Annotated in this window: 58 protein-coding genes and 1 pseudogene (1 of these 59 running past the window's edge); 45 read left to right on the forward strand and 14 right to left on the reverse strand. The window is 42.3% G+C overall.

All coding sequences use genetic code 11. The features are described 5' to 3' along the window. Positions 1-514: pseudogene (locus CLHUN_RS01410) on the reverse strand (hypothetical protein); the annotation flags it as partial. A gap of 118 nt (positions 515-632) precedes the next feature. After that, on the reverse strand, positions 633-812 hold the full coding sequence (locus CLHUN_RS01415; protein ID WP_080062789.1) for a hypothetical protein: 180 nt from the start codon (positions 810-812) through the stop codon (positions 633-635). A 348-nt stretch (positions 813-1,160) separates the two neighbouring features. On the opposite strand from CLHUN_RS01415, the gene CLHUN_RS01420 reads away from it, so the two are divergent. The 10 genes from CLHUN_RS01420 to rsmI all read left to right on the forward strand — a co-directional run bounded on the left by CLHUN_RS01420 (position 1,161) and on the right by rsmI (position 11,448). Then, the gene (locus CLHUN_RS01420; protein WP_080062790.1) at positions 1,161-4,226 is read left to right on the forward strand and encodes a glycoside hydrolase family 2 TIM barrel-domain containing protein; all 3,066 of its coding nucleotides are present in this window, start codon (positions 1,161-1,163) and stop codon (positions 4,224-4,226) included. A 75-nt stretch (positions 4,227-4,301) separates the two neighbouring features. Next, a complete protein-coding gene (locus tag CLHUN_RS01425) occupies positions 4,302-5,753 on the forward strand; it encodes an aminotransferase class I/II-fold pyridoxal phosphate-dependent enzyme (protein ID WP_080062791.1) in 1,452 nt (483 codons plus the stop codon). A gap of 136 nt (positions 5,754-5,889) precedes the next feature. Continuing rightward, on the forward strand, positions 5,890-6,510 hold the full coding sequence (gene tmk / locus CLHUN_RS01430) for a dTMP kinase (RefSeq protein ID WP_080062792.1): 621 nt from the start codon (positions 5,890-5,892) through the stop codon (positions 6,508-6,510). Between the two features lie 22 nt (positions 6,511-6,532). Next, positions 6,533-6,871, forward strand: coding sequence for a cyclic-di-AMP receptor (locus tag CLHUN_RS01435; RefSeq protein ID WP_080062793.1), 339 nt, complete (start codon positions 6,533-6,535; stop codon positions 6,869-6,871). A 53-nt stretch (positions 6,872-6,924) separates the two neighbouring features. Then, entirely contained in the window at positions 6,925-7,386 is a 462-nt protein-coding gene (locus CLHUN_RS01440; RefSeq protein WP_080062794.1) for a YaaR family protein, read from the forward strand. Between the two features lie 99 nt (positions 7,387-7,485). After that, entirely contained in the window at positions 7,486-8,472 is a 987-nt protein-coding gene (gene holB / locus CLHUN_RS01445) for a DNA polymerase III subunit delta' (protein WP_080062795.1), read from the forward strand. A gap of 17 nt (positions 8,473-8,489) precedes the next feature. Beyond that, a complete protein-coding gene (locus CLHUN_RS01450) occupies positions 8,490-9,365 on the forward strand; it encodes a PSP1 domain-containing protein (protein ID WP_080062796.1) in 876 nt (291 codons plus the stop codon). Between the two features lie 137 nt (positions 9,366-9,502). After that, positions 9,503-9,673 carry an indolepyruvate ferredoxin oxidoreductase subunit alpha gene (locus CLHUN_RS01455; protein ID WP_080062797.1) on the forward strand — a complete coding sequence of 57 codons (171 nt, stop codon included), beginning with the start codon at positions 9,503-9,505 and terminating at the stop codon, positions 9,671-9,673. Positions 9,674-9,835: 162 nt separating this feature from the next. Beyond that, a complete protein-coding gene (locus CLHUN_RS01460; protein WP_080062994.1) occupies positions 9,836-10,570 on the forward strand; it encodes a tRNA1(Val) (adenine(37)-N6)-methyltransferase in 735 nt (244 codons plus the stop codon). A 44-nt stretch (positions 10,571-10,614) separates the two neighbouring features. Then, complete coding sequence (gene rsmI, locus CLHUN_RS01465; protein WP_080062995.1) at positions 10,615-11,448, forward strand: 16S rRNA (cytidine(1402)-2'-O)-methyltransferase; 834 nt, start codon at positions 10,615-10,617, stop codon at positions 11,446-11,448. Positions 11,449-11,544: 96 nt separating this feature from the next. Here the strand turns inward: rsmI and CLHUN_RS01470 are convergent, their stop codons facing one another. The 5 genes from CLHUN_RS01470 to CLHUN_RS01490 form a co-directional block, all read right to left on the reverse strand. After that, on the reverse strand, positions 11,545-11,784 hold the full coding sequence (locus CLHUN_RS01470) for an AbrB/MazE/SpoVT family DNA-binding domain-containing protein (RefSeq protein ID WP_004623737.1): 240 nt from the start codon (positions 11,782-11,784) through the stop codon (positions 11,545-11,547). A 360-nt stretch (positions 11,785-12,144) separates the two neighbouring features. Next, positions 12,145-14,496, reverse strand: a complete 2,352-nt coding sequence (locus CLHUN_RS01475; RefSeq protein ID WP_080062798.1) for a helix-turn-helix domain-containing protein — start codon at positions 14,494-14,496, stop codon at positions 12,145-12,147. 377 nt (positions 14,497-14,873) lie between these two features. Then, entirely contained in the window at positions 14,874-16,424 is a 1,551-nt protein-coding gene (locus CLHUN_RS01480) for an ABC transporter substrate-binding protein (protein WP_080062799.1), read from the reverse strand. Between the two features lie 65 nt (positions 16,425-16,489). Then, entirely contained in the window at positions 16,490-17,371 is an 882-nt protein-coding gene (locus CLHUN_RS01485) for a carbohydrate ABC transporter permease (RefSeq protein ID WP_080062800.1), read from the reverse strand. Positions 17,372-17,437: 66 nt separating this feature from the next. Beyond that, positions 17,438-18,406, reverse strand: coding sequence for an ABC transporter permease (locus tag CLHUN_RS01490; RefSeq protein ID WP_422785035.1), 969 nt, complete (start codon positions 18,404-18,406; stop codon positions 17,438-17,440). Positions 18,407-18,783: 377 nt separating this feature from the next. Here CLHUN_RS01490 and CLHUN_RS01495 point away from each other — a divergent pair, with 377 nt between their 5' ends. Then, positions 18,784-19,383 carry a nucleoside recognition domain-containing protein gene (locus CLHUN_RS01495; protein WP_080062802.1) on the forward strand — a complete coding sequence of 200 codons (600 nt, stop codon included), beginning with the start codon at positions 18,784-18,786 and terminating at the stop codon, positions 19,381-19,383. A gap of 9 nt (positions 19,384-19,392) precedes the next feature. Beyond that, positions 19,393-19,923: a spore maturation protein gene (locus CLHUN_RS01500; protein ID WP_080062803.1), complete on the forward strand. Its 531-nt coding sequence runs from the start codon at positions 19,393-19,395 to the stop codon at positions 19,921-19,923. Between the two features lie 26 nt (positions 19,924-19,949). Here the strand turns inward: CLHUN_RS01500 and CLHUN_RS01505 are convergent, their stop codons facing one another. Further along, entirely contained in the window at positions 19,950-21,008 is a 1,059-nt protein-coding gene (locus CLHUN_RS01505) for a DUF2600 family protein (RefSeq protein ID WP_080062804.1), read from the reverse strand. A gap of 217 nt (positions 21,009-21,225) precedes the next feature. Here CLHUN_RS01505 and metG point away from each other — a divergent pair, with 217 nt between their 5' ends. From metG to rsmA, 8 genes are all read left to right on the forward strand, one after another. Further along, positions 21,226-23,229 carry a methionine--tRNA ligase gene (gene metG, locus CLHUN_RS01510; RefSeq protein ID WP_080062805.1) on the forward strand — a complete coding sequence of 668 codons (2,004 nt, stop codon included), beginning with the start codon at positions 21,226-21,228 and terminating at the stop codon, positions 23,227-23,229. Positions 23,230-23,290: 61 nt separating this feature from the next. Next, on the forward strand, positions 23,291-24,058 hold the full coding sequence (locus CLHUN_RS01515) for a TatD family hydrolase (RefSeq protein WP_080062996.1): 768 nt from the start codon (positions 23,291-23,293) through the stop codon (positions 24,056-24,058). Positions 24,059-24,094: 36 nt separating this feature from the next. Next, positions 24,095-24,808: a hypothetical protein gene (locus tag CLHUN_RS01520; RefSeq protein ID WP_080062806.1), complete on the forward strand. Its 714-nt coding sequence runs from the start codon at positions 24,095-24,097 to the stop codon at positions 24,806-24,808. 194 nt (positions 24,809-25,002) lie between these two features. Then, positions 25,003-26,115 carry a 3D domain-containing protein gene (locus tag CLHUN_RS01525; RefSeq protein ID WP_080062807.1) on the forward strand — a complete coding sequence of 371 codons (1,113 nt, stop codon included), beginning with the start codon at positions 25,003-25,005 and terminating at the stop codon, positions 26,113-26,115. Between the two features lie 540 nt (positions 26,116-26,655). Then, complete coding sequence (locus tag CLHUN_RS01530; RefSeq protein WP_165755620.1) at positions 26,656-27,150, forward strand: cation:proton antiporter regulatory subunit; 495 nt, start codon at positions 26,656-26,658, stop codon at positions 27,148-27,150. Between the two features lie 25 nt (positions 27,151-27,175). Then, positions 27,176-28,390 (forward strand): cation:proton antiporter, encoded by a 1,215-nt coding sequence (locus CLHUN_RS01535; protein WP_080062808.1) that lies wholly within the window; start codon positions 27,176-27,178, stop codon positions 28,388-28,390. A 36-nt stretch (positions 28,391-28,426) separates the two neighbouring features. Continuing rightward, a complete protein-coding gene (locus CLHUN_RS01540) occupies positions 28,427-29,050 on the forward strand; it encodes a YitT family protein (RefSeq protein WP_080062809.1) in 624 nt (207 codons plus the stop codon). Between the two features lie 68 nt (positions 29,051-29,118). Further along, positions 29,119-29,976: a 16S rRNA (adenine(1518)-N(6)/adenine(1519)-N(6))-dimethyltransferase RsmA gene (gene rsmA / locus CLHUN_RS01545; RefSeq protein ID WP_080062810.1), complete on the forward strand. Its 858-nt coding sequence runs from the start codon at positions 29,119-29,121 to the stop codon at positions 29,974-29,976. A 177-nt stretch (positions 29,977-30,153) separates the two neighbouring features. On the opposite strand, the gene CLHUN_RS01550 is transcribed toward rsmA, so the two are convergent. Further along, positions 30,154-30,714: a tyrosine-type recombinase/integrase gene (locus tag CLHUN_RS01550; protein WP_080062811.1), complete on the reverse strand. Its 561-nt coding sequence runs from the start codon at positions 30,712-30,714 to the stop codon at positions 30,154-30,156. A 287-nt stretch (positions 30,715-31,001) separates the two neighbouring features. Here CLHUN_RS01550 and CLHUN_RS01555 point away from each other — a divergent pair, with 287 nt between their 5' ends. From CLHUN_RS01555 to CLHUN_RS01630, 16 genes are all read left to right on the forward strand, one after another. Beyond that, positions 31,002-31,370: a response regulator gene (locus CLHUN_RS01555; RefSeq protein WP_080062812.1), complete on the forward strand. Its 369-nt coding sequence runs from the start codon at positions 31,002-31,004 to the stop codon at positions 31,368-31,370. A gap of 86 nt (positions 31,371-31,456) precedes the next feature. Further along, the gene (locus tag CLHUN_RS01560) at positions 31,457-33,487 is read left to right on the forward strand and encodes a chemotaxis protein CheA (RefSeq protein WP_080062998.1); all 2,031 of its coding nucleotides are present in this window, start codon (positions 31,457-31,459) and stop codon (positions 33,485-33,487) included. Between the two features lie 12 nt (positions 33,488-33,499). Continuing rightward, a complete protein-coding gene (locus tag CLHUN_RS01565) occupies positions 33,500-34,003 on the forward strand; it encodes a chemotaxis protein CheW (RefSeq protein ID WP_080062813.1) in 504 nt (167 codons plus the stop codon). Positions 34,004-34,081: 78 nt separating this feature from the next. After that, complete coding sequence (locus CLHUN_RS01570) at positions 34,082-35,920, forward strand: methyl-accepting chemotaxis protein (RefSeq protein WP_080062814.1); 1,839 nt, start codon at positions 34,082-34,084, stop codon at positions 35,918-35,920. Positions 35,921-35,998: 78 nt separating this feature from the next. Next, positions 35,999-36,811 carry a CheR family methyltransferase gene (locus CLHUN_RS01575; protein ID WP_080062815.1) on the forward strand — a complete coding sequence of 271 codons (813 nt, stop codon included), beginning with the start codon at positions 35,999-36,001 and terminating at the stop codon, positions 36,809-36,811. Between the two features lie 94 nt (positions 36,812-36,905). Next, positions 36,906-37,946 carry an HD-GYP domain-containing protein gene (locus tag CLHUN_RS01580; RefSeq protein ID WP_080062816.1) on the forward strand — a complete coding sequence of 347 codons (1,041 nt, stop codon included), beginning with the start codon at positions 36,906-36,908 and terminating at the stop codon, positions 37,944-37,946. Between the two features lie 97 nt (positions 37,947-38,043). Next, positions 38,044-39,402, forward strand: a complete 1,359-nt coding sequence (locus CLHUN_RS01585; protein WP_080062817.1) for a hypothetical protein — start codon at positions 38,044-38,046, stop codon at positions 39,400-39,402. An 82-nt stretch (positions 39,403-39,484) separates the two neighbouring features. Further along, the gene (locus CLHUN_RS01590; protein WP_080062818.1) at positions 39,485-39,895 is read left to right on the forward strand and encodes a bacteriohemerythrin; all 411 of its coding nucleotides are present in this window, start codon (positions 39,485-39,487) and stop codon (positions 39,893-39,895) included. 98 nt (positions 39,896-39,993) lie between these two features. Continuing rightward, entirely contained in the window at positions 39,994-40,431 is a 438-nt protein-coding gene (locus tag CLHUN_RS01595; RefSeq protein ID WP_080062819.1) for a cell division protein ZapA, read from the forward strand. Positions 40,432-40,587: 156 nt separating this feature from the next. Continuing rightward, on the forward strand, positions 40,588-41,484 hold the full coding sequence (locus tag CLHUN_RS01600; protein WP_080062820.1) for an alkaline phosphatase family protein: 897 nt from the start codon (positions 40,588-40,590) through the stop codon (positions 41,482-41,484). Beyond that, complete coding sequence (locus CLHUN_RS01605) at positions 41,468-44,083, forward strand: U32 family peptidase (protein ID WP_080062821.1); 2,616 nt, start codon at positions 41,468-41,470, stop codon at positions 44,081-44,083. Before CLHUN_RS01600 ends, CLHUN_RS01605 begins: the two co-directional genes overlap by 17 nt. A gap of 99 nt (positions 44,084-44,182) precedes the next feature. Next, on the forward strand, positions 44,183-44,698 hold the full coding sequence (gene dut / locus CLHUN_RS01610) for a dUTP diphosphatase (protein WP_242656405.1): 516 nt from the start codon (positions 44,183-44,185) through the stop codon (positions 44,696-44,698). After that, the gene (gene hflX, locus CLHUN_RS01615) at positions 44,695-46,503 is read left to right on the forward strand and encodes a GTPase HflX (RefSeq protein WP_479692013.1); all 1,809 of its coding nucleotides are present in this window, start codon (positions 44,695-44,697) and stop codon (positions 46,501-46,503) included. Before dut ends, hflX begins: the two co-directional genes overlap by 4 nt. A gap of 160 nt (positions 46,504-46,663) precedes the next feature. Further along, on the forward strand, positions 46,664-47,098 hold the full coding sequence (locus tag CLHUN_RS01620; protein ID WP_080062822.1) for an NUDIX hydrolase: 435 nt from the start codon (positions 46,664-46,666) through the stop codon (positions 47,096-47,098). A gap of 232 nt (positions 47,099-47,330) precedes the next feature. Beyond that, positions 47,331-47,981, forward strand: a complete 651-nt coding sequence (locus CLHUN_RS01625) for a YigZ family protein (RefSeq protein WP_080062823.1) — start codon at positions 47,331-47,333, stop codon at positions 47,979-47,981. A gap of 139 nt (positions 47,982-48,120) precedes the next feature. Further along, entirely contained in the window at positions 48,121-48,858 is a 738-nt protein-coding gene (locus CLHUN_RS01630) for a YebC/PmpR family DNA-binding transcriptional regulator (protein WP_080062824.1), read from the forward strand. Positions 48,859-48,930: 72 nt separating this feature from the next. On the opposite strand, the gene CLHUN_RS01635 is transcribed toward CLHUN_RS01630, so the two are convergent. The 5 genes from CLHUN_RS01635 to CLHUN_RS01655 all read right to left on the reverse strand — a co-directional run bounded on the left by CLHUN_RS01635 (position 48,931) and on the right by CLHUN_RS01655 (position 51,385). Then, the gene (locus CLHUN_RS01635) at positions 48,931-49,164 is read right to left on the reverse strand and encodes a MerR family transcriptional regulator (RefSeq protein ID WP_080062825.1); all 234 of its coding nucleotides are present in this window, start codon (positions 49,162-49,164) and stop codon (positions 48,931-48,933) included. A 35-nt stretch (positions 49,165-49,199) separates the two neighbouring features. Next, positions 49,200-49,460, reverse strand: coding sequence for a CPF_0552 family protein (locus CLHUN_RS01640; protein ID WP_080062826.1), 261 nt, complete (start codon positions 49,458-49,460; stop codon positions 49,200-49,202). Positions 49,461-49,527: 67 nt separating this feature from the next. Next, entirely contained in the window at positions 49,528-50,583 is a 1,056-nt protein-coding gene (locus CLHUN_RS01645; RefSeq protein WP_080062827.1) for an AI-2E family transporter, read from the reverse strand. A 212-nt stretch (positions 50,584-50,795) separates the two neighbouring features. Continuing rightward, positions 50,796-50,981 (reverse strand): alpha/beta-type small acid-soluble spore protein, encoded by a 186-nt coding sequence (locus CLHUN_RS01650; RefSeq protein WP_080062828.1) that lies wholly within the window; start codon positions 50,979-50,981, stop codon positions 50,796-50,798. A gap of 191 nt (positions 50,982-51,172) precedes the next feature. Beyond that, positions 51,173-51,385, reverse strand: a complete 213-nt coding sequence (locus tag CLHUN_RS01655) for a DUF378 domain-containing protein (RefSeq protein WP_080062829.1) — start codon at positions 51,383-51,385, stop codon at positions 51,173-51,175. Positions 51,386-51,597: 212 nt separating this feature from the next. Here CLHUN_RS01655 and CLHUN_RS22650 point away from each other — a divergent pair, with 212 nt between their 5' ends. The 9 genes from CLHUN_RS22650 to CLHUN_RS01690 form a co-directional block, all read left to right on the forward strand. Next, on the forward strand, positions 51,598-51,726 hold the full coding sequence (locus tag CLHUN_RS22650) for a hypothetical protein (protein ID WP_278247509.1): 129 nt from the start codon (positions 51,598-51,600) through the stop codon (positions 51,724-51,726). An 81-nt stretch (positions 51,727-51,807) separates the two neighbouring features. Then, on the forward strand, positions 51,808-52,578 hold the full coding sequence (locus CLHUN_RS01660) for a DUF6873 family GME fold protein (protein ID WP_080062830.1): 771 nt from the start codon (positions 51,808-51,810) through the stop codon (positions 52,576-52,578). Positions 52,579-52,807: 229 nt separating this feature from the next. Beyond that, positions 52,808-53,725 carry a putative sporulation protein YtxC gene (ytxC, locus tag CLHUN_RS01665; protein WP_080062831.1) on the forward strand — a complete coding sequence of 306 codons (918 nt, stop codon included), beginning with the start codon at positions 52,808-52,810 and terminating at the stop codon, positions 53,723-53,725. Between the two features lie 472 nt (positions 53,726-54,197). Then, positions 54,198-55,031 (forward strand): Asp23/Gls24 family envelope stress response protein, encoded by an 834-nt coding sequence (locus CLHUN_RS01670; protein WP_080062832.1) that lies wholly within the window; start codon positions 54,198-54,200, stop codon positions 55,029-55,031. Between the two features lie 214 nt (positions 55,032-55,245). Then, the gene (locus CLHUN_RS22830; protein ID WP_165755621.1) at positions 55,246-55,359 is read left to right on the forward strand and encodes a zinc ribbon domain-containing protein; all 114 of its coding nucleotides are present in this window, start codon (positions 55,246-55,248) and stop codon (positions 55,357-55,359) included. 415 nt (positions 55,360-55,774) lie between these two features. After that, positions 55,775-55,897: a DUF4314 domain-containing protein gene (locus tag CLHUN_RS22455; RefSeq protein WP_242656406.1), complete on the forward strand. Its 123-nt coding sequence runs from the start codon at positions 55,775-55,777 to the stop codon at positions 55,895-55,897. Between the two features lie 506 nt (positions 55,898-56,403). Further along, on the forward strand, positions 56,404-56,556 hold the full coding sequence (locus CLHUN_RS21985; protein ID WP_165755622.1) for a hypothetical protein: 153 nt from the start codon (positions 56,404-56,406) through the stop codon (positions 56,554-56,556). Further along, on the forward strand, positions 56,543-57,220 hold the full coding sequence (locus CLHUN_RS01685; RefSeq protein WP_165755623.1) for a helix-turn-helix domain-containing protein: 678 nt from the start codon (positions 56,543-56,545) through the stop codon (positions 57,218-57,220). The genes CLHUN_RS21985 and CLHUN_RS01685 overlap by 14 nt, the downstream gene beginning before the upstream one ends. Before the next feature lie 410 nt (positions 57,221-57,630). Next, a protein-coding gene (locus tag CLHUN_RS01690; protein ID WP_080062835.1) for an ABC transporter ATP-binding protein crosses the window boundary here: on the forward strand, positions 57,631-57,671 show its 5' end (the start). Its footprint extends 1,009 nt past the window's final position; 41 of the gene's 1,050 nt are visible here — the first part of the coding sequence; its start codon is at positions 57,631-57,633; its stop codon lies beyond the right edge, outside the window.

Genomic DNA, 57,671 nt, shown 5'->3' on the forward strand with positions numbered 1-57,671 from the left:
AGAATGCACCAGCCAGTATAACCCCTAAAATGCCGCCTGTCAACACTGTCGCAATTCCCAACGCTGCGATAATGACAACAGCAATAAGAATTTTACCGATTGCTTTCCAATTATCCTTACACCACTCGCCAACTGATTTGCAAGCACCGCAAAACTTCTCCCAGCCGCTTTTTTCACATTCCGGCTTTAAATAATTGTATTTGTTGTAAAAATCAGCTTTACGCTTTTTTATTATATCAGCTGCCTCGCCGTCAATGCAAACAGCATCCGATATGAACTCTTCGCTGCTATTGTTAAAGGTGTCAAGGGAAATGATTTTCTGTTCCTGAGTTTGCGAAGACGTTTGTATGGAACTGATGATATCCTCCAAATTACATACGCTTTTATTGATTGTTAAGGATTTTGTCTTAAGCGCGGCTAATTCGGATTTATAATCGGTTACAGATTTTTTAACGTCTTTGATTAACCCGGGCATCTGGTTGATTTTATTGGCATATAACGCTATGGTCGCCACAATCTCACCTCCTGCTTATATCTGGTCGGGTTTATCTCTTGTCATTTTCCATTTTTTCGGCACCGGAATTTTTATTTATCAACCTGCAATCCAGTTTATCTTTAAAGCTATTATATTGCTAATCAATCCACTTTTTTGTCGGAATTTCTGGTCTTTCCAGATTACTTAATAATTTAGCAGAAGTCTTACATTCTCCTGGTTCAATTTCTCTTAATGTTGATAATAGTTCCCAGTTATCCTCATTATATAATTCCTGTCCCAATTCCTCAACTAAAAATGCAAGTAACTTCCAGTGCATTAAATGTCTGTTTCTTAAATCAGTTTTTTACAAATCTTTTTGAAATGGAATATGGAATTTAATGCCCCGTTGCCTTTCGTTAAGCGGCCAATGTCAATACTTTAAGATAATCAATTGGTTTGAAATTTTTAGAATTTACCAGAAAAAAGAGTAGGTCACATATTTCTATATGATCTACTCTTAGTAAAAATTTCTTCTAATTCTTAACTTATTGACATTGCTATTGCGACAGCCCCTTGTATGATTCCTGTATATTTTGATTTTTATTATGTTTATTTACGTTATTGGCAAATACTAATATATAATTATAATAACCTCTTTAAATTCATAGGAAAGTGGTGGATAAAAATGCTTGTAGAAAAATATTATGAAAATCCCCGGATACTGCATCTTGGAACAATGAAGGACAGAGCCTACTACATCCCGTATTCCAGCCAGGCTGAGGCGGCGTCACAGGAGAGGGACCTCTCCTCCAGATTTCAACTGCTGAACGGGCAATGGAGTTTTAAGTATTTCAACAGCATCTATGATGTGACGGAGGAGTTCTATTTGCCAGGCTGTGACCTGTCCGGCTTCGACAGTATACCTGTGCCTTCCGTCTGGCAGAACCACGGCTATGACAGGCACCAGTACACCAATATAAAATATCCTTTTCCGTACGACCCTCCCTATGTTCCGGCAGACAATCCCTGCGGGGCGTATATGAGACAGTTTGAAGTACTTGCTGGCTGTGAGGGCATGCGGAAGTATATAAATTTTGAAGGCATCGACTCCTGTTACTACCTGTGGATTAACGGAGTTTTTGCAGGCTACAGCCAGGTGTCCCATGCCACGGGAGAATTTGATATTACTCACCTGGTTAAAACCGGTATGAATACTGTAGCCCTGCTTGTTCTGAAATGGTGTGACGGAAGCTATTTTGAAGATCAGGATAAATTCAGGACGTCGGGAATCTTTCGTGATGTTTATATTTTATACCGGCCTGAAAAGCATATACGTGATTTTTTTGTAAAAACCGCATTGTCTGATAACTATAAAAGGGGAGATATATCTGTAGAAATAGAATATTTAAAAGAAGAGCCCATAAGAGTCGACTATGTCCTGCTTGATGCAGAGGCCTCCCGCCAGGTGGGCAGGGGAACCCTGCAAGGTGCGGAACTCCATATTTCACTGGACTCACCTGTTTTATGGAATGCCGAGCAGCCCAATCTTTACACACTGTTTCTGAGCACGGATTATGAGACTATAGCTGTAAAAGTGGGGCTCAGAGAAATAAAAGCAGTTGACGGGGTGGTTTATCTCAACGGTGAGAAAATCAAATTCAAGGGTGTGAACAGGCATGACAGCAATCCCGTGACAGGCCCTGCCGTCACCGTGGAGGATATGCTTCAGGATCTTTCACTTATGAAGCAGCACAATATAAATGCCATTCGAACAAGCCACTACCCAAATTCTCCGGTATTCACGGAGCTTTGCGACAAATACGGGTTTTATGTTGTTTCGGAGGCGGATATAGAGACTCATGGCACAACTGCCATTTTCGGAGGAGCCCAGAACGGAAAGACCTTCCCGCTGCTGGCACATGATCCCGATTATGAGGAGACCATTGTTGACCGTGTCAGGAAAAATGTAGTAAGGGATAAAAACCATCCCTGCGTGGTGGTTTGGTCTCTGGGAAATGAGTCCGGCTTCGGAAGGAATTTTGAAAGTGCCCTGAGGTGGGTTAAAAGCTATGACACCAGCAGACTGACCCATTATGAGAGTGCCCGCTATACACCTGACGGCTACAAATGTGATTTCAGCCTGCTGGATATATATAGCTGCATGTATGCCTCAACCGGCTATATAAAAAAATACTTCGAAGAAGAGCACCGGGACAAGCCGTTTATGCAATGCGAATATGTCCATGCTATGGGCAACGGTCCTGGAGACCTGGAAGACTACCAGGGACTCATACAAAAATATGATGGCTTCTGTGGAGGCTTCGTATGGGAATGGTGCGACCACGCAGTATATATGGGGAAAACCCAAGAGGGGAAAGCCAAATATTACTATGGAGGAGATTTTGGAGAATTCCCCCATGACGGCAATTTTTGCATGGATGGACTTGTCTATCCCGACAGAAGGGCTCATACGGGTCTGTTGGAATATAAAAATGTTATAAGGCCTCTCAGGCTTATAGATGAAAACTCCAGGGACGGAAAGTTTACATTCAGAAACATGCTGGACTTTATAAATATCAGGGACTGCCTATACATCCAATATACAATAACCAGAAACGGCGAGGAGATAGCCCGCGGGGTTGTTGAGGATGAAAATATCCTGGATATCAAACCCCATCAGGAGAAAGTCATCGGAATAGACTTAAACGAAGCAGAGGGCGACTGCTATATAAAGTTTGATTATATCCAGAAAAACAGTATGGCTTTTTCGGCAAAAGGGCATTTGCTGGGTTTTGACCAGGTAAAGCTGGCGATTGACTCTACGGGACTGAAAGAAGACCGGATTACAGGCATATTGGGAAAAAGCAACGCAGCCTCCGGAGAAATATCCCTGAAAGAGTCGGACAGGCATGTGGTAATCAGAGGGGATAAATTTGAATACTGCTACAGCAAAATATCCGGTGCTTTTGACAGTATGAGCTACGACAATCGCGTACTGCTTGAAAAGCCCATGGCTTATAACATATGGAGAGCTCCCACTGACAACGACAGAAATATTCGTGACAAATGGGAGAAATGCGGCTACGGCAGAACTCTGTCCAGGGCGTATACCACCAGGGTTTTCAAGGAAGAGGAAAATGTAAGGCTGATAACGGAATTATCCATTGCAGCCATTCATATTCAAAGGATACTTTATATAAGTTCCGAATGGAATATAGCAAATGACGGTACTATTTCAGTGAATATGCAGGTTGAGAAAAATATGGAGACACCCTTTCTGCCAAGATTCGGACTCAGGCTGTTCCTGCCCGAAGAAATCAACAAGGTTGAATACTTTGGTTTTGGTCCTCATGAAAGCTATGCGGATAAGAGGAGAGCATCATATATGGGCAGGTTTAAGGCAGGGCTTGAGGATCTGCATGAAGATTATATACGTCCTCAGGAAAACGGAAGCCATTTCGGCTGCCACTATGTAAGGCTGGATTCGGACAGGGGCTTGGGACTTCTGGTGGTGAGCGATGAACAGTTCTGCTTCAATGCATCCTGTTATACCCAGGAGGAACTGACATTGAAAATGCACAATTTTGAGCTTGAAAAAAGCGGGAATACCGTATTATGCGTGGATTATGCACAAAGCGGCATAGGGTCCAACAGTTGCGGACCTGAGCTGATTGAGAAATACAGGTTTAATGCTCAGAGATTCCATACGGTCCTGGTGTTCAAGCCGTTTGTGCAGTTGCGGAATTGTTGACACAGATATGCATATGGTTAATAATGAAAAGTAGCTTGATATATAATTTTTAATAAAGCAGGAGCCGGTGACCCAATGTATAACACACCCATATATGACTATCTGCGCAGGTATGCAGAGGAGGAATTGAATATTTTCCACATGCCCGGACACAAGCTGGGAAGGGGAGTACCCTATGAATTGGCACAAAATCTGCTGCAGCTTGATGTAACAGAGGTTGAAGGAACCGATAACTTGCACCGTCCGCAGGGGATTATAAAGGACGCTCAGGGGAAAGCTGCAAAAGCCTTTGGCGCGGATAGGACCTTTTTCCTTGTAAACGGGTCGACCTGCGGTGTGCAGGCGGCGATTATGAGTGTGTGCGCCAGGGGACAGAAACTCATTGCAGGCAGGGATTCCCACAGGTCAGTGGCCTCAGGTCTGATTCTGTCCGGCGCAGAGCCGGTATATGTATATCCGGAGTTTAATGAGGAATTTTCCATACATGTAGAAATAACGCCTGAGAGTATAGAGAATGCCCTCCGGGCAAATCCTGACGCGGCTGCGGTGCTTATAACCCGTCCGAATTATTACGGTATATGCTGTAACATTGAGGAAATAAGCAGGCTTGTACATTCCCGGGGAAAAATATTGATAGTGGATGAGGCCCACGGCGCGCATCTGGCCTTCAGTGACAGGCTGCCGCCGTCTGCATTGAGCTGCGGTGCGGATATATGTATTCAAAGCGCACATAAAACCCTGCCGGCAGTTACACAGGGAGCATATTTGCATGTAAAGGGAAACAGGCCGGATATGGAAAAGCTGTCGTTTAATCTGGCAATGCTTCAATCCTCCAGTCCTTCGTATATAATCATGTCATATCTTGATATTGCCAGAGAAATAATGGAACGGGAAGGCCGGAAAAGGCTTGAAGAAATTATTGACATCAACGCCCGGTTTGTTGAGGAATTGGAGGAGGACGGAGCATATAAGGTTTTGCAGTCCGGGAATATGGGTATAAATTCTGTACAGGACCCCACCAGACTGGTGATAAATGTAAATGGACTGGGTATCAGCGGATATTCTGCAGAAAAGGTGCTGAGGGAGCGCCTGGCTACACAGGTTGAAATGGCTGACTTTGAGAACATTGTATTAATAACCACTGTGGCAGACACCCGGGAGAGCATGAAAAGGCTGCTGGATGCTCTGGAGACCATGAAAGGCTTTGAATTCCATGAAAAGCGGCAAAATGCATCTGCCGAGATGAGGTCTATGGTAAGGCAGTATAATAACAGGCTCCGGGGCAGTTCCCAGGAACTGCCGCCATGGAAGGCATACGCCTCGGAAAAGCTGGAAATCCCGCTTGAGTCTGCCGTGGGTCGTATATGTGCAGATATAATCACACCATACCCTCCTGGAATACCGGTGCTATACCCTGGGGAGATTATCTGCAGTCTGACAGTGGATTATATCAGTGACATTATTTCGGCAGGGGGAAATGTAAACGGAATGGGAGCTGACGGCAGGATCAGAGTTTTAAAAGAGTGACGGGCAATAAGATGCGGCATTCAAAATAATCCGAATTTATAAAGCGATTAAAGGATGTTATGTTATAATAAGATATACAAACATATGAGTATATTATTAATGATTTTATTTCAAACGGTTTGAGAGGATGCGGCAAATGAAGAAAGGCTTATTTATTACTTTTGAAGGCACTGACGGCTCAGGCAAAACAACGCAGATCAAATTACTTGAAGAATATATGTCAACTAAAGGCCGGGAGGTGGTTTTATCCCGTGAACCCGGTGGAACCAGAGTCAGTGAAATAATACGGGACATTATACTGGAACCGGAAAACAAGGAGATTGTACCCCTTACGGAAATGATACTGTATGCTGCGTCCAGAGCGCAGCATGTGGCAGAAGTGATAGAACCGGCTGTTAACAACGGCAAGATAGTCATTTGTGACAGGTATGTGGATTCCAGCTATGCGTATCAGGGCGGAGGAAGAGGCGTGGATTTAAAAATTATTGCTGATGTAAACCGCATTGCAATAAACGGAACAGTACCGGATATAACCTTTTTTCTTGATATAGACCCTGAAATTTCAATAAGAAGGCGGATAAATTCAACCGGCGCCGACCGTATAGAGCAGGAAAAACTGGATTTTCACAGGCGGGTATATGATGGATATAAAAAGCTGTCAATACTTTACCCGGACAGAATAAAGACCATTGATGCCACAAAGTCCGTTGAAGAGATTTCATCTCAGATAAATGAGTATATTGATGAATTGTTTTAATTATTAAAAAGGAGGTTTTACTATGAAACTGGTATTTGCGATTGTCCATGATGAGGATGGCAGCAAGGTTATGGAGGAACTCAATAAAAACGGTTTCGGAGTCACAAAAATGTGTTCTTCGGGAGGTTTTCTCAAAGCAGGAAATACAACGCTTTTAGTGGGTGTGGATGAAGAAAAGCTGGATGAGGTTATCGCCATAATCGAAAAGAAGTCAAAGAGCAGAAAACAGGTAATTAATACTCCTGCAACACCCGGAGGCATGAACGGCATGAATGGTATGTACATGCCATACCCTGTTGAAGTTACGGTAGGAGGAGCAACAATATTTGTGGTGGATGTGGAGAAGTTCCACAAGGTGTAACCGGAGGCACAGCAATTTAAAATAAAACAATTTATTGTTATGACAGTAAGGATGTGTTTGCCATTAAGATACAGGATGCATCGAAGAATCCCTCAGGTATCAATGCGATACCCGGAAGGGATGAAAGGGCTATAAGAAACGAAAGAGACGTGGCTTTTTCTGCTACCCTTAAAAAGATGGAATTCCAAAATTACGAGGAACGCATAAGGGTATTGGCCGACAAGATACAGACTCAGGGGAAGAAGCTGGAGAAGAAGGCTGACATAAGGGATTTGAAGGTTTACAAGCAGCTAATTTCAGAATTTCTGGACGAGGCTGTTTCACATTCCCACAGCTTTACAAAGAAAAGCTTTCTGGACAGGCGGGGCAGACACAGGGTATATGCCATAATCAAGAAGATTAATGACGAGCTTATCGAGCTTACAAATGAAGTCATCAAGTCGGAGCAGGATAATCTCAGCATACTGAAGAAACTGGATGATATAAGGGGCTTGATTCTGGATCTGCTGCTGTAGAAGTATTATGGCAATCCGCCTGTGCCGGTAGCTTTAACAGTTGGAAAGAAGCTTTGGAGCATAGGGGCGGAACTTGGTGTCAGCAGGATGGAGAGTAATATGTTAGGGCATAAAAAAATACTGGCCGGCTTGCACAAAACTATGGAAAATAATAATGTGAGCCATGCCTATATATTTGAAGGGCCTGATGGCATAGGCAAGAGGGAAACGGCTTTGTCGTTTGCCGCAATGCTCTTGTGTGAAAGAGGCACGGAGCGTTGCGGAGAATGTCAATCCTGCCGGTTGTTTGCAGAGGGTTCGAATCCTGATTTTCAGGAAATTTATTCAAAGGACAAGAGTATAGCTGTTGACGAAATCAGAAATATTTTAAAGGGGTTGGTAATAAGGCCTCTTTATTCAAGTTATAAAATTATAATTATTAATGATGCGGACAGTATGACAGTACAAGCTCAGAATGCACTGCTCAAGTCTCTGGAGGAACCCCCTCCGTACGTGGTGTTCATACTGACGGTGCAGTCTTCCGCTGCGGTTACGCAAACAGTAAGGTCAAGATGCCGGAGGATTTTATTTGACAAGCTGTCGGAAGAAGAAATACTGGAAATTCTCCGGGAAAGATATGGAGCAAGACAGCCGGAGTGGGATTTTATGATATCTTATGCCGACGGCGTTGTAGGCACGGCGCTTGAACTGGCTGAATCGCCGGATTACCTTGACGCCAGAAATGAAATAATGCAATCTGTAAACGAGCTGCTTGTACCAGGGAAAGGTGATGTTTTTAAAGCATATGAATTATTTGAAAAGAATTCTGACAAGATAGAATTTATATTAAAAATAATGCTTTTGTTTTTCAGGGATATAATAATATATAGTCAGACCTTGAATTATAACATATTGATTAATTCCGATAAAAAAGATATGATAGTTGAGAACGCCAATTTGAAACTTTCTTGTCTGTTGAAGTGCATTGATGCAGTTTGGAGTGCCAAGAGGGGGCTGGAGTACAATGCAAACTTTCAATTGGCGATAGAGGTAATGCTGATGAAAATCAAAGACTCTTATGTTTATAAAGATTCTCAGGTTTATTGATAGAAAGGAATTTATTAATGGTAAAAGTTGTTGGAGTCAGGTTTAAAACAGCCGGGAAGATTTATTATTTCGATCCCGGAGAGCTGGTTATAGATTTGAACAAAAATGTAATAGTTGAGACTGCAAGAGGAATAGAATTCGGACTTGTGGTAGTGCCCAACAGGGAGGTAGACGAGTCTGAGATAGTGGCTCCTCTTAAAAAGGTCATACGCCTTGCAACTGATGAGGACATTGCTCACGCTGCCGAGAACGACAGGAAGGAAAAGGAGGCGTATGGAATATGCCTCCAGAAGATAAACGATCATAAGCTGGACATGAAGCTTATTGATGTGGAATATACCTTTGACAATAACAAGGTTCTTTTCTACTTTACCGCTGACGGCAGAGTGGATTTCAGAGAGCTTGTGAAGGATCTGGCCGCAGTATTTAAGACAAGAATAGAGCTGAGACAGATTGGTGTCCGGGATGAATCCAAAATGATGGGCGGCATTGGAATATGCGGAAGAGTTCTCTGCTGCAACTCCTTCCTGGGTGAATTCCAGCCTGTTTCAATAAAAATGGCAAAGGAGCAGTCTCTCTCCCTGAATCCCACCAAGATATCCGGAACCTGCGGACGGCTTATGTGCTGTCTGAAATATGAGCAGGAGGCGTATGAGGATTTGCTGGACAGAGTTCCCAAAACAGGCGCTATTGTTGAGACACCTGAAGGCCAGGGAACTGTGGTGGAAGTAAATCTCCTGAAGGAAATTCTCAAGATAAAGCTGGATATCGGTAAGGAGACCGAGCTGAGGATATACAATTTTAAAGAAGGCGAAGTCAAGCTCATAAGGAACGCTGCTGCAAATGACGACATGGATATTGACCTGGAAGCATTAAAGCAGTTGGAGGATTGATTGTTTAAGGACAGACCTTGACATATGCAAAAAAATATGGAATTTAGTTTGTCATTTGCAATAAATGGTGGTAAAATAAGAGCGAAAAACATGTTTTAAAGGATTGTTTTTCCTTAAATACTAGGAGGTGTTTTTAAATGGCATATTTTATTAATGAATCATGCATCAGTTGTGGGGCATGTGAATCAGAATGCCCAGTATCCTGTATAGCTGCTGGTGATAGCGTATATGTAATAGACGCTGATGCTTGCATTGAATGCGGCGCTTGTGCTAACGTATGTCCTGTTGATGCTCCTCAACAGCAATAGTTTTAGTGTAATGAAGGTCAGATAAAGGCCATAGTGCCTTTATCTGACCTTTTTTCAGCGCATAGGATATACATTTTATTGAAAGTATAAGAACTGTCAATCCTGAGTTTGGGGCCTCCCTGGCGAACAAGGAAATAACTTCTTATGAGGAAACAGTATTACATGGTTGAGTTAAGAAACAATGAAAGAATAGATGATTTGCAACTGAATGGACTAAAGCTGATACAAGACCCTGAGGCCTTTTGTTTTGGAGTTGATGCAGTTTTATTATCAGATTTTGCAGATGTAAAAAAGGGACACAGGGTTTTGGATATAGGAACGGGCACAGGCATAATACCCATACTGCTGGCGGGCAAAACACAGGCGGCGGCTGTAGTCGGACTGGAAATACAGGAGACTGTGGCAGAAATGGCTTCAAGGAGTGTGAGCCTCAACGGTCTTGAGGATAGAGTGGAAATATTATGCGGAGACGTAAGAGAGTACAGCCGGTATTTTGGAAAGTCCAGCTTTGATGTTGTGGTATCAAACCCGCCCTATACAAACAAAGGCTGCGGGCTTGTGAATCCTCATGACAGCAAGGCTGTTTCCAGGCATGAAATACTGTGCACCCTGGAAGATGTCGTAGGGGCGGCAGGGGCGCTGCTTGCTCCGGGAGGCCAACTGGCAATGGTGCACAGGCCTGAAAGGCTGGCCGACATAGTATGCTGTATGAGGAACTGTGGTATTGAACCCAAGTATTTGAGAATGGTTCATCCAAAGCCTTTCAAGAAGCCCTCAATGATATTGATAAAGGGAAGCAGAGGCGGAAAACCCGAACTTAAGGTAATGGAGCCCCTGTATGTATATAACGCCGACGGAACATATTCCCACGAAATAAATAGAATTTATGGCAGGTAGGAAAAGAGCCGGAAAGGAAGAGAGACTTGAACGGGGAAAAAGGAATGCTGTATCTTGTTGCCACACCCATTGGAAATCTTCAGGACATAACCTTAAGAGCAATCAATACGCTTAAGGAAGTGGAGCTGATAGCCGCGGAGGATACCCGGCAAACCATAAAGCTGCTCAACCATTTTGAGATAAAAAAGCCCCTTATAAGCTATTACGAGCACAATAAGATTGTCAAGGGAAATTATCTGATTGAACAACTGCTGCAGGGCAAAGATATTGCACTGGTTTCGGATGCCGGTACGCCTGGAATATCCGACCCCGGTGAAGACCTGGTAAGGCTTTGTATAGAAAATGGGGTAAAGGTGACAATGATACCCGGACCTGTGGCAGCGGTTACGGGAATGGTGATATCAGGTTTGCCCACAGGCAGGTTTGTGTTTGAAGGTTTTCTTCCCATGAATAAGAGAACCCGGCAGGAGAGGCTCAGGCAGCTTAAAGATGAAACCAGAACCATAATATTTTATGAGGCGCCCCATAAGCTCCCATATACCCTGAAGGATATGTACAATGCCTGGGGGGATAGGAGGATAGCCCTTGCCAGGGAGCTTACCAAGCGATATGAAGAGGTGATAAGGTGCAACTTGTCTGAGGCAGCCGACAGGTATCAGGCGGAAGCTCCCAAGGGGGAGTTCGTTGTCGTGGTTGAAGGCCAGGATCAGAAGGTGCTCATGGAACAGGAAAAGGACAAATTTGCTGACATGAGTATTGAGGAGCATGTAGAAAAGTATACCGGTGAGGGGCTATCGAAAAAAGAGGCAATTAAGAAGGTGGCCGAAGACAGAGGAGTGAACAAAAGAGATGTCTATAATTCAGTTATGAAGAAATAAGCTCTCCGGGTTGATTCCGAGGTATAGCAGCAGGTATAACCAATTTCAGGCAAAAATAAAAAGAGCCTTGGCTCTTTTTATAGTGCTTAAAGAAAATTACTTCTTTAATTCTTTCATACAGTCAGGGCATATGTTCTTTCCCTTGTATACCTGTACATCCTTGGCATTTCCGCAGAAGATACATGCTGGTTCATACTTCTTCAATATAATAGTAGATTCATCAACATAAATTTCCAATGCATCCTTTTCTGCAATATCAAAAGTTCTGCGCAATTCGATAGGGAGAACAACTCTTCCCAATTCGTCAACTTTTCTTACAATACCTGTAGATTTCATAATTATAACCTCCTAAATAATACACTTCATATTTCGACAAACTTCGTTATTATAATACCATAAATTCCAATAAACGTCAACGCTCATTTTACAAAAAAATTAAAAAATTTTAAATATGCAAAAATAAGGAACATAGACGGTAAAGGACTTTCAAAGAATAAAACCCGCTAAAAGGCAAATGTAAATATTTTATGAATAAATTTTGCATAAGATAAACTTACAAAGCTTCAAAAATAATACTGGGAATTCAACGGCAGAATATGAGGGCATTCGACATTTATTCGACAAAATACGCAGTTTTATTTCGACATAAAAAATTGTTGTGATGCAGTGGCGGCCTGCCTTTTATTGATTAATAAGCTAATTGCTGGAACTCATATTACGGTACTGGGAGGTTGTCATTCCAAACTTCAATTTAAAGGTTGTATAAAAATAATTCTTATTTTCCCAGCCTATCCTGTCCATTATATCCGAAATGCTCAGCCTGCTGCTTTCCATGTATTCAACGGCCTTTTGCAGCCTTGTTTCGGTCAGGTAGTCGGCAAAGGATTTTGAATGGGCTTCTCTGAACATTTTCCCCAGATAATCACGAGATATATTAAGCCTTCCTGCAACCGCATCCTGGCACAGGCTTTTGTCCATATATTCCGCTTCAATAATTGCGGTTACCTTATCCACCAGATTGCTTCTTTTTCTGAAACGCCGCTGCTCGATAGTATCCGTTATAATCCTGAATAGCCGGATTATCCTCTCATCTATCTCCTGCAGTGTTTCCAGGGAAATTATTTCGGTTATGTAGCTGCCGGAATCAAAGGTTATTTTCTCATACCCTCTTGCCTCAAGCTCGTTGAATTTCTTCATAAGCAGGTAGGAAAGGTACAGTATATAGGAATTTATTGTCTCATAGGAGTAATCTGTGATATATTCCTTGATTTTGTAGTAGGCTTCCACGGATTCGGCAAGCCTGCCGTTATTGAGAGCCTCGTCCAACCGCTGCTCCAGTGCGCCGGGATGCTCAAAGGCATTTGATTTGAGCCTGTAGATTACCTCTGGAAGAAGCAGGCATTTACAGCCATACACCAGCCTGTATTTGGAGAGCTGCAGTACAAACCTGTAGCCTTCCGCCAGATCTGCCAGGCCCACCGGGTCTGTATACAGTGCCGAGGACAGGCTTATGCTCAGATTTGCTTGACACCAGGCCTGGAGTTCCCCTATGACTTCAACGACATTTCTGCATATATCAGAATTCTCCAAATTGGTGGTTTCCATAATAAGCGCAATATTTCCATCATCGAACTCAAAGCATTCATTGCTGAAATATTTCGATACAAGCTCTCCGGCAACATTGCAGACTGCGAACCTGAAAAGCTTCTGGTCGTCGGTGCTCAATTCCTGTGTAAACAGCTTGTAGTTATCCGGCTGCAGATTACACAGTATGAAAAGTCCCCGGGGGTTGAGGTTCAGACGGTATTTTTTAAAGGTTTCTTCAAATTCGCTTGTATTGCGGTTTTCATTGGTGAGAAGCTCTCTTAAAATTGCAGTCCGTTTGAGGATGTAATTCTCATGGCTGACAGACTGAATACTTTGGGCCTTTTTTATTGTCTCTGTAAAAATGTCAGTAAGAAAATCCAGTTCATTTTTTCTTGTCCTGTCCATTTTAACATTGGAGAGCTGCTGCACCTTTCCAAGCATTCTGTTAATAGGATGGCACAAATGTCTGGAAAGAAAGTATGAAAGCAGGAAGCCCAATATGACTGTTGCGGTACAAAGTACATATAATGTGGTTTTCATGCGGTTTATATCTTTGAAAAGCTGGTTGAAGGGTGTGATGTTGACGAACCTCCAATCTGTTACATCAGAGGCGACATAGGTAACCACAACCTCACGGCCGTCCAAGGTGTCAACAAAATAGCCGTTTTTTGCGGAACTGGTCAAAATCCTATTCACGTAGGTTTTATTTGTGAAATCACTGAAAGCCGCACCGGAGTTCGAACTGGCAACCACAAAGCCCGAATTGTCTATAATCAGTGTATCTCCGCCCGTAAAGGCACCTTTTGTATTCAAAATATTAATAAGCCCGTCCAGATATTGCGAATTCATGTTGATAATTATGGCACTTTGAATCTCGCTGCCGTCCTGGGTGTAGTCTGCCATAACATAAGTCAGTACATTCATACAGGCTCTGTCGGTGCCGATATTAAAATTCAGAGGGACCTTTCTCAGCAGGGGATTTGAGGTGAAGTTCTCTCTTCCCGGAATTTTGTTATTTTCAATTATATCTGCAATGTCTGAGTCCATAAAATCGCCTGCCGGACTGTAATACCGCCACCAGGTAGAGTAAAAGGTATTGATATCCCTATTGTATATGTAGATTGACTGCACATTGCCGGATTGCGTTACCAGTGCCTCCAGGCTGCTGACAAGCCGGTATGCATCCTCCGGGGCAGTATGGCGTCCATACCTTAAAGCGGAATAATCATTATTTGTATAAATATAAGCGGCCGTGTTCCTGGCGGTATCATCAAGGTACGTGGCGCTATAGCTGATTTCCGAGAGAATATTTTTATTTGCCTCATACTGCAGCTTCAGCCCGACATTCTCGAAATTAAAATAGAATATAAAGGATAAGGTTGATATAATCACTAATACGAGAATTGCTATATACAAAAACATTTTTTTATAGAAAGAATGCTTATATATTTTGAATTTCATATTTTATCCCCCTGTCCGCTCTGCGGGCATAAATTCAAAGGGTTGAAAGCGGTTTTCTTTCAACCTCTTACCCCTGTCTGCCATATCTCCATTGAATAAAGCTCCTTTATAAGGTGAGAGAATATAAACCGATAAATTTAATTTATTTACAAATATACCATTATAAGTAATTATATAGCATTATTCGGAAGGCATCAACTGATTTGCCCGCTGTTCCGGGAAGGAGGCACACAGATACCGGCAAGTGCAAAAATAAGTAAAAAGCACAATAAAGTGCTTACCCAGGGTTGGAGGCATGTACTCCGGGCCTCTCCCATTCAAATAAGCACTTTATGTGCAATTTATAAAACCTTGTGAGGTTATTGAGCCGGATAGGTTTATTTTACTGAAGCCTTCCAGGCATTTATCTGTCGCTGCATTTCCTTCTGAACATCTTCCAGGCCCGCATTGGCAAGTCTTTGCTGATATGCGGGGAATTTGGCCAGATCCATATTCCCGGTGTTCCAGATACTCTTATACTCATTAAAGATGGCTGTTAACTGGGCAATCTGGGTTTTAACCGAGCTGTTATCAAAGGTAAAACCGTTTATGGGAGATACGATGCAATTGTCTGTGGCCTTTTTCTGGGCTTCTACCAGGGCAGGTCTTTCAGGCAGGTTGCTGTAAAGCATCCAGGGGTCGCCGAACATCCATTCCATATTGGTCCTGTAACCATTGGTCTCATCGGTAATACCCTCGGGATTCTTGATAATCTTTATAACAGGGTCGTCAGAGCCTGTAACCTCATAGTGCTTCCCTTCTATTCCGAAGCCCAGCAGGTTTAATAACTTGGGGTCTGTATTGCATTGCTCTATAAGCATAACAGCTCTTTCGGGATTTTTTGAGGTACTGCTCACAGCAACACAGCTCTGTGTAATGTTTGTAGTATTCAGCAGAGGTTTTGAACCAAGGGGAACTGCAACCATGTCAAACTTGAATTTCTTTTCATAGTCTTCCAGCCAGCCTGGAACATAGCCGCTGATTTCGGCTGCATATTTTCTGGTCATCATTTCAGGATCATCATCTTTTATTGAAACGGCATCTTTCCTTATGTAACCCTTCTGATTCCATTTGCGGAGAAGTTCCCGGTCATGAATGCTTTCAGGCTGTTCGTCGGTGTTTACAACTGTACAGCTCTGGTCGTCGAACTTCACTCCCAGTGAAGGGATGCTTACATCCGGCTGGTCAAACCAATAATTAAAAAGGCCTACTGTTCCGTTGCCGCCAGCCATGCAGAGGGGAGTCACACCTTTTTCCTCAGCCAGTATCCGGTCAAAGAAAGGTTCCAGGTCTTCATACTTTTTTAGGGAATCTGTATCCAGTTGGTATTTGTCAACAAGGTCCTGTCTCAGATATACTGCTCCCTGGGCACCAAAGCCGCTCATATTGTATGGAATGCCGTAGAGCTTGCCGTTAACCTTGCAGGCATCCAGATATTTTGCATATTTTTCTTTAACTTTAGGAGCATACCTGTCAACCAGTTGGGTGATGTCAGCCCACGCACCCTTTCCGGCATTTTGTATGAAATTGACTTGCCAGTTTGCGGTGAAGCAAAGGTCAAATTCATCTCCGGTCGCAATCATAACATTCATTTTCTGCTCATATGCACCCCAGTCCAGATAATTTATCTTTACCCTGCAGTTAAGGCTGTCTTTCAGATAATCTGCGACTGCGTCCTCCACCAATGCAGTATCCTTTTCAGGTGTTCCCACAACATACCAGGACAGCTCCACAGGTTCAAGCCTTACGCCCGAGTCAGCCGCAATACTCCCTGAAGCAGCCGAGTCTGAGGATGAAGCGGCTTTTTCGGAGTTTCCGCAGCCCGAACAAAGAGTCAGGAAAAGTGACAGACCAAGAGCAAAACAAATTGCTTTTTTTGCCTTATACATTAAATGTACCTCCTTTAAATATTTATAGTAAACGTGGATGCCGGAAGCAGGTGCCCGCACAGGCACTATCCCTTGACAGCTCCCACAGTCAACCCTGATATAAAGTACTTCTGTACGAACATGAATGCAAAGATAATGGGGCCGATTGCAAGGACAGCCATTGCCATACGCGCGTTTTCCCCGGGGAGGGCTGCCGTTGAGATCTGGCCCTGCAGAGGACTCAAGCGCATGGCGTTCAGATTTTGCATGATAAGGTACAGCATATATTGCAGGGGATTCAGGTTTGCGTCATCAATATACAGAAGTGCAAGCCACCAGTCATTCCAGTACTGCAAAACGATGAATAGACCGACTGTCGCCATTGCAGGCAGGGACAGGGGCAGTATGATTTTAAAAAGGATTCCAAGTTCACCGGCTCCCTCAATTTTGGCACTTTCCACCAGTGAAAAAGGTATATCTGAGAAATAGGTTCGCAGTAAAAGAACGTAAAAGGGGACGATGAGATAGGGCAATATGAGTGCGAGGATATTGTCCTTTAGGTGCAGCACCTGTGCCACGATTATATAGCTTGGAACCAGTCCTCCGTTAAAAAGCATGGTGAAAAACAGGTACAGTGACAATTTCCCTCTATGGGCAAAATCCTTTCTCGATAAAACATAGGCCAGGCAGGAGGATATGACAAGACTTATGATGGTGCCGGCCACAGTTACCATTATTGTGACCCCGTAAGCCCTGGCGATTTGACCGGGGTCGGCCAGTATGTACTTGTAGGCCAATAAAGTAAACTGTCTGGGGAATATGGAGTATCCGTTTTCAATTATCATTTGCTCCTGGGTAAACGAGGAGGATATTACTATCATAAAGGGGATGAGACAACACACGGAAAAAACCGTGAGAAAAAGGTTTATAAGTACTTTTGACACAATACTGCCATCTTTTACTTTCATTTCAGCCTCCATTTTTCAGATTTAATCAGATTTTATATGAAATCCGGCCTTGCATTCCCAAACTTTTTAGAACAGTGCACGTTCGGGATTTATTTTTTTCACAAAAAGGTTGCTGGCCAGTACCAGGAGAAATCCCACGAATGCCTGATAGAAGCCTGCGGCGGAAGCCATGCCTATGTCTCCGGAAAATTTCAAGGCCCGGAATACATAGGTGTCAATAACATTTGTCGTACTGTACAGGCCTCCGTTGTCCAGGGTGACATTATAGAACAGGCCGAAGTCGGCAAAGAAAATACGTCCGATAGCCATCAAGGTCAGTGTTATAATCAAAGGGGACAAAAGGGGAAGTGTGATGCCTGACGCCTGCTGAAGTTTGTTTGCACCGTCGATGGTAGCTGCCTCATAAAGCTCCGCATCTATGCCCATTATGCCCGCCAGATATATCACGCTTCCATATCCGACGCCCTTCCAGAGATTCACGATGGTGAGTATGGCCGGCCATAACCTCGGCTCGTTATACCATTGAACCGGTTCCATGCCCAGAGAGGCCAGCAGGTTGTTAACCATACCCATGTCATAGCTTAAAAGGGAATATACAAAGTAGGAAACGATAACCCAGGATATGAAGTAAGGGAGAAACATGGACGATTGATAAAACTTTACAAGCCACTTGTTTCTTACTTCATTTACAAGGAGTGCTATGAGAATGCCTCCCACAGTGCCGGTTATTATAAAAAGACTGTTTAAAAACAGGGTATTATATGTAATGTTCCAAGCATCCCGGGTGGAGAAGAGGTACTTGAAGTTTTCAAACCCAGCCCATTGGCTGCCGAAGATTCCAGCCGCGGGTTTATAATTTTTAAAGGCCAGTATTACCCCGAACATGGGAAGATAATTGAAGACAAAAACGATTGCCAAGCCCGGCAGTGCTATGAGCCAAAGCCACTTCTGTGACTTCAGGCTTCTCAGAAAGCTTCTGCCCGGCTGACTTGCAGCCTTTAAACCTTTTCCGGTATCAAGTTGAGAATCCACAATTCTTTGCTCCTTTACAGTCATATTTTAAATGTACTTGCCATCATAGATCCAAAGACGGATTATATTCCGGCCTGAGTGAGAGGTTGCTTCCAGACCGGCATAGCAACATTGTATTAAAAACTGGATAATTTTTGAAGTTTAAATTTAAGAAGTGTCTTTATATTTCAGCAAAAGTACGTGATTACAGCAAAATTTTCAGGAGAAAACATAAACCCGGCTCTGTCCACATATATAATAAGGGGAAACCCGCAGACCGGTATATGATGGATGGAGAGGTTAGCGTGAAAGATACATGTGGCAAGTCAACGTGGATTTCACGCAGCGAAAGCCACTACATGCCTTTCATTACTATTTGCGTACGGTAGATGGGAGATAGAATGCTTAATTATATATGGATGGGTTTGCTGCTTATAGGTTTTGCAGTTGGGATAGTCAACGGAAGGATTGATGAGGTGACAAAGGCTGCCATGGAGTCGGCCCAGTCCGCGGTAACTGTGTGCATAGGCCTCCTTGGAGTCATGTGTCTCTGGACAGGCTTGATGAAGGTGGCGGAAAAAAGCGGCCTGGTGGCAGGTATAAGCAGATTGGTCCGGCCTGTCATGATATTTTTATACCCGGGCATCCCGAAGGATCATCCTGCACTGGGAGCCATAGTAATGAATCTTGTGGCAAATTTCCTTGGGCTGGGGAATGCGGCTACTCCGCTGGGAATAAAGGCCATGAGCCAACTGCAGTCCCTGAACGGAGACAAAAAAACCGCCACGGACTCAATGTGTATGTTTCTGGTCATGAATACCGCGGCAATACAACTGGTGCCGGCGAGTATAATTGCCCTGCGTACAGCGGAGGGGGCTAAAAAGCCTGCTGAAATAATAGTGTGCATATGGATGGCGTCGGTGTGCGCCACAATTATGGGTATAATAGCGGCAAAACTTCTGGCCAGGGTATGGAATGAGGAAAAAAGTCAATCACGTTAAAGGTGGGCTATGGGAGTAATAAGACACATCTCGGATTATGCAATCCCTGCAATATTCATAATAATATTGTCTGCGGCGGTTTTAAAAAAGGTCAAGGCCTTTGATCTGTTCATAGATGGAGCTAAGGATGGTATAGAAACCGTAATCAAAATAATGCCGTCCCTGGCAGGACTGTTGGTGGCGGTGGGAGTGTTCAAAGCCTCCGGAGCCCTTGAAATTCTGACTTTTTTGCTGCGTCCGGTAATAGATTTGCTGGGGATGCCGCCAGAGGTAGCGCCTCTTGCACTTCTGAGGCCTATTTCGGGAAGCGCCTCCTTTGCATTTGTGACCGATATCATCAAGGCCTTCGGCCCCGATACGTATGAAGGCCGTGTGGCAGCCACCATGATGGGGTCCACGGAAACCATCTTCTATACGCTTGCGGTTTACTATGGTTCTGTGGGAATCAAAAATATCAGATATACCTTGGTAGCGGCAATAATGGCTGACATAATAAGTGTTATCGCGTCGCTCTGGGCATGCAGGTTTATTTTCGGATAAACAGTGGTCTGTAACTGGATAGATTGTTAGAAATATTTTTTAGACCGCAGCAGCCTGACAGCCAAAGTGTAAAAGGACATTCCCCTGCCTCCGGCCTTGAGCAGTGCTTTGCTTGTAATTCTGTTCATACCCTCACTTGCCTTGGGATGGGTAATGTAGATGCTCAGCAATAGTTTAACCGCAGTACGGGTATGACTCCACTCAGAGGTCCTCAATTTCAAGGCCCTGTCCGTAAAGAAAACTATCCTGTTTTCATACTCCTTGAGGTTATCATAATAGAAATCATAATTGATGTTTCCTGCAAATAAGTCATCATTATAGCTGATATAGCCTTCAAGGATTTTCTGTATGCAGCAGATCCAGGGAAAAAAGGTGCTGTTCAAATTTTCCGCCTTTTGCTCTGAAAGTTCCGGGTCTGTGGCCATGGCCAGCAGAAGCCGGATGCTCAGGGTCGAGTCGACAGCCATGCAGTATTCCCAGCATGAGAGCTGCGAATACTTTTGCCCATGGGCGGCACTCCAATTTATGAGGTTTACCTCTTTAGCATTATCATCCGAAGAAAACTTGGTAACCTGCAAATCTATGAAAAGTGAAAGAAAGGCAGCCAGATGATCCCTGATTACATGGTAGGACGGCAGCAGGAGCACTTTTTGACGGCACTTTTCCACCAGTATTGTGAGATAGCCGTCATCATCCTTGGACGGAAAAAAAGTAAAGTAGTTTTCATACGAATCGGTGCGCAGGTTCAAAGCATCCCTTAAGGATGAAAATATCAGCTTCAGAAAGGGTTCGGTGCCTGTATAAGACCGCAGACATACGGAATTCAGATATTGGACGATGGCCTCGAAGGAAAACAGTACTTCTGCCGCCAGCTCCATATTGACGTTGTCATACAGCAGGCATATGGATGAAACAGCAGCGTCAGACCTGCTCTTATCCAAGGCCTCCCGGGCGGTGGACTTTACGGAAAGCTTGCGTATCCGCTTTGTATACACCCTGTATTCCCTGATTTTTTTTTCAATAGAAGGATATATGATTTTATTATATTTTTTAGAATAACTTAAGCTTCTTATAAAACTCACCATGGTGAAGAGGCCCTTTCAATCATTTTTCTGCCAATGTCTCCTGTTTGCCTCAATATTCTCCTTGAAAAATCGAAAACAAATATGTATAGTAGTAATGGATACCACTATAAAATTATACCATGTTAGGTAACAATTAATTAATATAAATTATATATTGTAAATTTTATTATCTATTATTGCATATATTGCAAATTTTAGTAACAAATGAGGAGGAACCATGTCTAAAAAAACCTATTATATTTCAACGCCTATTTATTATCCCAGTGGAAAGCTGCACATAGGACATTCATATACAACCGTCGCTGCCGACGCTGTTTCCAGATATAAGAGATTAAAGGGCTACGATGTCATGTTTCTGACGGGGACGGACGAACACGGTCAGAAAATACAGAGAAAGGCCGAAGAAAAAGGAATAACGCCAAAGCAGTACGTGGATGAAATTGTTTCAGGCATCAAAGACCTTTGGAAATTGATGAAGATTACCAACGACAGCTTTATCAGGACTACCGATGAGGAACATGTTGAAGCAGTCCAAAAAATATTTAAGAGGCTCTATGAGCAGGGAGATATTTACAAGAGTGAGTACGAAGGCTGGTATTGTACTCCTTGTGAGTCTTTTTGGACAAAAACCCAGTTGGCAGACGGAAAATGTCCCGACTGCGGCAGAGAGGTTGAGCTGACAAAGGAAGAAAGCTATTTCTTCAGATTGTCAAAGTATCAGGACAGATTAATAAGGCATATTGAAGAAAATCCTGAGTTCATTCAACCGGTATCCAGACAGAACGAGATGCTGAACAACTTCCTGAGGCCAGGGCTTGAGGACATAGCAGTATCTAGAACTACCTTCAATTGGGGGGTGCCGGTTTCCTTTGATGACAAGCATGTGGTATATGTATGGATAGATGCCCTGTCAAATTATATTACGGCGCTGGGCTACTCTGCACAGGACGATTCCTTGTTCAGGAAATACTGGCCGGCGGATGTTCACCTGGTAGGCAAGGAGATTGTAAGATTCCACACTATCATATGGCCTGCAATGCTCATGGCTCTTGACCTGCCTTTGCCGAAGCAGGTATACGGTCATGGCTGGCTGCTGCTGGAAGGCGGCAAGATGTCAAAATCCAAGGGCAATGTGGTTGACCCTCAGATATTGGTGGACAAGTATGGGCTGGATGCCATCAGATATTTTCTGCTGAGAGAAGTACCCTTTGGTTCGGATGGAGTATTCTCAAATGAAGCCTTGATTAACAGGATAAATTCGGACCTTGCAAATGATCTGGGAAATCTGGTCAGCAGAACAGTTGCCATGATAGATAAGTATTTTGGCGGAACAGTGCCGGCAGAAAAGGTACAGGGTGATTTTGACAGGGAGTTGATAACTCTGGTAAGCGAAACCCCTGCAAAGGTGGAGGATTTGCTGGACAAGCTGCAGTTCAGTACGGCGCTTGCCGAAATATGGAAGGCCGTATCCAGGACTAACAAATATATAGACGAAACCATGCCCTGGGTGCTGGCAAAAGATGAGGCAAACAGCCAAAGGCTGGCGCAGGTCATGTACAACCTTGCCGAAACCTTGAGGATTATTGCTATTCTTATTCAGCCCTTTATGCCTGAGACTCCTGAAAAGATATGGAGCCAGCTTGGAATAACGGACAAGAGCCTGGTGGAGTGGGATAAGGCCAAGGAATGGGGAGTCTATCCTGTTGGTGCCAGTGTCAATAAAGGTGAGGTTATATTCCCAAGAATAGATTTGAAAAAAGAGCTTGAGGAGATAGAGAAAATGGCTGAAAAAGCGGCCGAAGCATCAAAGCCAATAGAAGCAGCAAAAACAAAAGAAGCGGGAAAGGCAGTTAAAACGGAGAAAAACGATGAACAGGCCGCGGATGAAACCAATGCAAACCTTATAACAATAGACGATTTTGCAAAGGTAGATCTAAGGGTTGCAAAGGTGCTTGAAGCAGAAAAGGTTGAAAAGGCCGATAAGCTGCTGAAAATGAAACTTCAGGTGGGCGGGGAGGTCCGGCAGGTCGTGTCGGGAATTGCAAAATACTATACCCCTGAAGAAATGGTAGGTAAGACTCTGATACTGGTGGCAAACCTTAAGCCTGCAAAGCTGAGAGGCATAGAATCTCAAGGTATGATACTTGCTGCCTCGGATGAGAACGGATTGGCTCTGGTGACTATTGACAAGGATATGCCAGGCGGAAGCCGGGTCGGGTAATCAACGGGGCGATTCAGGACTCTGAACAGCATTTATGAATAAAAATAAAAAAGGTGATAATTTGATTTTTGATACGCATGCCCACTACGATGATGAGCGCTTTGACGAGGATAGAGACGCCTTGTTGAAGCAGCTCCATCAGGATGGAATTTCATATATCTTAAATGCCGGCGCCAGCCCCGAATCCCTGGACAAAACCATGGAGCTGGCGGAAAAGTACCCCTTTGTCTATGCTGCATTGGGTATACATCCTCACGAGGCTGAAAAAATGAATGAGGATATTATAAACAAAATCAGACTGCTGTCTCAAAACCACAAGGTTGTGGCAATCGGTGAAATCGGGCTGGATTACTATTATGACAATTCTCCCAGGGATATCCAGAGGTACTGGTTTCAAAGGCAGATAGAACTGGCCAGGGAGTTGAAGCTGCCCATAATTATTCATGACAGGGATGCGCATGAAGATACCGTGAATATATTGAAAAAGACCGATGTCAAGCAGGTAGGCGGAATATTTCACTGCTTTACCGGAAGCGCTCAGATGGCGATGGACATGCTCAAGCTGAATCTGTATATTGCCGTGGGAGGGCCTGTAACTTTCAAAAATGCCAGAAAAACCATTGAGGTTGTAGAAGCCGTACCGCTTGAAAAGCTTTTGGTGGAAACGGACTGCCCCTATCTCTCACCTGAACCTTACAGGGGAAAAAGAAACAATTCCGGCTATTTGGTTCATGTTATCAGGAAAATTGCCGAGATTAAGGGGATAAGTGAGTCGGAAGTTGCCGAGACAACACTGAAGAATGCAAAAACTGTGTTCGGATTGAGATAAACAATAGGTCTTAATTGGTTCTCAAGGAGAGTAATTATGAAAAAGTTTATTATTATTGTTGTGTTTGTATTCCTGATCTCAATACTTATTTCATTCAATTATCTGCTGTGGGACAGAGAAAAGCAGCTTGAAAATTATCAGGATTTAAGCAATTCAAAAAATCTGAGCATAGACACTCTTGGCGAAAAAATCAATAACCTTGACAAACAAAACAAGGAGCTTGCTCAAAAGATAGGTTCTCTCACAGATGAAAATTCCCGCATTAAGAACGCCAACTATCTGCTCACATCGGAAAATCAGCAAATCAAGCAGGAGCTGTCTGATAAAAGAGAGATTATTCTGATGCTTAAAAAAAATCTGAATGTGGAGCCCTTCCAGGAAGTAGTCAGAAAATGGGCAGATGCTGTCAACTCAAAAAACTTTAAAACTGCCCAGACCTATATAAGTATATTATCAAATGATGAAATATTAAGCAGCCCAAACATTTTTAAATCAAATTATCAAAATGAAATAAAAACAATTGATCTGAAATCTTTCAAAATATACACTGAAATGACCGATGCAGAACATCTTGCTAAAATCCAGTTTGAAGCAGTTTTCCAGGTGGATAAACCGGAATCGCCCAATGCAGGCGTGGAAGAAGTTCCGAAAATGGTTTATAAGCAGGGAGAAAATCTTAAGTATTTGACAATGCAATTTGATGCGGAGGCGGGTGAATGGCGTATTTCCGAATTGTCGGATAAGCCCTGAGAAAGGGTTTCAGGCTTTTTTGTGTAATAAATACGGGTTAAGAATAATATACTAAAATCCAGTTAATAATTGCTAATGAGGGATTGAATTGGAAAAAACTTACCATTTTCTAGGCAATACATTTGACAAAATAAACCGCTTAGAATAAAATAGTCACAGTCCCTTTGAATATTTCTAACAGGAGGTTAGTATTTATGATACCGATTGCGAAGAATATTAAAAGGTATTTTTCACAAATGAATTTCCGTAATTTCGGAAGGAAGGAACACGGGAATTTATTCAAAATCAGAACATTGGATATTGCAATCATATGTATTGCCGTTGTTATATCCGTTACTGCAGGTGTCTTTGTTTTTAATGGGTTGAAAAGGCACGTGGTAATCAGCGACAATGGACGTGAAATTGCAGTAGAGACAATGAAAGCAACAGTAGGAGAGGTACTGGAGCAGACAGGCGTGACCGTAGCAGTGGAAGATTATATCAGTATGCCGTTTGACTCGAAGCTTGCAAGAATACAGGAGAACAGGATAAATATAAAGAGAGCGGTGCCTGTATCAGTAAATGTGGATGGAAAAGAGCTGGTTATAAAAACGTATAAGGATACTGTCAAAGAGGTACTAAGCGACAACGCCATAGGCGTGGACGATGATGACAAACTCGTCGGGTCTCAATTGGGAGACAAAATTGTACCTGATATGAACATTTCGATAATCCGTGTAGATGAAAAGACAGTGACTGAAGCCACGCCCATACCATATAAGACAATTACAAAAGACAACAACAGATTGGACAAAGGATTAAAAAATACAGTCAGAGAAGGAAAAGAAGGCATTAGACAAAAAACATATACGGTAGTTTATGAGAATGGAAAGCAGATTGCTAAACAATTGGTCAAGGATATTGTTGCGTCAAATCCTCTGGACAAAATTGTTGAAGTAGGTACGGTTTTAAACTACAAGACATCCAGAGGTGAGACATTAAGGTATTCTAAGGTTTTAAATATGAGGGCCACCTCATATACGGCTTCTTTTGAAGACACCGGCAAGTATCCGGGAGATCCGGGCTTTGGCATTACAGCCACCGGTGCAAGAGTAAAAAAAGGAATTATAGCAGTAGACCCGCGCGTTATTCCACTTGGAACCAGAGTTTATGTTGAGCTTCCGGGGGTTGCGGCTGACTATGGATATGCAGTCGCGGCAGATGTGGGAGGAGCAATAAAAGGAAACAAGATAGATGTATATCTTGAGACCAGCAGTGCTGTCAGCGCATGGGGAGTCAAAAAAGTAAAGGTTTACGTACTTAATTAATTATTTATACGGTGATTTATTTAATGTATGTAAGCGAAAAAAAGTATTAAAGGGACTGTTCGGGCTGATTCGATTTTTCGGATCAGCCCATTTTCTATGCATTTATTTCCTGGGATTTATGACGTGAGGTCCAAAAAACATTTGAGAAAACAGGAGATATCCGGAGATATATAGAGTAAAACGGAGATTCCAATATTAGTATTGAAGAAACAAAATTAATTGTTGAAATTTTGCCTTAAATGGGTTAAAATAAGCTTAAGATACTTCTAGAATTATAGTAATTTTCTTTTATCAGATCATAATATCTGTTATTAATTAAAAGTCAAAAGTACATCATATTTTTGTCTGTGTCCACACGCGTACAGAAGAGACATGTAATAATGCCGCATCTGGAAGGGGGTGAACATATGTTTGTCAAAAGGCAGCATAAAATCAAAACTGAATAGATTTGCGGTCAAAATGGGATGTTAAAATACATACCTGATTTTGACCGCGGGTATACTTCTATTGTCTATACTCAAAACGGAGGTATTTATAATTATGACTATTAGAGAATCTGATTTACCGAATATCGGAAGAAAGTTTGAGGTAGAGGTTCGTGAAGGCAATAAACTGGTCATTGTAGTACACGATGATGGACGAAGAGAATTGTATCACTTTTACCACGACCAGCCTGAGGACAGTGTATCAATGATAACCCTGGATGATAATGAAGCAAGATATGTAGCTGCAATTATCGGGGGGCTTGCATATAAGCCCAGGGCACTGGAAACTGTTGATGTTGCGCTGGATGACCTGATAATTGAATGGTATAAGATAGAGACCGGTTCCTACTGTGTAGGCAAGTCTATTGGGGAAATGCAGGTACGTAAAAAGACAGGGGCATCTATAATTGCCGCCGTTGAGAAAGGTCACGGCAAGCATATAAATCCGGGTGTGGATTATAAGTTTTTACCGGAATCAACTATTGTTGTCATCGGAGAGAGAAAACATCTGAAGGTGCTCAAAAACTACCTGTTTGGAGGACAAATATGAAATGTAACGAAAATTAGGAGGTAGAATGGATATATTAGTTTTTGAAATCGGTCTGGCAATTACACTGATTGCCATAGTGGGGTTTTTATCAAACAAGCTCAATTTTTCGGTCATCCCTTTTTATATATTGATAGGGATGGCTGTCGGGCCTCATGCCCCTAGTATTGGAATTATTGATTTAAGATTTATAGAAAGCTCTACCTTTATTAACTTTATGGGCCGGCTGGGCGTGCTGTTTCTATTGTTTTATTTAGGGCTGGAGTTCTCTGTAACACGGCTCATAAAGTCAGGCAAGTCGGTATTTATAGGAGGCTCCTTTTATGTCCTGATCAATTTCTCGTCAGGCTTGCTGCTTGGCTGGATGATGGACCTGCCGTTCAAGGAGATTATGGTAGTGTGCGGTATTATGACAAGTTCTTCCACTGCAATAGTGGCAAAGGTGCTTATAGATCTGAAACGTACTGCAAACCCTGAAACAGAGGTCATAATGGGCATGATAATGTTTGACGATCTGTTTATAGCAATACACATATCAATATTATCCGGGCTGCTGCTCAGCGGTTCAAAGTCTATCTGGGGTGTGCTTGCAACTTCGCTTATGGCACTATTCTTCATATTGGCAATACTTATAGTAGGCAAGAGGGTTATAAAAGCAATTGATAAATTACTTGACATACCCTCGGCAGAGCTTTTCCTGCTGGTGGTCATAGGTGTTTTATTTGTGGTTGCCGGCTTCTCGGAAACTCTCCACGTTGCGGAGGCCATAGGGGCCCTGCTTGTAGGACTGGTCATGGCCGAATCGGCTCATGCCAAAAAAATTGAGCACAATATCCTGCCCTTCAGGGATTTCTTTGGGGCCATATTCTTTTTCAATTTCGGTCTTACCATAGATCCGCTATCCCTTAGGGGAGGAGTGGCAATGGCTGTCATAGCCGCAATACTGACCGTTATAGGAAACATCGCAGCAGGAATGTTCTCGGGGCGTTTGTCGAAAATATCCAATCAGGCCTCAGCCAATGTGGGCTTTACGCTTTCGGCAAGAGGTGAATTTTCAATAATCATGGCTAATATGGGAAAGGCAGGCGGCCTGATGCCGGTGCTGCAATCCTTTGTGGTTATATATGTACTGATTCTGGCTATAGTTGCGCCTCTGCTTACGAAGGAATCAAAGCGGATATATAATTTCTGCAATTATATATATGGGAAGACTGCCGGCAGGAAACGAAAATCAAAGCCTTGAGGATGATATTTAAAGTTAATGGATGGAGGTGAATCTATGGAATTAAAAAGGATGCTTCCTTATGTAATTATTAAATACGTTTTTGTTCTTATGGGTTCAATAATGACAGCCGTGGGTCTTGAAGTATTCTTTAAGGCTCATAATCTCATCGGCGGAGGGCTGATAGGTGTTTCGGTGGTGCTGAGCTACATTAGTGAGATACCCTTGGGTGCAATTATTTTCATATTGAATTTTCCGTTTATACTGATAGAGTATTTACGCAGGGGAAAGCAGAAGCTGATAACAATAATATTTGCATTGACGTCACTTATTTACTGGATTTCAGCTATTAATTCGGATAACTGGGAATCCTATGACATACTGCAGTCAACCATTTTGGGCGGTATCTCTCTTGGAGTAGGCTCAGGGCTGATTCTGAGATATGGTGGTTTCCTGGATGGTATAGAGCACAGGAGAATAGTTGGAAAGCTCATAAATAAGAACTATTCCCCAAACAAGTATTTTATATTACTGAATCTGGTTATTGTCACTGCTGCCGGTTTCATATTCGGATGGGAAAATACTATCTACTCACTGATTGCATACATCGTTGTATTTAAAGCAATTGATTTTACTTTGGAATTATTCCACCCATTTGACCGCCTACACAGAAAAATGTGAAAATGGCCTTCAAATAACGTGTATATGATATATAATAATATTAATATCAATTATTTGAAGGAGAAATAATGAGCAGAAACAATACACTGGATGTAATAAAAAAGCATAACCTGAGGTTGACCAAGTCTCTTGGCCAGAACTTTTTAAATGATGACGATGTGGTTAGGAAAATAGTAGATGCAGCCGGCCTTGAAGAGGATACGCTGGTTTTGGAGATAGGACCGGGTATAGGCAGCATGACAAAGGAACTGGCGAAGAGAGCAGCAGGAGTTGTAGCCATAGAGATAGACAAACATCTCATACCTGCTCTCCGCGACAATTTGAGCGAGTATTCAAATATAGATATTATAAACAACGATGTCATGAAGGCGGATATTGATGCTATTATAGCGGAGTATGGCGAGAAATACGGCACAAAGTCCGTAAGGACAGTTGCAAATCTTCCATATTATATTACTACCCCCATAATTATGAGATTCCTGGAGGAAGTAAAAGGAGTCCAGGGAATGGTTTTCATGGTGCAAAGGGAAGTTGCCCAAAGAATGGTTGCAGGACCTGGTACAAAGGATTATGGAGCATTGTCTGTGGCGGTTCAGTTTTATTGCAGCCCTCACATAATATTTGATGTTCCTCCACATTGCTTTATACCTCAGCCCGAGGTGCATTCCACAATAATACGGTTGGATGTATTAGAGGAGCCTTCGGTGTCGGTTAAGGACAGGAAGTTATATTTCAAGCTGGTCAGGGCTTCCTTTGGACAGAGGAGAAAGACTCTTGTAAACGGACTCTCAAATGCAGGCTTTCTCCAGAAGGATAAGGAGCAGTTGAAGAAAATCCTGGAAGGCATGGGGCTTAAGGAAAATATAAGAGGAGAAGTGCTTTCGGTACAACAGTTTGGAGAGCTGTCAAATTTGTTGACACTGTAAACCGCAAAAGAAAAAAGTGACAGTTATGTATTAAAATGCATAATTGCCACTTTTATTTTTTTGAGGAAAATATTAACGTATCAATTTTATTATTATGTTACATTACGCTCTTATTTGTCATTATACAACATAATTTTACCAAATTCTATACTATATTTGAGTGTTAATCCAAAAAAGTTAAAACTGAACCAATGAATACAGCTCATCCTTCTGATCCTGGTTGATACCTATATACCGGAGGGTAATGCTTTGGGAACTATGATTGAAGGTGTCCATTATCAGGCCCACATTATATTTTGACATGTTATAGGTCCAATATCCCCAGGTTTTTCTCAAACTGTGGGTTCCGAAATTTTCCACATTACAAAAAACCGCAGCTTCCTTTAAAACCCTGTAGGCCTGGACTCTGCCGATATAGCCGCCTTTTTGGCTGGTAAACAAGTAGGATTCGTGCTTTAAATTGGAAACTTTTATATATGAATTGATATTCTTACGAAGAGAATCGTTTAACTTGATTTTCTTCTCTTTCCCGGTTTTCATTTCCTTTAAGGTCAGGTAATCACGGTATTCTCCTTTTTCATTCAGAATATCTTTTACTCTCACCGAAAGAATATCGCTTATTCTCAAACCCGTATTCAGCCCAAATTTAAATAATAATCCGTATTTGGGGTCTTTACCATTTAAAAAATAATAAATTTGCTTTATTTTGGTCTTATCTCGTATGGGTTCAACTGTCATGGCAACTTCCTCCGAGTTTACAATTCTTTGTAAAATTATATCAATAATTGTAAATTAATGTAATTTTAAATAATGAAACTATTATAGCATATAATTGATGTTTTTATACATTTATAATTTGCAATTTTTAAGGATTTGCAAAAAGACTATGACTGTAGTCACAGGTATATCATGTGATTCTGAAATAAAAATAATGTAACATAATAATAATATTGTTACATTAAATATTCGGATTATATAAATATCTTTTAAACATATTATTTTTACTATGAGGATGGTGTACGCTTATGTCCAAAGTTCTGGTTGTAGATGACGCAATTTTTATGAGACAGGCTTTGAAATTGATACTGGAGAGAAACGGGTTCACAGTGGTGGGAGAGGCCGAAAATGGAAGGATAGCAATACAGAAATACAAAGAGCTGACTCCCGACCTTGTAACAATGGATATAACCATGCCGGAGGTAGATGGTATCGAGGCTGTCAAGGCAATAAAGGCAATCAATCCCGGCAGCAGGATAGTCATGATATCCGCCCTGGGGCAGGAAAGCCACATCAGGGAGGCCATAATGGTGGGTGCCTCGGGATTTATCGTAAAGCCTTTCAGGGAAGAAAACATAGTCAAGGCTCTTGGCAAATATAAAGGTGAAGCCGGCTGACAGGTCTATGGGAAAAGGTCGTAGGAATTGTCCATTATTAACTTAAATACGAGGTGGCTGACTTGGACTTCATCAACACTGAACCAATGCAGGAAATGTTTGTTTTTGAAACTGTCCAGCTTATTGAAGAGCTTGAACAGATAATTTTATACAGTGAAAAGAAAAACGGACTTGAGAGCAGTATAAACGATATTTTCCGGATTATGCACACTTTAAAAGGTTCTTCGGCGATGATGAGCTTTAGCAATATTTCCATATTGGCGCATTCCGTTGAAGATATATTCTATTTTTTGAGGGAGAAAAAGCCTAAAACGGTTGACTACCTGCAGCTCACAGATTTGATGCTGAAGGTTATCGATTTCGTGGGCAGTGAGGTAGGCAAGATAAGGAACAAGGAAGGGGCCGATGGTGATCCCTCAAGCATCAGCCAGACCCTTGCGGATTTTTTAAGTCAATTGAAGGAAGGCTGTCCCAACACTGGAGAAGCAGGAACCGGTGCGGTTGACAAGAAACATATGGGCCAGGCAGGAGAGGGACATTATTCCTATAAGGCAACAATAACCTTTGAAGAAGATTGTCAAATGGAAAATCTCAGAGCATTTTCAGTTATTCATGCACTTCAGCAGGTGGCGGGAGATATCCGCCATATTCCGGAGGATATTTCAGATACAGAAAACTGCAACAGGGAGATACGGGAAAGCGGCCTGACGGTATTATTTAACTGCCCTTTGCCTGAAGGTGAGGTGAGGCAGCTTCTGGAAGAAACCATGTTTCTCAAGGAGCTGACATTGGAATACAGGTCCGCGGATGCTCCCGGCAAAGGCAGGGCAGAAGCCGGAGTGACAGGAGCTAATGAAGCAGGCGGAGCAAATATCCCTGAGGCTGAGGAAGCCTGCAAAGGGCAGAATTGTGAAGATAATACCTATTCACACGATAAAATGTCAAACCTTTCAAAACAAAACTTTATAAGTGTAAATATTCAAAAGATGAATAAATTGATGGACGTGGTGGGGGAACTGGTTATATCAGAGGCAATGGTGACACAGAATCCTGAGTTGAAAGGCCTCGAACTGGAGGGCTTCAAGAAGGCAGCACGGCATTTGAAAAAGATAACAGGTGAGCTTCAGGATATAGTTATGTCCATGAGGATGGTGCCTCTGTCCATGACCTTCCAAAAGATGAACAGGATTGTCAGGGATATGTCCAGAAAGCTGGAAAAGGAAATCAATTTTGAAATAATCGGTGAGGAAACCGAGGTGGACAAAAATATAATTGAGCATATTTCCGACCCCTTGATACATCTGATTCGAAATGCCATAGACCATGGTATTGAACCGGCAGAAGAAAGGGAATTAAAGGGCAAGGAAGCGACGGGTAAAATAACGCTTGAGGCAAAGCATTCAGGAGGAGATGTCTGGATTATTCTGAAGGATGACGGAAAAGGGCTGGACAGAGACAAAATAATTCAGAAAGCCACAGAGGGCAGGCTTATCCAGAGGCCAGTCAGCGAAATGACAGACAGGGAGATATACTCCATCATTTTATTGCCCGGCTTTTCCACTAAAGAGGAAGTGACGGAATTTTCGGGGCGCGGAGTTGGAATGGATGTGGTACTCAAGGATATGGACAAGGTTGACGGGTCGGTGTTGATTGACAGCAAGCCGGGCAGCGGAACGACAATTTCCATGAAGATACCTCTGACACTGGCAATTATGGACGGCATGACAGTAAGTGTGGGAAGTGCCACCTATACCATTCCCATAGCCTCCATACGGGAATCGCTCAATATTACTGAAGATGATGTTATAAAAGACCCCGAAAACAATGAAATGATTATGCTCCGTGGTCTATGTCATCCCATAATAAGGTTACATAAGCTTTTTAATGTAGTTCCAGGGACAGACAGGCTTGAAGAGGGAATCTTGATACTGGTTGAAAGTGAAAACGAAGGTATATGCATATTTGTTGATAAGCTTATAGGTGAACAGCAGGTGGTTGTAAAGGCATTGCCCCAGTATTTGAAAAAGGTGCAGGGAATTTCAGGATGTACGTTATTGGGCGATGGCAGTATAAGCCTGATAATCGATATAGCAAGCCTTATAAACAATAAACGATGAAAGGAGAGCGCCATGGCTTCGGTATTGGAAGATAACTTTGAAATTCAAAACGAGGATACGCAAAAAGGAAGATTCTTGACATTTACACTGGGAGGAGAAGACTACGGCATAGAAATCAAATACGTTACTGAAATTATTGGAATCCAGCCCATAACACAGGTGCCGGAACTGCCTGATTACCTGAAGGGCATTATAAACCTGAGAGGAAAAATAATACCTGTAATGGATGTGAGATTGAGGTTCAGAAAAGAACCGCTGAAATATACCGACAGAACGTGCATTATTGTCATTGACATAAATGATACGTCAATCGGCATGATCGTTGACACGGTATCTGAGGTGGTTTCCATAGATGATGAGAACATTATGCTGCCTCCGGATGCAAAAACCGGCTTTAACAACAAATATGTCAAAGGAATAGGAAAAATGGGAAGTGAAGTAAAGCTGCTTTTGGACTGCGGAAAGATTTTCAGCACAGATGAGGAGGAAATGCTGAGCAGCCTTGCACAGGCCTGATTCTCTATAATAAATATCATTATTTACCGGAACATTTGGAAAAATTTTTAAAATACTTATCTGGACAGGGGGCTTTTTATGAGTTGGTTTAAAAATATGAAAATCGCAGCAAAGCTGATTGCGGGTTTCGTTGTTGTTGCATTGATAGCAGGTATCGTGGGAGTGGTAGGCATTATAAATATTATCAACATTAATGATGCGGATACGGAATTATATGAAATAAACACTGTTCCAATCACCGACCTGGCCACGGCAAATGAAAAATATCAAAGAGCAAGGCTGAATATGCTTAATATAATTATCAATACTGATTCCCAATCAATGAATGAAAATATGACAAAAATCAATCAGTTCCTGGGGGAAATGCAAGTAGCTCTGGACAACTTCGGGAAGAACATCATCAACAGCCAGATCAGCACGGAATACAATTCTCTGATGAAGACAGTCAATGAAGATTTCCTGCCTTATACCAAACAAGTTACAGATCTGGCAATGTCCAACAAGGGCAGTGAGGCTCATCAGCTTACCAAGACAAAAGGAGATGAGCTGAATAAGAACATACAGGCACATTTTGATAATCTATTCAAGCTCAAAGTGGACGATGCCAGCAAAAAGTCAAACAGCAACAGCAGTGCAGCTCAAACTGCAATTGTTATGATGACTGTCTTCATTGCAGTGGGAATGCTGTTGGCAGTGGGGCTTGGCTTATTCATATCAAGGATTATAAGCAATCCTGTCAAAAAGCTTGTTGAAGCAGCCGACAGGCTTTCAATCGGAGATGTTGAAGTAAATGTTGAAGCCGAATCAAAAGATGAAATAGGTACGCTCATGCTTTCTTTCTCCAGAATGGTGGAAAATATACGCGGACAGGCTGTCATTGTTGAGAAAATGGCGGCAGGAGATTTGACCATTGATGTAAAAGTCAGATCGGATAAGGACCTTCTGGGTAAAAAACTCAGTGAAATGATTGAAACCAATAATGAAGTGTTGGGAAATATCAATCTTGCATCCGAGCAGGTTGCTCTTGGAGCAAGACAGGTATCCTCCTCAAGCCAGATGCTGTCCCAGGGTTCAACTGAGCAGGCCAGCTCGGTGGAAGAGATCACATCATCAATGACCCAGGTTGCCGCCCAGACCAGGCAGAATGCCCAGAATGCCAGCCTGGCCAATGAACTTGCCGTATCGGCAAGAGAGAATGCTTCAAAGGGCAATTCACAAATGCAGGAAATGGTTAAGGCCATGGCTGAAATCAATGAATCCTCATCAAATATATCCAAAATAATAAAGGTTATTGACGAAATCGCCTTCCAGACAAACATACTTGCATTGAATGCTGCAGTGGAAGCCGCCAGGGCAGGGCAGCACGGAAAAGGCTTTGCAGTGGTGGCCGAGGAGGTAAGAAATCTTGCTGCCAGAAGTGCCAATGCGGCGAAGGAGACCACTGAAATGATAGAGGGCTCCATCAAGAAGGTTGAAGTGGGTACAAGAATTGCAAATGAGACGGCAGCAGCATTGGATGAAATAGTGGGCGGAGTGTCAAAGGCGGCAGCCCTGGTGGGAGATATTGCGGCGGCATCAAATGAGCAGGCCGCAGGCATATCCCAGATAAATACGGCCATTGAGCAGGTTGCCCAGGTAGTACAGACCAATTCGGCAACTGCGGAAGAGTGTGCCGCTGCCAGCGAAGAATTGTCAGGACAGGCAGATATGCTCAAGGAATCGGTATCAAGATTCAGACTGAAAAAGATCAAGGCCTCCTATGCTTCAAATGAGACCCTGACACCTGAAATGCTCAGACTGATTGAGGGAATGATCGATAAGAGAAAAAACAGGGAATATCCAGGTATGCATGAGGAGGAAGCCGCAGCTTCAAAGCTGAAAATATCACTGGACGATAAGGACTACGGAAAATACTAGAGGACGAATAATAAGGTGTCGAAGAGACCTGCCCCTTCGGCACTTTATTCACGTGCACATCCGGCTTGAGAGGTAGATATGAGGCAAATTACGCAAAAGGAGTTTACTGACCTGGTAAACTATGTAAAGAAAAACTATGGTGTGAATCTGACTCATAAAAAATCACTGGTGGCGGGAAGGTTGATAAATTATCTTTCCGAGAACCACTATGCCAGCTTCACAGACTATATGAACCACATAATATCCGATAAAACCGGACAGGCTGCCGTAGCCATGATTGACAGGCTGACAACAAATCATACATATTTTATGAGGGAAAACCAGCACTTTGATTATTTCAGAAATAACGTACTGCCTTATCTTGAGAGGGCCTGCGGCAAGAAAAAGGATATGGGCATATGGAGTGCAGGCTGCTCAACAGGTCAGGAACCTTATACCCTGGCTATGCTGATGGAAGATTATTTTGGTACGTCAAAAAGTGAATGGGATACGACAATACTGGCCACGGATATATCAACAAAAGCCTTGAACAGAGCTGCGGCGGGAAATTATACAAAGGATGACTTGTCCGCATTGCCGGAAAAGTGGAAAAAAAAGTATTTCACATTCCTAACCGACGAAAATTACAAGATATGTGACAGAATCAGCAAGGAAGTCATTTTCCGGAGATTTAACCTTATGACGGAGCAATTCCCGTTCAGGAGAAAGTTTCACGTGATATTTTGCAGGAATGTCATGATATATTTTGACGCTGCAACAAAGCGCCAATTGATAAATAAATTCTATGAAAGCACTGAGGAGGGCGGGTTCCTTTTTATAGGGCACTCTGAATCTATTGGAAGGGAAGAGTCCGGGTACAGGTGTGTCATGCCGGCAGTATACAAGAAATAGCTGCCGGTGCCGGGGCGGCAACCGGCACTTGGCCATATAACCGGATATGTATACAGGAATCTGGCAGATTATATGACATTGAGAGGAACAGGACATGAGCATAATAACAATTGATTTGATGCACACCGGAGAGGGCCATGTTTTGGCAGAAGATATATATAACAGCCATGGAGCACTGCTTGTAGCTGCGTATACCACCTTAAACAGGTATATTATCGACAGGTTTCACGAATTCGGGATACAGAGCCTGAGAGTCTTTGACCCGGAAGCATTGAGCGAGGAAAGAAGGGCACTGAAAAGCTTTGAAAAACAATACAGGAATAAGGTGCTTGAAACCAAGGAACTGATAAGAGAAGTCATTTTTAGCAGGAAGCTTGACAATTCCAGGCTTGACCGGCTTGCCGGGTGGATAGAATCAGAAGTCAGGGAAAACCGGTATATTATCGGCTGCCTGTCTGCCATCAGAAAATTTGATGAATATACCTACTGCCACAGCCTGAATGTTGCATATTATTCCTCTCTGGCAGGCAGGTGGATGAACCTGTCTCCGTCTGATATGGACAATATCATCAAGGCCGGGCTGCTGCACGATATAGGGAAGATACGGGTACCCAGGGAGATATTGAATAAAAAGGGCAGGCTGCTGCCGGAGGAGTATGAAGCAATAAAAAAGCACAGTATATATGGCTTCAATATGCTTGAAGGTGCCACGAAACTCCATGACAGTGTGAAAAAAGCCGTACTGATGCATCATGAGAGAGAGGATGGCTCGGGATATCCCATGGGACATTCCGGCGAAGATATCCAGTTGGGCGCAAAAATAATAGCAGTTGCAGATGTGTATGATGCTATGACCTCCGAACGGGTATACGGAAAAAAGCATACACCCTTTGAGGCGTTTGAAATGTTTATGACCGACGGGATGGAGCAGTTTGACAGAGAGGTGGCAGCTACCTTTATTGAACGGATAATCCCCTGCTATGTGGGGGCCAAGGCAGTCCTGAACACCAAGGAAACCGGAGAGGTTGTATATATACCCAACCATAGTATAACAAGACCTGTTGTCAGGCTGGAAAATGGGTACATTGACCTGAACAGCAGCAAGGAGTATGAAATAACATCGGTATATTTCTGAGAATATTAATAGTCTTATTTCCTGTTGCCCTACATATATTTTAATGTTAGGGCATTTACCATGCCTGTGACAAATAAACAGAAGGAGAATGTTTGCCATGGGTGACAATTACCAGAGACTGTTTTATATATTTCAGAACATGGAAAATAATCTAGGCAGACCTACGGGATATATAAAGGTTGAGATAAACGGCCGGGTTGCAAAGCTGCAAATATCATTAAGCAACATGAATACCAGACCGGGTCTTAATTACCGGATTTATGGAATCAGCGCCAAGGGAGAAAAGCTGAACCATACCGTCATAGCTGATATTGAAAGCCGTGGAGGAAGGGCAGATATCAGGCTGGATACGGACCGGGGCTCCATAGGCAGCAACCGGCTTGATTTTGAGGATATAAATGTGTTTGCCTTGATAGCCGAAATACATGACCAGTTCAATTCAATCGTATGCCCCCTGGTTGCATACAGAGATGGGCAAGTCCAGTGGCGGCAGGAGTTTGAAGCCGCTCTTAAAAAATACGCCCAGGCAGCCCGGACAGTTTCTGAGAGGAGTGAAGCTGCTGTCATTGAAGCTGTGGAAGCTCCCGGCAATGCAGCCTTACAAGCCTTTGAAACAGATAATGCCTCAAAAGCTGTTTCCCCGGAGGGAACACCGGTTAACAGGATATTTGAGGAGGAACTTGAGGAAGAGGAAACGGAGTTTGACGGGTCGGATTTATCGGACCTGACTGATTCAAGCAATGACGGCTTTCAGGAACAGCCCGGACATTTTGAAAATTCACCTTTGGAGGCAAATTCAAGTCATGAGACTGATTCCACCAGAAAGGCCGGTGAATTTCCTGATTTTGATATTGAAGGCATGGGCACAGGCCGGGAGGAGCTGGAGGATGCCAGCCATGATATGATAACCAGCAAGTTTGATACAACGCTTTCAAGCATGTACACTCCAGAAAAAGAGGGATTGCCTGCCGACAATGATATCATAAGCAATGCTGAAAGAAATTTCAGAGAAATATCCTCCATTGCGGAGGGGGATACTGCAAGAAATGAGCTGGACATTGATATACTCAAGGAGGAACTGAACAGGAGCTTTGAAGTGTGCAGCCCGTTCAATACCAGAAGCAAGCGGTTTAAGTGGTGGAAAATCAACAGCCCCGGATATCTTAACAATATACTTTTCAGAAACAATGTGAAGACATACCTGCTGTTTAACCCAAAGGTCATGCTGGCGCATTATAAATACCGGTATATTATCTTCGGCATACGATACGATAAATATTCAGGAAGAGAACGCTTCGTATGCGGGGTTCCGGGGGTATACAGCATAGATGACAATCCGTTCGGGAGCATGGGGAGCTGGGCCCAGCTTGAAGGCTACAAGCCGAAATATGGCGCATTCGGCTACTGGATTATACTTATTGATCCCAGAACAGGTAAATTAATAAAATTAAAGTAAAATATTGTCGTTTCAGTACATTGCATATGGGTATATAATATGAGATGAATTATATTTTGTGAGGTATTGGGAGGGCGATATAATGGCGGCGATACAATGGAGAGACAGTTATGCAATAGGTATTAAGGAAATTGACGATCAGCATAAACAGTTGTTTGACGCGGTTGATAAGCTTTTTTCTGCCTGTGGACAGGGCAAGGGAAAGGAAGAAGTGGGCAACACTTTAAAATTCCTGGAAGACTATACAAAAGTCCATTTTGCAGATGAACAGCAGTTGCATATTAAATATAACTATCCTGAGAGAATGAACCACAAAAATATCCATGAGAACTTTTTGAAGAATTTTGAAAAATTAAAACAGGAATTTGAAGAAAAAGGGGCGGGAGTCCTTTTTGTGTCGACAGTGAATAAATTGTTCCTGGATTGGCTTATAAAGCATATAGGAAGTATGGACAAGGCTTTTGCGGTTTTTGTGAAAGAACAGGAAAAATAAATGTTTGCCGAATAATAGAATAATATAGTATAATAAAGGTAATTACGGAAGGCTATGTTTAGGCCTTTTCCCAGCGAGATTAAAGGAGCTGATTTACCTTGACCTCAAAAAATAAGGTTGTTATACGTATAGCCGGAAAAGATTATACGCTTGTTGGAATAGAATCTGACGAATATATTCAGAAAGTCGGTTTATATATCGACAGGAAAATGAATGAAATACTTATGCGGAACAACAGACTCAGCACTTCACTTGCAGCGGTACTTACCGCTATAAATGTAGCAGATGATTTTTTTAAGACCCGTGAAGAGGAAGTAGCTTTGAGAAAAGAGAAGGAAGCTGTCAATGAAGAGCTGGAGAGACTGAGAAAAGAAAACCTCCAGTTAAAGGAAGAAAACGGCGGTCTCACGGCGAAAAACACCAAACTGCAATTGGATTTGGCAAAAAGAGAAGCTGAACTGGGAGAAGTCAGAAATTCCATTGACAAGGGAAGCAGGTCGGTAGTCCAGAAGACTTTGAGCGGGTACGACATGTAGGTTTTTATAGCTGACACAGCCAGAGGAACATTCCTCCGGCTTTTTTGTTTTTATTAAGAGCTTTCAAAAATTGTGAGTTTTTTATATTATATAATAGGAAAAGGCTTGCTTAAGGCAGCCGGGAAATTCCGTACAGGAAAGAATTGAAGGTTAATTATGAAAGTGATATTTATATTTATAGACGGGATAGGGGTTGGAAATGAAAACAGGGAGACAAATCCCATATATGCTGCGAAAACACAGGTTCTGTGGAAACTGATGGCGGAGGCAAGATTTTTAGCAGATGCCTCCCTGGGAGTTCCGGGCCTGCCGCAGAGCGCAACAGGCCAGACTGCCATTTTTACAGGAGTCAATGCTCCGGCAGTGCTGAACCGGCATATGAGCGGACAGCCCACCATAACACTGAAAAGGCTTATTCAGAAGCTTAATCTTTTCGGGGAGCTGAATAAGCTGGGACTGACTGTCACAAGTGCCAATGTGTACAGAGACGAATACCTGAGAAATATGCTGGAGGAAAGGGACAGGAGGAACAAGCCGTCAGTCACCTCCGTCATGGGTATGGCCCAGGGTATAAAGTTCAGAACCGTAAAAGAATTTATGAATAATAACGGGGTATATCACGACTTGACAGGTGAAAGACTAAAAGAGTCAGGCTATGAGGTAGACCTTGTAACACCTGAGACAGCAGCAAAAAATCTGTATGCTTTAAGCCGCAGCTATGATTTTACACTGTATGAACACTTTATTACAGATATTGCAGGACATAAGTTTGAAATGGACAAGGCTGTTGAGGTTGTGGAGAAGCTGGACAGATTTCTGGGAGAACTGATACGAATGCTGGATTTTGAGAAGGATGTGCTTATAATAACCAGTGACCATGGCAATCTGGAGGACCTTTCAGTGCGTACGCATACCATGAGCAAGGTTCCGGTAATTATTAAAGGAACGCAGGCAGAAAGGGCTGAAACCATAGTTCATTCACTGGTAGACATAATGCCGTTTATTCTTGAATTGTTCAGAAGGGGAAATAAGTTGCATGACAAAGAAAATTGAGCTTTTAGCACCGGCGGGAAATTATGATGCATTCCTGGCAGCAGTGGAAAATGGTGCAGATGCGGTGTATATGGGAGGAAAGCTTTTCAATGCCCGGCAGTATGCCGGAAACTTTGAGGATGAAGAACTGTGCAAGGCGCTGGATTATGCACATGTGAGAGGTGTGAAGATATTTCTTGCCTTGAACACTCTGATTTTGGAGGATGAAATGCAGCAGGCGGTGGAGTATGCGGCAAAGTGCTGGGAGATGGGTGTTGATGCTCTCATATTGCAGGACCTGGGACTGGCCTCCAACCTGAAAAAGCTGATTCCGGCGGTTCAAATTCATGCAAGTACCCAGATGACCACCTACGATACTGACGGGGTGAGGGCACTTGAAAGAATGGGCTTTGAAAGAGCGGTGCTGGCCAGGGAGCTTTCGCTTCACGAAATAAGGGAGATATGCAATAATACCGGACTTGACATAGAAGTTTTCATTCATGGTGCTTTATGCATAAGCTATTCCGGGCAATGCCTCATGAGCAGTCTCATAGGCGGCAGGAGCGGAAACCGGGGCAGATGTGCACAACCCTGCAGGATGTATTATTCGGCGGCAAGGGATGGAAAAAGTATAAAAAGCGGGTATTTGCTAAGCCCCAAGGATATATGCTATATTGACCATCTGGGAGAATTGATTGAAGCCGGTGTCAATTCCTTTAAGATAGAAGGCAGGATGAAAAATCCGGAATATGTGGCGACAGTGGTGGGTGTCTACAGGAAATATCTGAACCTGCTGGAACAGGAGGGTGCAAAGGCCGGCAGCCGGTCTTCCGTTCAGGTGGCCGGCGCTGACAGGCACCGGCTCCTCCAGAGCTTTAACAGGGGAGGATTTTCGCAAGGGTATCTCAAGGGAAAGACCGGGCCTGAAATGATGGCCTATGAAAAGCCGAAGAACTGGGGAACCTTTCTGGGAACAGTGCTTGCAGGAGATAAAAATTCGGATTCAGTTAAGATAAAGCTGGAAAATACATTGGGAAATGGTGACGGCATAGAAATCTGGTCCGGGAAATCCTTTGAGGAAAGTCCCGGAGGAATTATTACAAAAATAGTGCAGGACGGCGGAAAGCTGGTCAAGCGCGCCAATCCCGGAGATACGGTATGGGTTTCGGTAATCAGGGGAAATATCCAAAGAGGGAGCAGGGTTTACAAGACCTCAGACCGGGAAATGCTTGACCAGGCGGCTGAAACCTATTCCAGACCCTCCAGGAAGGCAGAGGTGAAGGCCCGCTTTCAGATGAAGGCAGGTGAGCTGCCGGTGTTGACCCTGGAGGACTTTGAAGGTAATTCTGTGCGGGCCGAAGGGGCGGTTATTCCTGAGAAGGCCGTAAATAAGCCGCTTTCTCAGGAGAGAGTTTCGGAGCAGCTCAAAAAGACAGGTTCCACACCCTTTAAAATAATCGAGCTGGATATGGATATGGACAGCCATATTGTAGTGCCAATAAGTGAGTTGAACAATATCAGGAGAAAAGCGGCGGGGCTTCTGGAAGAAAAGCGCGCGGCGGCCTTCAGGAGGCAGAGCCCTTTGCGGCATGATCCTGCATATTTCCCGGGAAATATACAGGAAAGCCTTGGAAATAGTCAGGAAAATCCAAAAAGTGCAGAAGGAGCACCGGCAGGCTGGAAAATAAACTGTGAATCCCTGAAGGGCAGTTCCATGGGAGTGGAAATAAAACGGAAAGGTTTGCGGACAGGGAGAGAAATAAAGCTTTCGGCTATGCTCTACAGCTTTGATAGCGACCTGGAGTTTGGAGAAATCAATGCCCACAGGCTCTACATTCCATTTAATGCCCTGCTGGATCAGAACACCGCTGAAAAAATAAAAACCGGCTGCTCCGGAAAAGAGATATTTGCATACATTCCGGCCATTACAAAAGGGAAGCAATCTGAAATCCTTGACAGAAATATTGTGAAGGTAAACAATATGGTCCAGGGGTTCCTGGCGGGAAATATGGGAACTGCCCAAAGGCTGAGGAGGCTGCTGGGTGATGATGCAAAGCTTGCGGGCGACTATTCTCTTAACCTGCTGAACGGCTCTGCACTGAATTATTTAAAAAGCCAGGGTTTTACCGGGGCTGCATTATCCTATGAGCTTAACCTGAAACAGTTGGAGGTCATGGATTATCCAGCAGAGTTTGAGGCTGAGCTGGGTGTATACGGCAGAATACCGGTAATGACCAGCGAGTATTGCCCTGTTGGAGGAAGCATTGCCGGAGCTGCCCCACATAAGTGCAAAGGTGAGTGCAAAAGCGGGGTTTTTCATTTAAAGGACAGAAAGAATGCAGCATTTCCGGTGGTATGTGACTGTGTTGATTGCCGGAGCACCGTTTTTAATTCTGATATGCTGTTTGCTCCAGAGCTGGTGTCTGATATATGCAAAACAGGCTTGGAGTATATGAGATTGAGTTTTGTTGATGAGAGCAGCGAGGAGATTTATGATACGGTCAACTTATACAGGAATCTGATGAAAGGCGGAAAAACTTTGCACGGACATGAGAAGTCAATAATTGAGAATACCAGGGAGAAGGGCATAACCAGAGGACACCTGCAAAGAGGAGTCTAGAAACAGTTTGGAGGGCTGCTGTTTTTAAAAGAAGGAGAGGTTATGGCTATTTGCAGGATAGAGGTTAATAGGATAGAGGTTAATAGGATGGAGGTTAATATGATAGAGGTTAATATGATAGAGATTTTTGTTGAGGTGTGCAGGCAGGATGCCGTACTGCCGAGATATGCCAATCCGGGAGATTCGGGAATGGATGTCTATGCGGCAGAAGAGGCAGTTGTTGCCCCGGGTGAGACAGTGGTTGTACCTACAGGTCTGAAGCTGGCGATACCGGAAGGCTATGAAATACAGGTGAGGCCAAGAAGCGGTCTGTCCCTGAAAACTCCAATCCGGATACCAAATTCACCGGGCACAATAGACAGCGGCTACAGGGATGAATTAGGAATTATTGTAAATAATAATTCTCAGGCGGGCTTGTGCAAGGAAGGCCAGGAGCCGTACACACTGGAGGAAAAAGGTAACGGTAACGGAACTTATATTATCAGAAAAGGTGACAGGCTTGCTCAGATAGTTTTGCAGCAGGTTCCCAGAATGGTGCTTACCAGGGTGGAATCCGTAGGAGATATTGGCAGCAACAGGGGCGGGGGCTTCGGTTCCACAGGCATAACCGGTTGAAGGAAGGTGATATTATTAAAATAAACGGAAATATACAATCAGTAAAAGAAAGACTGCTCAATGAGCTGGAGGAGCTTTACGACAAAAAATTTAGTTCACAGGAGCTGCTGCCTGTTGAATTGGCTCAAACCATAGCTGCAATATCCCATGAAATAAACAGGGAAATTTCCGTCCTCATAAACAGGAGGGGCACAGTAGTTGATATAAGCATAGGAGACAGCGGTACTGTCTCATTACCTCAGTTGGACAGCAGAAGAGGTAAGTCCAGGCTGTCTGCCATCAGATGTATCCATACACATCCCGGGGGAAATGGAATGCTCTCTCAGGTTGACATAAGTACACTTCAGAAGCTCAGGCTTGACGCCATGCTGGCCATAGGCATAAAGGAAGGACAGCCCGCAGACATTTATGCAGGCTGCCTGTCCATGGACCGTGAGGCTGAGGTGTATGGGCCGTTTACACTGGGAGAGGCCAGGCTGAATTACCTGTACAGGATTATTGAAGAGCTGGATGCCTCCGCCAAGGAAGATATCTATGAAAATGAGGAAGAGGCGGAAAAGGCAATTCTTGTAGGCCTGGAAACGGGACACAGCAGGTTGGAAAATGTATCCCTGAGAGATGCGGAGGACTCACTTGACGAACTTATGGAGCTTGCCGGGACTGCCGGAGCCATAGTGCTTGACAAGGTGCTGCAGCGCAAGCAGTCTCAGGACTCGGCCTTTTATGTGGGAAAGGGAAAAATAGAAGAGCTGTCCCTGCTGTGCCAGGCACGGGACGTTCAACTGCTGATCTTCGATGATGAACTCTCGGGAGCCCAGATCAGAAATATAGAGGAGGCAACGGGTGTCCGTGTGGTGGATAGGACCACACTCATACTGGACATATTTGCCCAGCGGGCAATATCAAAGGAGGGCAAGCTGCAGGTGGAGCTGGCCCAGCTTAAATACAAGCTTCCAAGGCTTATGGGCCTGGGAACCCAGCTTTCCAGGCTTGGGGGAGGTATCGGCACACGTGGCCCCGGAGAGAAAAAGCTGGAGGTTGACAGGCGGCATATCCGCAGGAGGATAACAAACCTGGAGAGGGAATTGGAGCAGCTTGGGAAGAGAAGGGACTTTCTTCGGAGCACCAGATCCAAAAACAATGTTCCGGTCATTGCCATAGTAGGTTATACAAATGCGGGAAAATCAACCCTTATGAATAAGCTTTGCGGTTCGTCCGTTTTTGTGGAGAACAAGCTGTTTGCAACCCTTGACCCATCAGCCCGGAAGCTGATGCTGGCGGATGGAAGAGAAGCCGTGCTCGTAGACACCGTAGGCTTCATACGAAAACTCCCCCATGATCTCATTGAGGCCTTTAAATCAACGCTGGAGGAAGCTGTCCATGCCGACATGCTGCTCCATGTGGTGGATGCCTCCAACGAAAATGCGGCCATGCAGATAAGTGTTGTTGAAGGGCTGCTGGAGGACCTGGGGGCAGCTTCGAAAAATACCATACTTGTCCTTAACAAACAGGATTTGTCGGCCTCCGGGGGAAGAATAAACCCCATGGGGTATTCTTCCGTATGTGAAATATCTGCGGTAACCGGATATGGAATTGACCTGCTGCTTGAAAAAATCACCGAGGGCTTCAAGGAGAAGCTCAAGGAAATAAAATTGCTTATACCATATAATGAAGGCTGGGTAATGCCGTATATCTATAAATACGGGCAGACCATAACCCAGGAGTATCTGGAGGACGGCATAAGTGTTCAGGCACTGGTGAAAATAGACAAGATTAGCAAACTTGAAGAATTTATTCTTGTATAAAATAGCCAAGTAAGGTATTATAATTAATATAGATGTATTAAATTCAATGCAATGGAAATAATAAGGAATAGTTAAATAATTTTCACATATCATTAGTATAATGTTATTTAATAAATCCTTATACAACTCAAAAAAATCTATCAGGGAAGGGGTTTTGATTATGCTTGTTAGAAACTGCGCAGGTGGTGTTGTCTTTTCCGGAGAGAAAGTATTTCTTCTTAAAAATGAGAAGGATGAGTGGGTACTTCCAAAAGGGGTATTAAAAAACGGTGATTATCCCGATGAGGTAGCGTTGCGAAGAGTTAGAGAAGAAACAGGAATTCAAGCTGAGATCATTTCTACTGCAGGTAATACCAATTACGAATTTTTTTCAGTAACACGTCAAAGACCGGTCTGCAATAAAATCACATGGTACATCATGAAATCCCTCGATGATAAATTTGAAATTAATAAGGACGAGAACTTTACTGATGGCGGCTATTTTACCATTGAGGAAGCGCTGCAGAAAATTACTTACAGTCAGGATAGATCCCTGATTAATTGTTCATACTCAAAATACTGTGAAGTGGAAAATTCAGATGCGGTGGGTTTTTAAGCCATCACTGCCATAAACATAATAAGCAGGCATATTACAGCACTCCTATTACTCAAGGAGTGCTGTTTTTGGCTGAACTTCATTTCCTGTTCAAACTAGGGTATAATAAAAGGGGCTTTTCCGGATATCGGCTGCCCGGAAGTAAGCAGGACTGCCGGTGTAAAGGATAAAGTGCTATGAAAACGGTTTATAAAAAGGAGCTTGCCGTAGTTTTTCGGCTGATGGAATAACGATGCTATTGGAATATAAAACTGTGCTTAATACTGCTGCCACGGAATTTGAAGAAAAAAAATCCAGGTTTATTACAAATGTCAAACCTGTAGTATCCGAGGAGGAGGCAGCGGCTTTTATAAATGAAATCAAGTCAAAATACTGGAATGCAACCCATAATGTTTATGCGTACGTGTTAAACAGAGGCACTCCCGTGCAAAGGTTCAGCGATGACGGCGAACCCTCGGGAACAGCAGGTATGCCTGCGCTGGAAGTAATAAGGAGAATGGGAGTACAGGATGTGGCCCTGGTAGTCACGCGATATTTCGGAGGAACGCTCCTAGGTGCTTCAGGACTTATCCGGGCTTACAGCCGGGGGGCCTCGGAGGGTTTGGCAGCGGCGGAAGTCATAATCAGAAAGCTGTGCGTTAACATATTTATAATGCTTGAATATACCTTGTTCGGGAAATTGCAGAATATGCTTATGCTGAAGGGCAACATTATAAAGGACGTACAATATGGGCAGGACGTGGAATTGACAGTACTCATAGAAGATGGAAAGGAAGAGGCCTTCATTAAAGCGGTTGTTGAGAACACCAGCGGAAGGGCTGTAATCCAATGCGGAGATAAGGAGTACATAACACTTGACAGCGGCGGAAAGCTTCTGAGGTAATGCAGAGGTTGATTATTTGGAGAATTACTATTATAATGTTTAGGGACAAATCAAAAACTATTCATAAGGTCAATTACGATACTAATTGACTTTACAATGTTTAATATAATGCAGTGAGCATTACATTAGGGAGGTATTTATGTCAGGGCATTCAAAATGGGCCAATATCAAGCGGCAAAAGGGAGAAGCGGACGCGAAGAAGGGTAAGATATTCACAAAACTGGGCAGAGAAATTCAGATTGCCGTCAAGGTGGGAGGAGGCGCGGACCCTAACTCCAATTCCAAGCTGAAGGATGTAATCGCCAAGTGTAAAGCTGTCAATATGCCAAATGATAATATTCAGAGAAGTATCAAAAAGGCCAGCGGTGACGGCGACAGTGACAATTATGAAGAAATAACCTATGAAGGCTATGGCCCGGGCGGAGTAGCTGTCATATGCGAGTGTACCACAGACAACAGGAACAGAACCGCAGGTGATCTGAGGCATTACTTTGACAAGTTCGGCGGCAATTTGGGCCAGAGTGGCTGTGTATCCTTTATGTTTAATAAAAAAGGTGTAATAGTCATTGAAAATGATGGGAAAATAAATGAAGACGACCTGATGATGGAAGCACTTGAGGTAGGAGCAGAGGATTTTAAGGCAGACGGTGATATTTTTGAAATACTTACTGATCCGGCGGATTTCTCAAATGTCCGTGAAGCTCTGGAAAAGAAGGGGTTTGAATTCCTGGAGGCTGAGATTTCCATGATACCCACTACTACCACAAAACTCACAGATCCCGAGCATATCAAATTTATGGACAAGCTGATAGAAAATCTCGAGGAACTGGATGATGTTTCAAACGTGTACCACAGTTGGGAGCAGGATGAGGAATAGTCTCAAACCTGTATGAAATCAGGCTTGAGTTTTAAAAGGCAGAGCAAAAAAAGCCGGCAAAAGCCGGCTTTTTTATTTTTCTACGATTTCCAACCTTCCCTCGTCAACAAACTTCTGAATATTTGCAACCTTAATATCCAAGTCAGTTGCAATTTTTCCAATGGAAGACTTGGGATTCAATTTCAGGTAGCTTTTAATTTTTTTAAATTCCAGCTCGTTCCTTTGGCTGCAACTCAGGCACAAACCATCACTGGTGGTATATTGAAATGTGCACAGGCATTCTTTACATTGTTTTGCTTCGGACATACATCAGACCCCGAATAAATAAATTTTGTTTTGCACTAATCGGAACAAACCTGATTGTTCCTGGCTTTAACCCCGGGAATTTTGTTCAGGTTTTCTTCCAGCTCCAGTATCTCCTTGTCCGAGCCGATCAATTGGAGAATAATCAGGCCCTCATTGGAACAGAAGTCTTCACCTGCATCATGGATTCCCAGCCTGGTCTTGATTATACAACCTGATTTGGTCAAGACATTCTGCATTTCAGGGACATTTTCAATTCTGCTGTTTGTTAAAACAGTCATGACATTATAGCACGACATAAATATCCTCCTTATCAAAAGTGCTTTTATTTCCTTTTATATTGTGAACTGTCCAGGCACTCCTGCGTCACTCTTCCCTGACCTTGGGCTTTGCGTTGTCGGAAGATGGCACATCAGGATTTCTTACCTCCAGTACATCCATGATAAATATGAATATGGGAATACCTATAATGAGTCCCCATATTCCAAGAACATGCTCTGATACTATCAGCACCACAAAGGTATAGAAGACAGGCAGCTTCGTTTTCTGTGACATGAGCTTGGGATTCAGTATATAGCTCTCAAGGGCATGCAGTATGGCAATAAGGATAAGTACGTAAACAATCATCCTGAACCCGCCGATAGTGAAGGCTATGATGGCTAAAGGAATCAGGGAAATTACAACTCCCGCTACAGGAACAAGCCCCAGCACAAATATCATGGCTCCCAGCCCCAGCACCTGGGGGAAGTTGAGAACATACAGCATTATCATGGATAATATGCTGTTTATAAAGGATATGGTTATCTGTGTCTGTATCACCTTTCCGAAGGATTGCAGAAATTTTCTTCCGAAGAAGGACATTTCCTCATATACCACCCGTATCTTGCTGTTTTCAAAGTAGGAGGTAAATCTTACTATTCTGTTTTTCTCCAGTATGAAGAAAAGACTCAGAATGATTGCTATGAAAATATCGATTCCCCATTTGCCTATGTTTGTGATGGACTTGATAAGCCCCTCATAATTATTGGATATATAGGTTGAAATCTTAAATTCCTTGGAAAGAGAGATAATATAGTTCAGAGTGGTATTTTCATAGGTTCCGTTCAGGAAAACAATGGCCTGCTTGATAATTGCGTTTACCTCCGACACTATCTTGGGAATATACAGGTAAAGCACATAGACAGCCAGAGTGAGGATGGCCAGGTATACCGTAATGATTATGGCCTTAAGAACCCTTGAATTCAAATTTTTTGCACGCTTAAAAAAGAAACTTTGTGCGGTATATCCAAGATATGCAAAGATAAAGGTAAGCAGAAACATGTTAGCCATGCCTCTAAGCAGGTAAATGGCTACTCCAAAAGCAAGAAGTATCAGTATACGCCTTGGCATCTGCTTTGTGAAGATTGATTTAAAAGTCGTCATAAGAACCGTTTCCTTATTTTATTTTTTGAAGCGCAGCCCCCGTAATGTGTATGTACAGGTTGAAGCATTATTCATAAATCAATTATATAGAAATATTTGCAACTTATAAAGTATTAATTTGTTAATTGCTTTAATTAAATAAAAGGACACCGTCCTAAACGGCATCCTTTTATTATTGTGCCCTTTGTGGACACTCACCTGCAAAATTTTACTTACTTGCCCTGTGAATCTCTAAATGTCTGGAATACTTTCTTGGTGATGTTTCCACCGACTTTACCAGCTTCTCTAGAAGTTAAGTCGCCGTTGTAACCTTCTTTGAGGTTAACGCCTACCTGAGAAGCTATTTCATACTTCAAGTTCTCGAAACCAGTGTTTCTGTTATTACTTCTGCTTGCCATAATCGCATTCCTCCTTTTAGTATCACCATATTTCACCTGTAACCAGTGATTTTTGCTGGTGTACTAATATAATCTGCAATCCCTAAAAAATTATTACGGAAAATTATTACTTTTGAAAATCAATTATTCTTATAAAAGCTCAATGGCAGGATATTAATAAAGTGGCGGTAAATACCCGCCACTTTAGGCTGTTAATGATTTCTTACAGTTTCTGATTCTCTAAATAAAAGACTTATGCTGTACAAGCCGGCAATACCTACAATAGTAAATATTGTCCTGGTCAAAAGTGAAGCGGTCCCAAAAATGGAGGCAACCAGGTCATATCTGAATAATCCGACAGAAAGCCAGTTTAGAGCTCCAATGATAACCAGTACTAATGCAACCCTATCCAAAGGTGTTCTCATTGCCATCTCTCCCTTTCTTGATAGTTTTAGGCAAATTTCCTTGTCTGAAATTATGCTTGAATATATTATAATTAATGTATGTATTTTTTATTCAATAACAAATATCCAATTTTAAATAATAAATAACCGCATTTCCGTTTTACGGGAAATGCGGTGTATTTGAATAACCGTCTGCTCTCGCAGGCAGTTAGTACTGATATATGGAGAGCTTTATGCTTAGCAATTCGAATAAGACACAATTTGCCTTGATAAGGCTTATAATATTTGAAGCTGAACAGGCAACAATAATCGTAATTGATTTGGCGGTTGTAAATAAGCATGCAGGTTATTCCTTAGTATAATATGAAAAATAAAAATTATGTGTGATACTAAAAATTGCTATTAGGTCAAAATGAATATTTAAATATATTTGGAGGTGTGTTGTGAGTTTTCTTGAGCTGCCCAATTTACCTGCGGGAGACGTCAATACTGCCGTAATAGACGGGAGAGCACCCCGGAGCATAAAAACTGCATTGGAAAGGCTGAATATAAGTGCAATCCTTACCGAAGCCCATCCTGATGTCTACCAGGCAATTGCCTATCATCCTGATATAATGCTTCACCATATCGGAGGTGAGGTTATGGTTTATGCGCCAAATACTCCCGAGAGTCTTGTGAAGTCACTTGAAGCCAGGGGCTTTGAGCTGGTTATGGGGCATACGGCGCTTGGAAACCGGTATCCCCTGACAATACCTTACAATGTGGCGCGGGTTGGAGGCTTCGCACTTCACAACACCAGGTACACAGATCCCGTTATTAAAGAACTGCTTGCGGCAAGAGGTGTCGAGTTCATTCACACAAACCAGGGATATTCAAAATGCCTGACTTGCATAGTTGATTCAAACAGCATAATTACTTCCGATCAGGACATATATAAAAGAGCCGGTGAATATGGGCTGGATGTACTTTTGATAGAACCGGATGAATCAATACGGCTTGAGCCGCTTAATATGGGCTTTTTCGGAGGAGCCTCCGGACTTGTTGGAAAACAAAGGCTGGCAATAGCCGGGCATTTGAAAACTCATGGGAGCTGCCGGAAAATATTGGACTTTCTGAGTTTAAAATGTGTAGACGTGGTTATGCTTAATGATGAAAGACTTATTGATATGGGAAGTATAATTCCTGTAATGCAAAATCGGCAAGCGGGCTCTTGAGTTCGAAAAAGCGGAGGAATATGCTGCCTGCTCTGTCTCAAATTAATCTTTAAGGGTGTAGTACCTATGAAAAATGCGGTGCATATAATGTAGCATAACTTAAAGGTGCATAAAAACGCCGGATGCATACAACATTTGTCAAGGTCAATTATGGCTGTATCTATTCCTTGACATAGGGAGTAATAGTAATTGACTTAGCATATACTACACACGAAGGGAAGTGAAGTTGATGCAGTATCCATATCTCTCAATAGGGATAACAGATAGCGCAGAAAACGTAATACAACAAATAGACAAAGAGCTTCAACAACTCAAAGAGAAGAACATAAATTACTCTGTAAAAGAGGTTGATTTTGAGGGTGCAACTTCCGTGGTGTGTAATTTGGAGGGAGAGCCGCTATTCTCAAAGAAATCAAACCAATTTGAACTGTTGAAATATCATGTGTCAAATGCACTGGCCGACCATGTCATTCTGCAGTATGAAGAAAAACTTTTAAGCAGGATAATCAATAGCAACTACGGTTATTTCAACTCGGCAGAGAAAAAAGAAATATTACGCATATCCCTTAAAATAATCAGGAATGATGACAAGGTTTTTTTCAACACCCTGTTTCAAATAAGACGGAGAAATTTGATAATAAAAAAGCTTATGGAGTATTTTGAAGGCTCAAGCAATATTATTCTTGACGGCTTTGTGAACTTCAGACTCAAGGACTATATTAAGGAACTGGAAGATGTTATAGACAATGCAGTGGATGACTTTCTCGTCGAACGGGAATATAAGGAGTTTATACGGCTCTTGAGATATTTTGTAGAAATACAGGAATCCAAGTTCAATTTTATTCATGTGGTAATGCAGTATGATGAAAATTATATATTGCTGGATGAAAAGAAAAGGGAAATCACCAACGAATGTATTCAGGAATTCATCGCGGAGCTTCCGGAAACTGAAATAAACCATGACGACCTGCTTGTCAGTTCCCTTATAACCCTTGCTCCCAAAAGCATAATAATCCATAACTGGGAAAGATTTAAAAATCAGAAGCTGTTGGACACCATAAAAAATGTTTTCTCCGGAAAGGTAGTATTGTGCGGCGGCTGCTCAATTTGTGAGTATATTTTTGCAAAAACTGACAGAAAAGAGTGACGGATGTCAGAAAAGAATTGAAATTGTCAGAAAAAATAAAAAAATAGTAAATTATTACTATAAGATTTTTTGCAATATATATTGACAAAAAGATGGTATATAAATACAATATATCGTGTAATCACTAGATAGAGTGTTAAGAAATCTATAAAACACTTCATATTGGTTTTATGACCAATATGGGTAATTTATACCACCACAAAAGATAAAACGACCAATTTACAAGAGAAGAAGTTTAAAATTTACAAAAGATTAAAATGTCCGGGAAAAGAAAAGAGAGTCAGTTGACTCTCTTTTTCCCTATTCAGACAATTGATATTCTGCTGCGGATAATTTATAATTTCATATAAACATGCAAATAATTCTGACGATGGGATTAATATTTACATTGGCAAAATGCATTGCCAAAAAAACGGAATTCAAATAAAACGGCGTTAGCTATATACGGTGTTAGCTATATTAGGAGGAAGCCTTGAAGGTAATTGGATTTGTTGGACCAAGCGGGACGGGTAAAAGTCACAGGGCATCGTGGGTTGCCAGGGAGCGTGGGACAGACTTCATTATAGATGATGGACTGCTCATAAAGGGTAATCAGATAATCGCAGGTGTTTCTGCAAAGAGGGAGAGTACAAAGATTGCCTCTGTGAAGAGGGCTTTGTTTACCGACAAGAAACATGCGGAAGATGTGGTTGATGCCCTGAAGACATATGACGCTCAGATACTGCTTATCATCGGCACCTCGGATGGAATGGTGGAAAAAATAGCAGAGCGCCTGGGAATCGGTCCCGTTGCCGAAAAGGTGTATATAACCGATGTTGCCAGCGAATACGAAATAAAGCAGGCATTGTCCACCAGGAGAGAGCAGGGCAAGCATGTAATTCCTGTTCCGACCTTTGAAATAAAGAAGGATTTTTCAGGGTATTTTCTTGACCCGCTTCAGATATTCAGGAGAAAGGGAAAGGGCAGTTACCAACTGGTGGGCGAAAAATCCGTAGTGCGGCCAACCTTCAGCTATATGGGCAGCTACACCATATCCGACTATACCATATATCAGATAGTGGAACATGTGACCTCAAATATAGAAGGTGTCTCCAAAATATCAAGGTTCCGTGCAGAGAACAGGCCGGACGGCATTTATATAGAAATGGACCTGGTGCTTATATACGGCTACATGATAAAGCAGTTGCTGCGGGAGGTGCAGGAGCAGGTGAGCGAGCAGATCAAGCACCTGACGGCACTTAACATCAAGAGGATGAATGTGGTGGCCAAGAGTCTGGTGATGGACAACAGGAAAAAAGAAGGTTAATAATAAGCTGAGTTGGAAGATGCCTCATATTTATATCAAGTAAAAGCTAAACAAATCGCAACGACATGCTTAGCTGCATTGTAAATCATTATTCAAATGGAGAACTTAAAGGGTACAAGCTTTACTTATAATATGTTTTATTTTGACTTACAGGGATTGATACAAACCTTAGGCGATGAAAATAATATTTATTATAAAGTACGTGAATAGAGATATGACAAGCCAGAGTACTTTTATTTGTTTAAAATGTGGTAATACAATGAATGCAGATTATAATGCAGCTAAAAATATTGTTAGTCCAAATATAAAAACCAGGCTGTTTTCGTAAATATTGCTGCTAAAACGGTAAAACCTTTCGCTAAAGTTATAGAAGCAACCATTAGTATTTTTTTCATAAAATTCACCTCCAAAAAACCTAATATTATAATTTCCTTAAAGGGAAGTATTTAATAATACATAATCTTTAAAATAACAATTTGCTTGAGCATATGCGTTGTACCAGACAGCACGAACCATACTTTTTGGCAAAGAGTACATAAGGATGAATGAGATAGCAGATGAATATTTGATTGTAGAAGATACATTCAAAGCTATCATCAACTCTATTTTAATTTCCAAATACGGAGCAGATATGTTCCAAGTGAATTGTTAATAAGAGCTGCTTTTATATATGAGATGTTTTTTATCTCTGAAAATAGAAGTGGCTTTTTTTATACCACGAAAAGAAACGGAGGAATGAGTATATGAATGAGTCTCCGTCACGGATGGGTGTTGAAAAAATCAGAAAGCAGTATCCGGCAGGGAATCGAATTGAATTAATCAGTATGGATGATCCACATGCACCGATTGAACCTGGTATGCAGTGAACGAATGTTTGCATTGACAGCATAGGAACTCTGCATATGAAGCTGGGATAACGGCAGAACACTTGGAATAGTGTCGGACCGTCTGATTTATATTTATGTACCCATCTTCCAAAGATTGAATGAGAAACACCAGCAACTTGAACAGCTTCATTGAAACCATACTTTCCAGATAAATATGCTGTTACTATACATATCTTCTCTTCTATTTTGATTTTTTGTGGCATTAAAACACCCCCAGAGATAAACAATGATTTTATTTTTCATTGCCTACTCCAGGGATGGTATATCAAGCATTATACTTTACTCACGACTGTGTTGCCCAATGGTATTATGTCAGGAATAAGAGGCTTTTTATTAAAAAATATTACCAACGGATTAACTTGCAGGTTTCATCAATACCTGAGCTTCGATGCGCTTTATCAATAAATTTCAACACAATTCGACTAGTAAATGTTATAGTTTATAGTTGTAGGAATAAAATGTAAAATAAGGAAGAGGAGATAGTAATGAACGAGTTTATATTTCGAAGTATCATTGAATCTTGGGCGAATTGTGAGCAATATGGTATATCGAAGGAGATTAAAGAACCTCAAAAACTAATTACAGATGATGAGTTGCGTAAACAGACAGAAAAAAAAAGAGTATTTGGCGATTTTTAAGGATTTCATGCATAAGTATATTGATGCCATTAGAGTGGAAAGGGGATACTATTGCTTTCTAGTTTTAAATGAAGAATTAACTATTTTAGACGTTTTTTTTCCAAGATGGATAAATATAAGCGGACATTGTACATTCAAAAAATATCTAAAACCAGGAGTTTCGTTTTGTATTAAAAGTGTTGGGACTAATGCTGTATTTATTGCGAAACAGAGTAACACACCCGTATATCTGGATCCACAATTTCATTATTGCAATGTATTAAAAGAATGGCATGAATACTGTGTACCGATTTGGGATGGTTATAAGAAAGCATATGTATCTTTAATATGTGCAGATCATCCCATATCAAGCGCTTTAAAAGGATTTGTAGACTTAGTGGCAAAAAATATGTGCTGTACAAGCTACACTCAAGGAATTTCCGGTACTAAAAATGATTTGACTAAAAAATTAACACAACAGCATAAGCTGATTTTGAAAAGGATAGCACAAGGTATGACTGACGAACAGATAGCGCATGAATTAGAAATATCGTTATCTACTGTCAGATTTCATGCTCAGAATATTTTTAAAATCTTTAATGTGGGGACGAGGATTGAAGCTGTTATAAAAGCAATCATTCAAAACGAGATTTTTATAAGTGATTTATATGACGGATTCTACTAAAACGATATGACCGTGGACTCAAGTGGGATTGAAGACATTTGCGGCCTCCTATTAGAACTGAATATATTCAAAGAAAAGTCTTATAGGTTTGAATCCTAAAAAGTCTGATGTTATTAACTCTGGAGTGGTTATATTATTTGCATTAATGAAAAAGCTTGGCATTAAAAATATAACGAGGCAAGAAAATGTCCCCCACTTCTATAAGTGGCGGGTACCGCTTTGGTTTTCAGGCGGTGAGAATATCTTCCGCCTCTTTGAAACGCCGCTGATGTAATGAAATTTTTCTACAATCCAAAAATTTCATTTTGAATCTAGGCGTTATAACAATTAGCCCGTGGTGTAATCGAAGGCTTTGCGGAGGATTAGTCACTGATGGAAGCTTGCAGAAAATAGTACAAGGGGAGGAAGCTATGGCACTTATTATGGTTAACAATTTAGTTAAGGATTATAA

Origin of the sequence: Ruminiclostridium hungatei (genome assembly GCF_002051585.1) — a bacterium.
Taxonomy (GTDB): Bacteria; Bacillota; Clostridia; order Acetivibrionales; family DSM-1351; genus Ruminiclostridium; species Ruminiclostridium hungatei.

What these genes read in the sequence shown, in the direction of transcription:
- CLHUN_RS01420 (WP_080062790.1), top strand. Translation starts at nt 1,161, where the DNA reads ATGCTTGTAGAAAAATATTATGAAAATCCCCGGATACTGCATCTTGGA.
- CLHUN_RS01450 (WP_080062796.1), top strand. Translation starts at nt 8,490, where the DNA reads ATGGTAAAAGTTGTTGGAGTCAGGTTTAAAACAGCCGGGAAGATTTAT.
- CLHUN_RS01580 (WP_080062816.1), top strand. Translation starts at nt 36,906, where the DNA reads ATGAGCATAATAACAATTGATTTGATGCACACCGGAGAGGGCCATGTT.
- dut (WP_242656405.1), top strand. Translation starts at nt 44,183, where the DNA reads ATGATAGAGGTTAATATGATAGAGATTTTTGTTGAGGTGTGCAGGCAG.
- CLHUN_RS01425 (WP_080062791.1), top strand. Translation starts at nt 4,302, where the DNA reads ATGTATAACACACCCATATATGACTATCTGCGCAGGTATGCAGAGGAG.
- CLHUN_RS01625 (WP_080062823.1), top strand. Translation starts at nt 47,331, where the DNA reads ATGCTATTGGAATATAAAACTGTGCTTAATACTGCTGCCACGGAATTT.
- CLHUN_RS01655 (WP_080062829.1), bottom strand. Translation starts at nt 51,385, where the DNA reads ATGAGAACACCTTTGGATAGGGTTGCATTAGTACTGGTTATCATTGGA.
- CLHUN_RS01480 (WP_080062799.1), bottom strand. Translation starts at nt 16,424, where the DNA reads ATGTATAAGGCAAAAAAAGCAATTTGTTTTGCTCTTGGTCTGTCACTT.
- rsmI (WP_080062995.1), top strand. Translation starts at nt 10,615, where the DNA reads ATGCTGTATCTTGTTGCCACACCCATTGGAAATCTTCAGGACATAACC.
- CLHUN_RS01590 (WP_080062818.1), top strand. Translation starts at nt 39,485, where the DNA reads ATGGCGGCGATACAATGGAGAGACAGTTATGCAATAGGTATTAAGGAA.
- CLHUN_RS01540 (WP_080062809.1), top strand. Translation starts at nt 28,427, where the DNA reads ATGGAATTAAAAAGGATGCTTCCTTATGTAATTATTAAATACGTTTTT.
- CLHUN_RS01650 (WP_080062828.1), bottom strand. Translation starts at nt 50,981, where the DNA reads ATGGCAAGCAGAAGTAATAACAGAAACACTGGTTTCGAGAACTTGAAG.
- CLHUN_RS01575 (WP_080062815.1), top strand. Translation starts at nt 35,999, where the DNA reads ATGAGGCAAATTACGCAAAAGGAGTTTACTGACCTGGTAAACTATGTA.
- CLHUN_RS21985 (WP_165755622.1), top strand. Translation starts at nt 56,404, where the DNA reads ATGAACGAGTTTATATTTCGAAGTATCATTGAATCTTGGGCGAATTGT.
- CLHUN_RS01600 (WP_080062820.1), top strand. Translation starts at nt 40,588, where the DNA reads ATGAAAGTGATATTTATATTTATAGACGGGATAGGGGTTGGAAATGAA.
- CLHUN_RS01535 (WP_080062808.1), top strand. Translation starts at nt 27,176, where the DNA reads ATGGATATATTAGTTTTTGAAATCGGTCTGGCAATTACACTGATTGCC.
- metG (WP_080062805.1), top strand. Translation starts at nt 21,226, where the DNA reads ATGTCTAAAAAAACCTATTATATTTCAACGCCTATTTATTATCCCAGT.
- CLHUN_RS22455 (WP_242656406.1), top strand. Translation starts at nt 55,775, where the DNA reads ATGAATGAGTCTCCGTCACGGATGGGTGTTGAAAAAATCAGAAAGCAG.
- CLHUN_RS01505 (WP_080062804.1), bottom strand. Translation starts at nt 21,008, where the DNA reads ATGGTGAGTTTTATAAGAAGCTTAAGTTATTCTAAAAAATATAATAAA.
- CLHUN_RS01470 (WP_004623737.1), bottom strand. Translation starts at nt 11,784, where the DNA reads ATGAAATCTACAGGTATTGTAAGAAAAGTTGACGAATTGGGAAGAGTT.
- CLHUN_RS01460 (WP_080062994.1), top strand. Translation starts at nt 9,836, where the DNA reads ATGGTTGAGTTAAGAAACAATGAAAGAATAGATGATTTGCAACTGAAT.
- CLHUN_RS01570 (WP_080062814.1), top strand. Translation starts at nt 34,082, where the DNA reads ATGAGTTGGTTTAAAAATATGAAAATCGCAGCAAAGCTGATTGCGGGT.
- CLHUN_RS01520 (WP_080062806.1), top strand. Translation starts at nt 24,095, where the DNA reads ATGAAAAAGTTTATTATTATTGTTGTGTTTGTATTCCTGATCTCAATA.
- CLHUN_RS01635 (WP_080062825.1), bottom strand. Translation starts at nt 49,164, where the DNA reads ATGTCCGAAGCAAAACAATGTAAAGAATGCCTGTGCACATTTCAATAT.
- CLHUN_RS01645 (WP_080062827.1), bottom strand. Translation starts at nt 50,583, where the DNA reads ATGACGACTTTTAAATCAATCTTCACAAAGCAGATGCCAAGGCGTATA.
- CLHUN_RS01560 (WP_080062998.1), top strand. Translation starts at nt 31,457, where the DNA reads ATGCAGGAAATGTTTGTTTTTGAAACTGTCCAGCTTATTGAAGAGCTT.
- CLHUN_RS01640 (WP_080062826.1), bottom strand. Translation starts at nt 49,460, where the DNA reads ATGTCGTGCTATAATGTCATGACTGTTTTAACAAACAGCAGAATTGAA.
- CLHUN_RS01525 (WP_080062807.1), top strand. Translation starts at nt 25,003, where the DNA reads ATGATACCGATTGCGAAGAATATTAAAAGGTATTTTTCACAAATGAAT.
- CLHUN_RS01500 (WP_080062803.1), top strand. Translation starts at nt 19,393, where the DNA reads ATGGGAGTAATAAGACACATCTCGGATTATGCAATCCCTGCAATATTC.
- CLHUN_RS01530 (WP_165755620.1), top strand. Translation starts at nt 26,656, where the DNA reads ATGACTATTAGAGAATCTGATTTACCGAATATCGGAAGAAAGTTTGAG.
- tmk (WP_080062792.1), top strand. Translation starts at nt 5,890, where the DNA reads ATGAAGAAAGGCTTATTTATTACTTTTGAAGGCACTGACGGCTCAGGC.
- CLHUN_RS01550 (WP_080062811.1), bottom strand. Translation starts at nt 30,714, where the DNA reads ATGACAGTTGAACCCATACGAGATAAGACCAAAATAAAGCAAATTTAT.
- CLHUN_RS01585 (WP_080062817.1), top strand. Translation starts at nt 38,044, where the DNA reads ATGGGTGACAATTACCAGAGACTGTTTTATATATTTCAGAACATGGAA.
- ytxC (WP_080062831.1), top strand. Translation starts at nt 52,808, where the DNA reads ATGCAGTATCCATATCTCTCAATAGGGATAACAGATAGCGCAGAAAAC.
- CLHUN_RS01475 (WP_080062798.1), bottom strand. Translation starts at nt 14,496, where the DNA reads ATGAAATTCAAAATATATAAGCATTCTTTCTATAAAAAAATGTTTTTG.
- CLHUN_RS01415 (WP_080062789.1), bottom strand. Translation starts at nt 812, where the DNA reads ATGCACTGGAAGTTACTTGCATTTTTAGTTGAGGAATTGGGACAGGAA.
- rsmA (WP_080062810.1), top strand. Translation starts at nt 29,119, where the DNA reads ATGAGCAGAAACAATACACTGGATGTAATAAAAAAGCATAACCTGAGG.
- CLHUN_RS01555 (WP_080062812.1), top strand. Translation starts at nt 31,002, where the DNA reads ATGTCCAAAGTTCTGGTTGTAGATGACGCAATTTTTATGAGACAGGCT.
- CLHUN_RS22830 (WP_165755621.1), top strand. Translation starts at nt 55,246, where the DNA reads ATGACAAGCCAGAGTACTTTTATTTGTTTAAAATGTGGTAATACAATG.
- CLHUN_RS01485 (WP_080062800.1), bottom strand. Translation starts at nt 17,371, where the DNA reads ATGAAAGTAAAAGATGGCAGTATTGTGTCAAAAGTACTTATAAACCTT.
- CLHUN_RS01435 (WP_080062793.1), top strand. Translation starts at nt 6,533, where the DNA reads ATGAAACTGGTATTTGCGATTGTCCATGATGAGGATGGCAGCAAGGTT.
- CLHUN_RS01495 (WP_080062802.1), top strand. Translation starts at nt 18,784, where the DNA reads ATGCTTAATTATATATGGATGGGTTTGCTGCTTATAGGTTTTGCAGTT.
- CLHUN_RS22650 (WP_278247509.1), top strand. Translation starts at nt 51,598, where the DNA reads ATGCTTAGCAATTCGAATAAGACACAATTTGCCTTGATAAGGCTTATA.
- CLHUN_RS01605 (WP_080062821.1), top strand. Translation starts at nt 41,468, where the DNA reads ATGACAAAGAAAATTGAGCTTTTAGCACCGGCGGGAAATTATGATGCA.
- CLHUN_RS01620 (WP_080062822.1), top strand. Translation starts at nt 46,664, where the DNA reads ATGCTTGTTAGAAACTGCGCAGGTGGTGTTGTCTTTTCCGGAGAGAAA.
- holB (WP_080062795.1), top strand. Translation starts at nt 7,486, where the DNA reads ATGTTAGGGCATAAAAAAATACTGGCCGGCTTGCACAAAACTATGGAA.
- CLHUN_RS01455 (WP_080062797.1), top strand. Translation starts at nt 9,503, where the DNA reads ATGGCATATTTTATTAATGAATCATGCATCAGTTGTGGGGCATGTGAA.
- CLHUN_RS01565 (WP_080062813.1), top strand. Translation starts at nt 33,500, where the DNA reads ATGGCTTCGGTATTGGAAGATAACTTTGAAATTCAAAACGAGGATACG.
- CLHUN_RS01630 (WP_080062824.1), top strand. Translation starts at nt 48,121, where the DNA reads ATGTCAGGGCATTCAAAATGGGCCAATATCAAGCGGCAAAAGGGAGAA.